Raw genomic sequence first — 50,429 nt, forward strand, 5'->3', positions numbered from 1 at the left:
GGGCGTTCTGCACGTCAGGCGCCTGACGCAACTTGACGACCAGGCTGGTGCCGTCGGTCACGTTGAGCAGCAGCCCCTGTGTTTGGCGGAGCAACTCGTGCGGATCGAACTTGTCGTCCTGCAGCCGCATGTTTGGCGCGAATTTTTCGATGGCCGCTTCGATTGCCTTGTTCAGTATCGCCCCGGTAATGGGAGCGCCACCCTGCGCGGTGAACGTGAATTGCCAGAACTTGCCTGTGCGGCTGGGGTTGACCTGATGATTGGCATTCATCAGGCGCGCCTCGGCAGTGAGCGAGACTTGCCCCGCGCTATTTCCGACCGAGATGGAACCCGTGAAAGGCCCAAGTTGCACTTTGCCGCTGGACCGGCCGAAGCGGTTGAGGATCGCGTTGAGCGCGCTGCTTTGCGCACCGCCGGACACCGTCGCCTTCAGTGCCGTATCCCAGCGCTGCCACAGCGATTTGTCTTTCAGCGGGCCGTTCTTCTGCACGTCGTAGTTCTTGAGCGGCAGGTACGTCTTGTCCAGCATTTCACGCGCGGTCTTGTACATCGAATCCGCCGTCAGGATGGCTTCGGCCGCGGCCGTGCCGTGCTCCTCGCGCAACGCCATCTGCTGCTTCACGACAGAGATATGCGCACCCACACAGCCGAGCGCCAAGCTGATCGCAGCATGGCTCTTGGCGACGAACGCCTCGGGGTTGGCCAGCGCATCTTTCTGCGGATAGCGGCCATGCCACACGGTCTGGTTGATCTGTGCGAAGGCCGCTTCGCGATGCTGATTCAACGTATCGCGTTCTTTGGCGGGCATGAAGCGATCGTTCTTCGCGAGCACTGCCCCGGCGTGATCCGCAAATTGCAGATAGGTGCCGATGAGATGCTCCAGCTGATCCGTCGCGTGATTGAGCTGCTCGGGGCTGGCGTGTGTGATGGCGTTGCGGAACTGCGCAGGGATGTTGGCTTCCTCGCCGTAGTGCAGCCGTTCGGTTTCGGTAAAGGGCTGTGCAGGGCCTGCGTGCAGTTCGTGCGTCAGTGCCTTGCGTGTCGCGTTGTACAGGTGAAGCTGCGCGGGGGGCGGCTCGGCACAAGCGGCATCGAGCTGCTGATGGAGCTTGAACGTTGACTGGTAATCCTTGTGATAGCCGGGGTCCAGCAGCGTGTGCGGCGCGGCAGCGCTTTCCGTGAAGAACTGCGCCACATTGCCGCGCACGTTCACATCAAAGCTCCCGCCGGCTTCCAGGTTGGTGCCGCCGTGGGTCTCGTTGCCGACGTTGGCATCCACGCTGCCGGTCACCTGCCGATAGGCCAGGAAGCGGTCGCCATAAGCCACGGAATCGGGCACGTCGCGTCGCGGTTGCGCCGGCATGGGCTGTCCGCTGCCGATGCGGTCCGTCAGCACGTCGGCGATTGGCGGGTACGCGGCTTTCATGAGCGTGCTGAAGCGCTCGCCGCCCACTTTCTGGTCGATCGCACCGGCCAGCAGCGTCATCTTCAACGTGTTGAAACCCTTGGCAATCTTGGCGTCGTTCAGAAAGTACGGCTTGCCCGCGGCTTCCGTGTAGTTGCGCCCGATGGCGTGAGACACGAGATTGGCCAACGATTCCAGCTGCTGCATCGCCTGGCGCGCATGTGGCCCGGCAGACTTGACCCAGGCATGGTTGGCATCGTGGTTGGCAACGAGCTTGACGAGTTGACGCAAGTCATCGTGTTCGAGGTAGACATTGCCGCCGGACAGGTCCAACCGGCCCGTCAGTTTGGCGGCCCACTCGCCCAGCTTGCCGCCCAGCGCGACCTTGGCGAAGGCTTGTGCCGAGGGCCAGTAGTCGACGTCGCCGTCGTCATCGGCAAAGTACAGGCGGCCCTTGCCGCCACCCGCTTCCACCGACACGTGGGCACCGGCATAGCGGTTGGTGGGGAAGGCCGAGATCGACACGCTGCCCGACGTGCCTGTGCTCACGTTGGAGCCAGGCTTTGCCGTGCTGATGCCGGGCGCTTTGGCTTCGAGGTTGGCGGTTTCCTTCTCGGCGTAGTGGCTCATGACCTCGTGCGCGCTGCCGCTCAGGTGCGTGCGCTTGAGCTCGGTGAGCAGCGCTGCGATCCCCTTGTAGGCGTCGGCCGGGTCATGATTGCCCAACGATTTGGCAAGCCGGCGGGCGGTCTTGGCCGCCGACGCAAAGGCATCACGCACGGCCATGCCGACCTCATGCGGAGCCTTGCGGGTGTTGTCCGCGGCAATCGTCTGGATGGTGCCCAGCTGATGCTGGAGCTTGGCGCGCAGCCCGTCACTGAGTGGGTGCGAGCGCGTGAGCGCTACCGGTACCGTGGGTAGTGCATCCTTGAGCGCAAGCGCCATCTGGCGCAACTGGGGCTTGTTCAGCGCGCCGGTATCGGGATCGAACACGGGCGCCCCGGGCGGCGTGTGGCGCCCTTGCGCGTGCGCGCTGGATGAGGGAGACAACGGCGAGGGCGACGGCGGCCGCAGCACGATGGCCAGGTCCTGCTGCGTGCCGTGTTCTGTGTGTTCTGTGTGTTCGGCGTGGGCAGTACCAGACGATTCGGCGTGGGGCTGCTCGGTTGGCGTGGGCGTCGGGTTCGGGTTCGCTTGCGCGTGTGGGGTGTGAGGCGGCGGTTCGCTGGCGCTGCCTGCGTGCCCCTGTGCCTGCGGCGCAGCGGTTTGCGGCTGTGCCGGCTGTTGAGGCGGCCACTGCAGCTTGCCGTTGCGAATACGCTTCTGGGCTTCCCGCTGCGCGGCGCGCGTTCCGCGTCCGCTCAGCGTGGTGCTCGACAGCGCAACCTTGAGCTGCTCGTTCGTCAGCGATGCGGCGCTTTTCTTCTGGCGGCTCGCCGTCACCATGTCAGCAAGGTCACGCAGGCCGCCAGGCAACTGCGAAGTCTTGCGCACGCTTGGCATGGATGGCTGCGCGGATTGCGAGGCCGGTGCACCGGACGACGTCTGCGCCGGAGGCGTCGCGCTGGAGTGTCGGGAGAATATCTTCATGGTGGGCGGGGGCTCCGAGGTTGGCATGCCGGGGCATGGCAATTCGCCCGAGCACAGTTGAACCTTGCAAGCCTAGCCAGCCACTGCCGGCGAACGTCACGGGCACCGAAGTGCTGCGTCGGCATCCGAAGCGACCGCATGCGGCGGCTCAATACCGTGTGGACGCGGCGCCGTTGTCCAGCTCCGCGGTGAGTGCAGCGATGGCATCGAGCAAATTGCTTGCTTCGGGGTCGTCGTCCAATGCATAGCGGAAGCGATAGATCATCTGGCCGGTTTGCGGGTGTTGCACGACGCTGCCGCGTGCGGCGCCGTCCACTTCCAGGCAGAGGCCGAGCAGCAGATTAAGTGTGAACGCGACGTCCAACGTGTCGCGCGGGCCGAGCTCGACGTACGCCGTCAGCATGTCGGGCTCGGCGTAGCTGTCATACGCCAGCCAGACATTGCGGGTGCCGATGCGCAGGGCATGCGCTGGCAATGCGTCGTCGTCGAACGGGGGGTGGGGTGATTCTTCGGGGGGCATGGGCGGGCGCCGAGGCGGTTGTTGCTGCAACAAATTGCAGCAACCGGGTTGCACCGCTCAACGATGCCAGCATGGGGCTTCCGGATGTGGTGGGTGTGCCGAAAAACTGCGATAAAAGCCGAAAAAATGCGCCCCTGAAATATCAGCGGTGGGTAAAATCTCGACATCTGGGTGTGGGCTTTCTCGCCAACAGATCGGGCCGTTTGCCGACGCACGGCCAGCACAGATTTTCGCGGAGGGTACCGTGACGCAAACCTGCCAGCCAGTTACCGAACTGGCTTCTGACTGGTTCCGACAACACTATGCTTGGCTCGCCCGCCGTATGGGCTGCAAGACGGGCTGCCGCTTTGGCGCCGAAGACATTGCGGCGGAAGCCTTTGCGCAATTGCTGCAGAGGCCAGGGTGGCAAGACACCCGCGAGCCGCGCGCGTTGCTGACAACGATTGCGCAGCGTCTGCTCTACGACATCTGGCGTCGTCGTGATCTGGAAGAGGCCTATATCGCGTGGGCTGCCACGCAACCGCAAGCGACGCTGCCATCGCCGGAAGAACGTGCGTTGATCCTCGAGACCCTCACCTCCATCGATCGTGTGCTCGATGGGCTTTCCGCCAAGGCGCGCAGCGCCTTTCTCTATAGCCAGCTCGATGGCCTCACGTACCCCGAGATCGCCGAACGCTTGCAGGTGTCCGTTCGCATGGTGCAGAAATACATGACGCAGGCCTTGCGCCTGTGCTATTTGGCCGAATCATCGTGAAGCACGTGTTGGACGATCGGATTGCCGAGCAGGCGATCCAGTGGCTTGTCGTACTGCGCTCGGGTACCGCGTCCGAGATGGAGCGCCAGCGCTTTGCCGCCTGGCAGGAGGCCGATCCCGCGCACGCCGCCGCCGTGCAACGTTTGCAAGGCGCGTTGGGCTCGATGGCACTGCCCTCCGTGGCAGAGCCGCATCGGCGCGCCGCGCGACGGCTTCTCGATGCGCCTTCGTCGACAGCACGGCATGTGCGCCGCGCGCTCATCTTCAGCGGGCTGGGTTTGGGCGTTGCCGCCCTCGTTGACAGAGAGATTCCGCTGACCGACCTCGCTGCCGACATGCGCACGGCGACCTCGGAGCGTCGCGACTTCACGCTGGCTGGCGGCTATCAATTACGCCTGAATGCGCGCAGCGCCGTGGATGCCTCAGCGGTTGCGCGCGGTTACGACGTGCGTCTGCGCAGTGGCAGCGTCCTGGCCGTCGCCGGGTCGCCGTCGGGGCAGTTGCGGTTGTGGTCCGCCGCGGGCGCGGTGGAATGCATGGGCGGCATGATCTGCGCAACGCTGGAGCCCGATGGCGCGATGACGGTTGCCGTGCTCGAAGGCACCGCGGCGTTGTCCACGCCGGCCGGTGCCGTTTCCACGGCGCGTACGGGCGAGGTACGGCGCCTTGGTGACGGCGGCATCGAGAAACTGACGCTGATGGCCCGCAACGTGGCGGCCTGGACGCGCGGCATGGTCGAGGTCGAACACCAGCCCTTGTCCGACGTGATTGACGCATTGCGCCCCTACCACCGGAGCCTGATCGAGCTGCTCCCTGAAGTGGCTGATATGCACGTGACGGGGCGGTTCCCGCTCGACGGACGTCGTGCCCTGCACATGCTGGCCGAAACGCTCCCCATCCGGGTGAAGGAGCTTGCCGGCGTGTGGGTGCGCATCGGCCCGCGCTGAGCGTTCGTCGGCCGCGAAAATTTTTTTTCGATCGGGGTTCCGGTTTTTCTCCCTCGTTGCACAGAGAGAGTAAGAGGCTGCCGCGATACCCATCCGCGAGCGCCACTGCATCCAGATGCATAGCTTTCACGAAAGCGAAGGACGACATGAACGCCCGGGTCCAGAACGACGTGCTGCTACACGCAGCCGACAGTACGGCAGAACGCCAGTATTTCTCCCCTTTCCCTGCAGCCGCCGCTTGGCGGGCGCAGGCGGTGGTGCCTCTCACGATCGCGGTTCGGCAGGTTTCGCACGCCCCAAACGGTGGGATCCTGGTCGACTTGACCGAGCTGGCCGCGGCCGCCGGCGAAGCGCCGCCCGCCCAGCCCGTTACGCTGGAGCAGGCGCACGCGATGCTTGGGCGGATGTTGGAGTCCAGGCGGAAGGCCCCCGCTCGTTCGTCCGGCAAGGGGGCTTTGCTCTCCGCTCTGACGCCACGCCAACGCGACATCCTGCGAGAGGCGGCATCGGGAAAGTCCAATGTGGAAATCGCGCAGGCGCTGCATATCGGCGTAGAAACCGTGAAATCGCACGTGCGCCAAATTCTGATGCGCTTACAAGCACGCAATCGGACCGAATTGGCGGCGCTATATCAGCAATGTGCGGGTGAAATCCGCTCGCACGAAAGTCACTAACGCGATAACCATTAACAAGGCAATATTTTTTAAACCGGCACTGAATTTATTAAGCCGATACTGAAATTATCTGCCTTGAGGCGTTTTATTAAGAATTGCTAAAAGAATTTGCCGTGGGCGCAGTGGGCCCTGCGGCGCGCAATCGTTTGCGCAAAAAGGCCGCTTAAGCGGCCAGAATGGTGCGCGCCTGGGGGCCTGCGGGCTCGTTGCTAGCGGCTTGCACGGCGAGTTGGTAGCCGCGTGCGTAGACGGTCTTGAGTTCCACGCCGGTCTCGGGGCCGAACTGCAGTTTCTTGCGCAGCTTGTAGATGTGCTGCTCGATCGAGCGCTCGACGATGCTGGCGTCTGCGCCCCACACGGCGGATGCGATCTGCTGGCGCGAGAGGAACGACCCCGGCGAAGAGAACAGCAGCCATGCCGTCGCAAACTCCCGAGCGGTCATGCGAATGGGGATGCTGTTGACCGTAGCCGTGCGGGTCAGGCGGCACAGGCGATACGGCCCCACCACGACGTGGATGCCGGCATTCTGGCGTACCGGCTCGGCACGGCGCAGTGCTCGTTGCACGCGGGCCTGCAGCTCTTCAGCGCTGAAGTGTCCGGTCAGCACGTCGTCCACGCCGGCATCGAAGGCCGACGCCATGTCTCCGCGGTCGACAAACTGCCCGAACACCAGGGTGGGCCAGCACATGTCGGCATTGCACTCGCGCCACGACAGCACGAGCTGCCCCGCTGTACGGAAATGCTGGGCATCGATCATCAACAGATCAAACGTTTCCGTGCGGCGCGCACGCAGCAACGATAGGGCGTCGTCAAAGCGGACGCACTCCGCCTCTTCACTGGATAGGCAGCTTGCCACGTAGGCAAAGCTGGATGGGTTTGAGGTCAATACGGCGAACTTCATGGCGCTCCCCTTCTTTCAAGCCACTGCGCTAAAGAATTGAATCGCTGCAGATGGCGCTTCAAACTGGGGCCAAGCATAACGTTCACGATTTGCTCACACATCCCTATAAAGAGTGAAATCGCGTTTAGATCTGATTGAGTTTTTTTTGTTGACTATGCAATTTTCATTTTGAGCATGCGAATGCCGCATTCTGCGTGAACGATTATGCGCATAAGCGCATAAAAAACCGGCGAAACGATTAATTCACCGGCTTATATGACAATTTGATGAAATGATCTTCAGCCGAACTTGATGGCAGCGAGTTCGCGCGTGCCTTCCGCTTCCTTGCTGGCGCGTAGCTGTAGCGCGCTCGTCAGGCCACGGCTGCGGCTGGTGGATACCTGTTCGACGATCGCGAGCTTCTCCGGCACACGGGACGTGGGCGCCTCCAGCAGCGCCTGCGCCAGCGCTTCGGAAGCTTGCGCGTCGGCAGAATTCGGATCGATGCTGCGATGCAGGTCCGCCAGGGCAAGGTGCCCCTCGATCTCGCGTGCGGCCGACGGCCGAAGCCGATGCCGATGCAGGTAGCGCTGGTTGGGGCGGGCGTGCGTCTCGACGGTCTCGCAATAGGCCTCGAACTCACGCGCGGCTTTTTCCGGCGTACCGCCGGGCTTGTGGGCGAGCATGTTGATCCACGCATCGCGGTCGCTGCGCACCACGGCCAGGTATTCGCGCACGCTGCGGTATTCGGTGTCGAAGTAGCTGACGCGATCGGCAATCTTGCCGTTCTGGTAAGCCATCTTCACCTTCGTCGTGTGGCCGCCTTCGGAGAGCTTCCAGTTGAACCCGAGCGGCATGCCGCCGGTAAACGATTGTGTGAATTTGCCGCTCTCGCCGGCCTTGGCCGATGCGTTGTCGTCGGGGGCTGCCGTGTAGAAGGTGCGGCCCACCGAGAACGCCAGGCCGGCGCGCGCCGTCACCTTGTGCCCCGTGGCGACGCTGAACTGCTCCATGCGCATCGTGCCGGTCTTCTCCTGCAGGGTGGCCGTGTTGCTGAGCGTCTTCTCGCCGCGCAGCCGTGCTGACGGGCCGATCCGCACCGGGGTGTGAGGGCTGCTCACGCGTACGTTCATGCCAACGCTGGCATCCATTGACGCGCGCCAGCGCTTCTTGGTCTGGTCGACCCAGCTGATGGAAATGCCGCCGCTGCCACCGCTTTCGCCGAAGTGCTGTGCCAGCGTATTCCACAGCGTGTCGGCATCGGGCCGGTGCTCGGGCGCGGCGCTCGCCTGCTCGAACAGCAGGTTGGTGGCCTTGACAATGGCATCGGCCGCAGCCTTGTCGTCGTACTTGATGGGTTCCCAGTCGTCGTGGCCTTCCACCGGGCGCTGCGTGGGCCGTGTGGCCCGGATGACCACGCCGCGCGGCTCACCTGTCTCCAGATCGAATGGCGTGACCTTGACGGCGAACAGATTGGCGCGCAGGCGCTTGCCCCACGTTTTGAGGTCGTAGCCAACGGAGGCGCCCACACCAACCGACGCGCGCATCGTGCGGTCAGTGCCGACGAACACGTCGCGCCCATGTGAACTGCGGCCGATTTCCACCACGGCCTGGCGGCCCCTGCCGTAATTGGCGTCCAGTTGTACGGACACGGGCACCGGCAACGCCTTGCCGACGTGCGACAAGCCTGTCGATACGCCGGCCGTGCTGCCGCCAATCCAGCCACCGTTGGACAGGCGCACCTTGTTGCCTGATTCCATGGACGTGAGCAGCGTCTCGATGGTCTTGCGCGCGTCTTCGATGGTGGGCGCCTGCATCTTGAGGTCTTCCGGGTGCTCGAGTTTGTCGGCGCGCTCAAGTGCGCTTCGGAATGCGGGCGCCTCGGCGGCCTCGCCCGCGTGGGCACTCCAGTAGCGCAACAGCGTGGCCGATGGCTGCAGCCCCACGAGGTATTCCGGCGGCTCGCCCACCAGGCCGGCGTGGTCGATGAGCTGCGCCACGTGGGCCTGCGCGGCATTGACTTGCGGCAGGGTCAGCGTGTTCAACCGGTTTTGCGCCCAGGCCCGGCTGTCTGCATCGTCGGTCAGTCCGGTCAGGGCCACGAGTTGCGCGAATTCCTGGTGGGCCGGCGAGCTGCCCGGCGTGCGGGCGACGGCGGTTGGCTCGGCGTTCTCGCGCTGCATGCGGCTGACAGCTGCGCCGACTTCCGGCTGCAGCGCACGCAGCTTCTCTGCCGTGAGTGCGTAGTCGCTCAACGGCGCGTTGGCGGCTGTCAGCTCGGCCCAATGCGCGAGGATCGTGCCGCGCCAAAGATCGCCCGGGTGCGCGATGGTGTGCAGTGGCGGTGCATTGCCAGCCTGCGCAAGCGTGTCGATCATCGATCGCAGCGCCGCCGTATAGGTGTCCATTTCCTTGACGAGTCCAGGCCGCTGTGCGCCGTGCATGCCGAGCGCAGCCGATGACAGCGGCGATTTCTTCTTGCCGATCATCTGCCAGAAATGGCTGCCCGTGGTTTGCTTTTCCACCCGCGGAATGGTGCGCCCGACAAACTTCGCCAGGCGTGCCTTGGTGTTGGCCAGATCCGAGCCCGGACCGTCTTCACGAAAGCCCTGGTGCCACGCAAAAAGGACACCGGCCTGTTGCGCGCTGACGGGCTCGCCGCGCAGCTTGAGCGCAGCGGCGTGCATGACGTTGACGGCGAGTGACTCGGCCTGGGTGCCGCTGCCAGCCGGGTGGGCGTGCAACAGGGCGGTGGGGTCGGCCGCCGTGGTGGCGGCCGTATGCACATGGTCGGCCGCTTGCAAGAAGGCGCGTGCGGTGTGCGCCTGCTCCGGTGTGGGCGGGGTCTGCATCAGGCCGGTCAGCGCTTCAAAACCGTGGTGACTGCGCGAGAGCAACTGCGCCGTGCGCCAGGCCGCGCTTGCCACGCCCGCATCGCTCATGCCCTGCGGCATTGGCGGGACCGTCAGGCTGCGTGAAGAACCAGCGGAGCCGTCTGAGCCGTACTGGGCCGACAGGCTGGATTGCCGGGACAGCGAACGCGGGCTTTGCTCGTCACTGGTTCGGCTGGCGCCGGCCTCGCTGCGCTGTGGCGACGTTTCGCCCTCGCCAAACAGATGCGACAAGCCCAGGTCCGACGTGCTGGAGCGCTGCGACGACGTTGCCGATGCCGTCTCATTGAACAGGCGGCCCATGCCCAACGAAGAGCTGCCCGTGGAACGTGTTGAGCCGTCATGGCTCGGCGTCGGTAGAGGTGCCGCAAAGGCGGCAGCATCAAAGTGCACCGCATGCGAAACGTGCTGCAGCACCCGCAGCGCATCGCCTGCATTGCCGCCGCTGGTGGCCGCCAGCGCGCGCGCCGCCAACATCGGGCGGATGTAGCTGCCTGCTGCGGACGAGCTGCCCTGCGCTGGAGCCGCCAAGACGCCGAGCCGATCGGCCAGCAGTTCACGTTCGCTTGCACTGCCCGCCGTGCGGAACAACTGCGCAATGCTCTGGCGGAACGCTTCGGCCGTAGCCGGAACCGTCAACGCTGCGGTCGATGATGCCGCCTGGGGCGTCGGTGGCTTTCCGCGTTGGCGCAGGCGCTGCGCACCCTGTTCGGCGCGCTGCATCATGGTCGACGTCTTGCGCTGGGAACGTGCCGCGCGGCGCGTCTCGTGATGTTCCTGCACCTGCGGTGTGGCAGGGTGCGGTGTGCCTTCGGCGGCCTGCGGTGTTGCCTCGGGCGTGGTCGTCAACGTGCCGCGCGTGGGCGCCTTGTAGTTGTCCACCGTATTGAACGACGTGCCGGAGCGCTTGCGATCGCTTAACAGCGTGGCCAGCTCTGTCTCGTCACTCTTGGGCAGCTTTTCGCGCACGCGCGATTTCAGGTTGCCGAGCCAGCCACCTTTTTTGCGAGGCTGCGGAGCAGCGCTGCCCTCAGGCGGGGGCGATGGTGTGCGCGCAGCGAAGTCGTGGAGTGTCTCGTACTCCGACGGCGATGTCGGCACGTTGACGGGCAACAGGCGTGAAGGTGGCATGGCTCGGAATGTTCAGGCACTGGCGTGGTCAATCGGCATACCACTTTGATGCGGCCGAATGACAAACGCGCGTGCAATGCGAATCCGCCGTGACGATGGCGAAGCTGCATGCCACCGGCCCACGCGCAATCCGTCAGTGCACTGACCACTTTGAGACCGATATGGCTGAGGCAGCAAGCCCGGACATTGCGTCAACGAGCAGGGCGCCCGTCGGGTCGTCGTGAAGCGTGTAAGGAAAGCGATAGACCAGCGTGCCGGTGCGCGCCTGCTGCGCCACCACGCCCCGCGACGAAGCTGGCAGACCGAGGCAGAGCCCGAGGATCACGTGCAGTGCTTCGTCAATGTTGATCTCGAGCGGCTTGCCGAGGTCGATACAAACGGTGACCGACCCGGGATCTGCATCTGCATCTGCATCACAGGTGAACCAGAGCTGGTATGCGCCGATGAGGATGGGGTGCGCAGCGAACGGGAAGAACTCACCGGCGCGTAGAAGCGGGATGTCTATGGTTGGCAGATACGGTGTGCGTGAGGCAGACATGAACTTGGATTGGCGATGCCGCCGAGCCGACGCGTCAGCTTCAACGAGCACCTTGGCATGTAATGCCGCGAGCGTACGGCGTTATATGACAGCGGACGTTCGCGTTCACGAAATCATCACGGGTGCTGCGAAGCCGCTCGGGTGGAAGCGTTGTCGTTCGTGCCTGGCATTGCGCGTTAAGCGCGAATCCAGACGTAGGTGCCGTTCGCGAGGTTCTCGAACATGTCGTCGGTGGTCTGCAGGATGTTGTCGCGCCAGTAGCGGCCGTGCTCGGCATAGTGGCCCAGCAGTTCGGCTAGCTGTTCACCGTCGATGTCGGGGTCGTACGCCACGCGCACGATCAGGATGATGCCGCCCGTATCGCCATCCAGCCCCAGCTGGGCATGGTCTTGCGCATAGATGGTGACGTTGGCTTCAAGCATGAGGCGGAACACGCGCAGCGTGCGGCCGCCTGTGACGATGCCGTAGTCGAAGTTCAGGTAGAACGCATCGAGGTCTTCCTCGACTGCATCGATGATGACTTCGAACCCTTCAACCGTGAGCCTGCCGGCGGCGATGATGGCATCGGCATCCGGAATCTGCAGATGCACGCACATGTCGCGGATGAGGCTGTCGCGCCGTTCGATGCTCATGCTTTACACCAGCAGATCTTTGGCCGCTTTCGGGCCGGCTTCCATCAGCTTGGCGAATGCCTGTGTGCGGTTCAGCTCATCTTCCAGATGGGCTGCGTTCAGCATGTCTTGCGTGCCGGCGGATACCACGGCTTGCAACGTGCCCGATGCGCGCGCACCTGTGTGGGCGTGTACAAGGCGCGAAGTGGATTCGTCCGGCGCAGGGGTTGCAGGAGCTGCGGAAACGTTGCGGTGGATCGGTGTCATGTCGGGATCGCGGTAGCAGGTCGGATTCAGTGAATCGGGCGGCGGCGCGATGGGCCGAGAACAGAGAACAGCAGAAGCGCGCGGTGCGGTGTGTTGAAAAACCGCTCGGGAACGGCGCGGCCCCGTTCCCGAACGTTGGCGGCACAAGGTGTGCCGTCCAGAACCGACCATTACGAGATCAGGTCCTTGGCGGCCTTCGGGCCCGCTTCCATCAGCTTGGCGAACATGTTGGTGCGGTTCAGTTCGTTTTGCAGCTTGGCCGCGTTCAGCATGTCAGCCTCGCCTTCCTTGGTGATGGCCGTGTTTTGGGCGTTGAACGACACGTCGCTAGCAAAATCGCGCACGCCTGCGGTAGCGGTTTGAATGGTCATGGAAAACTCCTTTTGCAGTGGATGAGTGGTCTCGGGTGAGAGCCGGGTTTTTCAACAACACCCCGGTATGGGATGCCGCTGATTCGGTGTAGCGAACGTGTTGCTGTTGTGTTCGCCGTGAAGTCATCTTCGTGGATTTCTCTGCGCTGGACTGGCGAGGAAGCGAAATGTGATGTCGTCTCGCGAAGCCCGTCTGCGCGGTGCGCGTGTTATGCCGGGATCAACCCCGAGCACACTTGTGCGGCGCTGGAAAAACCATGCGACAGCACGCGAAGCTGCTCGCGGTTGTTGACGTCCGTCGCGCGAATGGCGCGCTGTTCAATGTCCATGGCGGTGCGCTTGAGCGCTTCGACGGCCTTGTTCAGCGGGCCGAAATCCTTTGGGCCTTCCTGCTTGGCAAAAGCCTGAATGCCGTCAAACGTTTCGATGATGTCGAGCGAGAAGTGATCAAACATAGGGGTCTCCTGAAGAGGGAATGGCAAGAACGTACAGGCGCCTTAACGCTGCGCAGCGAGAAAATCTTTGGTGCCGTCGGAGCTTTCGATGTAGCTCAGTTCATCCACCGAAAGTGCGGATGTGGCATCGGCTTTGGGGTCACGCGTGCGTGCCTGCGTGATGTCCAGGGCGATGTCCTTGATGTTGCCGCCCAGGTCGCTGCGCACATGGTCTGCCGTTGCACGAACCCGTTCGGGGTGCATGGCTGGCCCCGTGATGGAGAACCGGTTGCTGCCCAGGTAGCTGATGCGCAGCCCCGGTTCCTGCAGCGATTCACGCAGGTTTTCAATGACCTCCTGCGCGATTGAAAGATCGGTGTGGACAGACGCTGACACCGCTCGCAGATCGCGCAGTGTGGCGAGCTCTTCGGCGGCTGAAGTCACGATGCCGTGCACGACGATCTCGTTGTCGTGCTGCTCGATCTGCAAGCCGTCGATGCGGTGCAGTGCCAGGCATGTGCGCACACGCTCGATCAGCGGTATTTGTGCCGTGGCTGCGGAATGCGCGGCGGAGGATGTTTCGCGTGTCGATGCCAGCAGCAGTGCGCACGGCGTGAGCAGCGCGACTGCCGTCACGCCCATCCAGCCTTTGCGTGCGCGAGGCCGGGCAGGCGTGGGTGTGTCGGAAGCAGGGGCTTGCACAGCGGCAACGCTCTGGGTGCTGGCCTCGGTCGCTGCGGGCGATAGCACGCGCTCCAGCAGTGCGAGGTCGGACGGCCATGCCTCGCCGGCCGGGCCGACACAGAGAATGACCTCGCCAAAGCGGCGGGGGGTCAGGTCGTCCCAGGTGCTGCCGCCATCGTCGGATTCAATCAGGACGCCGTGTTCCGTATCGACAAGCAGCGCGATCGGATCGCCCGCCCAATCAGAGATGCGGATGCTGGCTTGTACGTCGGGGCCTACCGTCCAGCGGCCCGGCGTCAGGTCGAGGCTGGCGCCGGCATGCGCGCCTGCCAACACGCGGATGTGCTTGTTCATGGTGATTGCGGGGAAGGATCAGGAAGCGGAGGCAGGGCCAGACCCAGCCCCGCCCGGTAAGACCAGAGTTCGGTTGTCCAGCGGCGTGCGACGGCGCTGCTGCGTGCAATGCTCTCGCCGCGCTCGCGGCCGATGCGCGGCCGCGAAGGACTCAGCAGCAAGAGCGGAAACAGCAGGTTGAACGTCTTTTCGCGGTCGGTCAGCGCGCTGGCGGCGTGTTGCGGCGTGGTGGTCGCCAGCAGCCGGTCTTTTACGGCGGCTAGCGTGCCTGGCGTGCCTTCAATAGACGCCTGTTTCAGATAGCTGCGCAGGATGTCGAACGCCATGCGCAGCGGCATCGGGTGGCCCGTATGCATGGCATGCCGCACGGCAAGCAACTCCTGTTCAAGGCGCTGGTAGCTGGACGACTCCACGTCTTGCAGCAGCGTGTCGGCTGGCAACGCACTGGTTTCAGCGGCTGCGGCTTTCTGCGGTGCGGCGGCATCAGTCTCGGCGGCTTGTTCCTGCAAGTACTGCAGCAGCAGGGCACGGCGGCCCTGGGCGCTGCGGTGGTCTCGCGACTGTTCGTCATCGTCGTCGCGCTGGCCCTGCCGGGACGACAGCCCAATCACCATGGGCTCGACCTTGCGCGCATGCTCTTCCAGCATGAGGAGCAACTCTTCGAACGTGCTGTCGGTGATGGGCTCTTCGGGTGAACCCGCTGCGCTGCGCTTGCCTGTGCGCGGCCGGCGAACGCGCTTCGCAACCTGCGCGACGTGCTTGTGGCGGTGCAGTTGATCTTCGACCAGCTGCTCGGCCCAATGGTGGTGTCCGTGCGCGCCATGCCGATGATGCTTGCGATGGTGCGGCGCAGCCGTGTTCTGCGGTGCCTGTACCGGATCGGGCAACGAGAGAACGTTGGGCGTCGAGGCGGAGATACGTGTCATGGCACCCCCTTACTGGAAGAGCGATTGCAGGATCGTGTTGCCGAACTGCAGGATCGATGCAGCCCCCCACGGCGCAGCCACCACAATCACCACCGATACGATGATGAGCTTCAGACCGTGCGAGATGCTGCTGTCCTGCAGCGACGTCACGGCTTGCACGAACGAGATCAGCAGCCCGGCAATGGCGGACACCGCCACAGCGGGCAAAGACACCAGCAGGCACAGCATGAGCGCCGTGCTGGTCAGGCGCGTGATGTTGTCGTAGTCCATGGCGCCCCCTTTAACGATAGGTGTTGACCAGGCCGTGAATCAGCACAGACCAGCCGTCCATCACCACGAAGAGCAGCAGCTTGAACGGAATGGCCACGTTGCTGGGCGTCACCTGCGACAGCCCCAGCGCCATCAGCAGGTTGGCGATCACGAGGTCGATCACGATGAAGACCAGATACAGCAGGAAGCCGATGCGGAATGCCGCCGTCAGCTCCGTCAGCGTGAAGGCGGGCGCGAGGATGATCAGGTCGTCTTCCTTGAGCTGTGCGGCTTTGGCTGGCGGCCAGAGTTGCTGCGCCGAGCGCATGAAGAACGCTTTCTCGCGTGCATTGGTGTGTTTGTCCAGAAACTGCCGGAACGGCTCGCGCGCGGCATCGAGCAGCGGCATGACCTGGCTGACGTTCGCGCTGGAATCATTGAGTTGCATGTGGGCGCGCTGCATGGCCTCCATGCCAACGGGGGCCATTACGAAGCACGACACGATCATCGCAATGCCGTTGAGCACCATGCTGGGCGGCACCTGTTGCACGCCCAGCGCGTTGCGCAGCAGCCCGAGCACGACCACGATCTTGGTGTACGACGTGACCACCATGGCGGCAAACGGCAACAGCGCAATGGCGACCGCCGCAATGATGAGCGAGGCGAATTCAATGTTCTGCATGGCGCGCGCTCATGGCGGAGATCTGCAAGCCGAGATGCTCACCCACTGCCACGAGCTGCCCGTGGCCGAGCGTCTGGCCGTGGCAGACCAGGCGTACCGTGGCATCACGCAGCAAGACGGGCAACTGCAAGACGTGGTTTGGTGCCAGCGCGGCCAGCTCGGCCAGCGGTAGGCTCATCACGGCAACCTCAAGGTGTACGGGCACTTCCAGTGCTTCTACTGCGATGCCGTCAGTGCTTTCGGATGTGGTGCAGTGCGCGGAGGTGGTGTCGTCGTCAGCGAGCGTAGGAACATCGAGGATCGTCACAGTGCCTTCCTTGTAGTGAGCATGGGCAGTGAAGTGGGCGCGTCGGCTGTCGCCGCATGTCAGGCGTACGGCGCCTGCATCGGTGTCGGGGCAATAGGCGTGCTGGCCCCAGCCGAGCAGAACGTCGCCGGCCGCAAGCGAAGAGAGGGTGTGCGTTGCGCACCGCCGGCTGGCGATACGAACGCCCACCGGCAGGCCCACCACGCCGAGTTGTGCAAGCACAGCGTTGCGATCGGCCACGGGCGGTGCAGGCGGCGCGGCATGCCAATCCAGCGTGGCGATGCGGCATGCCGTTTCACCGTATGGCCCATCGAGCCGCATCGGCAATTCCGGCGGATCGCTACGTTGCGCATCGTTGTGTTCGCGCGTGAATGTCGCCAAGGTGGCGTCTCCCAGGCCCGCCGCAGACAGCGTGTCGAGCATCGGTGTCAGCCAAAGCCCGGCAAGCGCCGTGCGGCGTTGCGCATCGGCTTCGTGTGCGATGGCGTGGAGCGCGGGGTGGTTTGCACCTTCAACAACAACGTCGACCGCACACAGCGATGAGCGAATGCCTAATCGCATGGGCGCCTGCATGGGCGCGGCGTGGTCTACGGCGTGCAGTTGCCAGTGGCGTCCGTCGTCATCTGGGAACGGCGTGCCGATCAGCCGGGTCAACGCGGCCTGGGCCGGCGTGAACGCACGCAGATGCGCATCGAGCGGGGATGGCGTAAGCCCGGTGTCCATAGCGAGTCAGCGGGAGGTGTCGGGTGGGGTGTGGCAACGGTCACCACACTTCGAGTTCGATATCGATGCGCTGCTCCAGCAAAACGTGAATGCGTTGGCGCAGTGCATCGCCGTGCTCGGAGAGTAAGTCGCGCGCCCGTGGGTGTGCCGCCAGGAAGCGAAGCCATAGCGTGTGGGGCGAAAGGCGCAGGGTGAGGCGGGTGTCGGGCAGCACGCGCGGGTCGAGGTCGAGCGTGACTTCCCAGCATTCGCTGTTGGCTTTTACAACGCGGGAGCCGCAGAACTTGGAGAGCAACTGCGCGAGATGTTCTGTCACGGTGCTCCCCACGCTGATCTCGGAGCACGTGCGCACCAGGCGGCTGGCCATGGCCGAGGTGTGCAGCGGCGGGGTCTCGGGCTGCGCTTCATCGGGCTGCGCGTCGGCGTGGTCTTGGGTGGGCGGTTCGTGCTCGGCGGTGTCTTCGCATGCAGCGTCGCCGTACGCATCGAGCGGTATCCAGCTGGTACTTTCAACCGCGCAGGGTTCGGCCTGTATGCCGGCCCGCCCGTCAGCGCTGCGTTGCGCTACGGGCCGCCGGACGGGCGTGGTCGGATGGACGATGGGCGGGGCTCGCCACAGGCGTACGGGCGTGGTCATGGCGGCTTACAGCGTGAGCTTGCCCACGGGCTGGAGATCAACGTACGCGCCCAGCTCCTGGAACGAATAAACGTTCAGCGCCTGCAATCGCGGCTCGATCATGCGGCGGACATAGCGTCGGATGTCCATGGACGTGACGATGGCAAGCGCACCCGCCGGCGTTGTTGCCGATTGCGGCGCGCTGCGGCTCATGTGCTCCAGCCGCGTCACGATGGTGTCGACCTGTTGCGGATCCAGCGTCAGGAAGTTGCCCGCCGGCGTGGGTTTGATCGCCTGGCGCACCGCCTGCTCCACCGTCGGGTCCAGCAGAATGGCGGGCATCTTGCGTGAGCCGCATGTGGCCTGGTGCGCGATCTGCCGCCCCAGATCGCCGCGCACGTACTCCACCAGCATCAGCGTGTCTTTTTCTTTCGGGCCCCAGATGACAAGGCTTTCCAGGATGGCGCGCATGTTGCGGATGGGCACTTGCTCTTCCAGCAGGCGGCGCAGCACGTCGGCCATGCGCTGCGCGGGCACAGCCTTCTGTGCCTCGGTGACCAGACCCGGGTACTCGGTGGTCACACGTTCCATGATCCACTGCGTTTCCTGCAGGCCGATGAACAGATGCGCGTGCTTGCGCAGCACGTGCACGACGTGGTCCGCAATCACCTGTTCAGCGTGGGGCGCGGTATCCGGGGTGGCGTCCAGTTGCGCACGCAATGGTTCGGGCAGATCGGATACCGATACCTTGCCGTCGGACACCGCCACCGGCTGACCCGGGATGTCGTGCACCAGCACCTCATAGGCGTCTTCGGGTTGCGCGGCGCTCTTCCACACGGCAATGCCAGGGAAGGGCAGGCCCAGCTCTTCAGCCAATGCATGCCGCCCGCTTTGAAATGCGGCATCGAGTTTCGGAATGTCGAGCCCCTCTGCCAGCCGCGTGCCAAGGCGAACCCCCAGGGGTGCCGTGAATGACGGGGCCTTGTCGGCAATCGTCGGCGCTTTGTCCTTCGACCCTTCGCGCAGCAGCGCGGGCAGGGTATCGGTGTCGGCCGTGCTGCCCGTGTTCAGGCGCTTGCGCAACGTGTAGCCAAAGGCGAAGACGGCACCTGCCAGCGCGACAAACAGAAACGACGGAAACCCCGGCACCAACGCAAAGCCGGCCAGCAGCGCGCTGGCGGTGAACATGGCCCGTGCACTGGTCGAGAGCTGCCGCACGATCTCCTTGCCAAGCGAGCTTGGCTTGGCGCCGTGGTCGTCGTCTGACACGCGCGTGATCATCACGCCGGCCGCGACCGAGATCAGCAGCGAAGGAATCTGCGACACCATGGCGTCGCCGATGGACAGCACGGCAAAGCGGTTGGCGGCTTCACCAGCCGTCATGCCGTGGTACGTGATCCCGATCACGATGCCGGCCAGGATGTTGACCAGCGTGATGACCAGGCCGGCAATCGCATCGCCCTTGACGAACTTCATGGCGCCGTCCATGCCGCCGTGCAACTGGCTTTCCATGGCAAGCAGCGCGCGGCGCTTGCGGGCCTCGTCTGCGCTCAGGTGGCCAGCGCGCAGGTCGGCGTCAATGCTCATCTGCTTGCCGGGCATGGCATCGAGCGTGAAGCGTGCGCCGACCTCGGCCACACGCTCGGAGCCCTTGGCGATCACGATGAACTGCACAGTGGTGATGATCAGGAACACCACCATACCCACCACCAGGTTGCCGCCCACCACGAGCTTGCCGAAGCTCTCGATGATGTGGCCGGCGTCTGCATGCAGCAGGATCGATTTGGTCGACGCGATGTTCAGCGAGAGCCGCAGCAGCGTGGTGAACAGCAGCAACGACGGAAATGCCGACAGCGATGTCGCCGCCGGAATGTACATCGTCACCATCAGCAGCACGACCGATAGCGTGATGTTCAGCCCCAGCAGTGAATCGATCAGGACGGTGGGCAGCGGCAGCACCATCAATGCGATGACGGCAACCACCAACGCGGCGATGCCGATTTCGCCGCTGAATTCAGAGAAGGCGGTCTTCTTGGCCATATCGGATGCCTCAGTTCAAGATGGAAGGGCTTGCGCCGGTGTGTCTAGCGCCGGTGTCTTTCGCGCCGATCTCGCCGACCCAGGCGAGCACTTCTGCCACGGTTTCAAACAGCGCTTCGGGCACGGGGTCGTTCAGCTTCACGAGGTACAGTGCGCGTGCCAGCGGCGGGTTGCCGATGATCGGAATGCCCAGCGCCTGCGCTTCTTCGCGCAACCTCAGGGCTTCGTCGTCGACGCCCTTGGCGGTGATGCACGGCAAGCCGCACTCTTCGGGCGCGTAGCGAATCGCCACGGCGTAGTGCGTGGGGTTGACGATCACGGCTTGCGCGCCGGCCACGCTCTGTTTGGGCTTGGCCTCGTCCACCATCTGGCGTGCCAGTTGCTTGCGCTGGCCCTTGATGTGCGGATCGCCTTCGCTGTTCTTGTGCTCGCGCTTGACTTCGTCCTTGCTCATGCGGTGGTCGCGGATGAAGAGCCAGCGCTGGATGCCAAAGTCCACCGCGCCGAGCAGCAGGAACAGCAGACCGCCTGCGCCCAGCAGCTTCACCAGCATCGACATGCCGATCTGCGCGATATCCATGACTGGCTGATATGGCGTGCCCACGATGGTCGGCAGCAGCATCAGTACCAGCTTCCACAGCGCGGCCCCAACGGCGAGCGCTTTCACCACCATCTTGAGCAGGTCAATCATCGAGCGCATGGAGAAGATGCGCTTTAGACCCGATGCAGGGTTGATGGCGCTCATCTTCAGTTCGAGCGGCTTGGTCGAGAGCACGATGCCCGTCTGCCCCCACGTGGCAATCCATGCGACCAGCGCAAACACCAGGCTCAGCGGCAGCGTCATCAGCGCCAGCTGAAGCGCGACGTGGCCGAGCGTCTGCTTGAGCGTCATCGCCGGGTGCCGACTGTTGTTCACATCGAGCGCAAGGTCGACCAGCGCGCGCCAGCGGTCGCCCAGCAGCGATGCCGTCATGGCAAGCAGCAGGCAGCCCGCCAGCAGCACGACGGCGGCGATCAGGTCGGCGCTCTTGGCGGTCTCGCCGTCTCTGTGCGCATCTCTGAGTTTCTTGTCTGTGGGCTCTTCGGTTTTTTCGTCCGACATGGCGGTGCCCTGGGTGTCGACGGGGGAGGCCGCGGCGTACGGTGCCGTAGCGATGCGACGCATTGTGCAGACGCGGGCGCTACGCGCTTGGCGCCTGAGCGAAGGTGGATGCGCCGTTCCGAAACCCGGGAAAGAAAGAGCAGGGCGCGGGGAGGGCGCGGCGAAAGCGGGCGGGCTTGCGTTGTGCGCACTGACGCACAGGGCCTGGCCAACTTCGGGGTCGGGCGCTCTTTTTCGGGGCGGTTGGCCGGCGCGCGGCATGCGGGCGTCTATGGTTCCACCCGAGGTCGGCCGGTCTATCAATGCCGGTATCGACATGACCCGACACGGAGAACCCTGCGATATGGAACCGATTCAATGTAGCAACCGCCTGCTGGGCGGGCTGCTCGAAGTCTTGATGTACGCAACGCGCAGCGGCCAGTTCGACAACGCGCAATCGCTGCTGACTGCATTGCGCACGTTGCGCCCGAATTTTCGCGAACTCGACCTGGTGGAAGGCTGGCTTTTGGTGGGCCGGCATCAATACGCCGATGCCGCGCGCATCCTGCGTGAGCTGCACAACGGCGAGCGCGCCGAGAGCGTGGTGCCGTTTGCCTCGGCCATGATGGCCCTGTGCCTGAACGCCCTGGGCGATCAGGAATGGCACGTGTATGCCAACGAGGTGCTGGCCCGCGACGAAGACCCCGATTCCGTCGCGCTGGTGCGCACGCTGATCGGTGTGCAGGAAGAAATGGATGCCGGCACGTTCGGCACCGCCACCGCGGCGCCCGCCGCAGAAAGCGTGGATTTGAGCGCGTACCACAGCGCGCATTACTTCACCCGCGCCTAACCATCCTCCCGGAGTCCATCATGATCCAAGGTCCGACCGCCATTCCGCCGGTGACTGCCGGCACGCCGGGCACCGGCATTGCCCCGGCTGAAGCCGCCACGCCAGCGCCCGAGCTTGTCGCTCGTTTCGAATCCATGCTGCAGAACGCCAAGCACGGTCAGCACCACAGCAAGGCGCCTTCGGCCGTTGGCGAACTGGTCAAGAAGGAAGATGCCGCCGTGCAGGCGTCGATGGCGCGTGTGGAGGCCATGACCGAAGCCGAGCGCGGTATGTCGGTGCAGGAAGTGGTGGCCGAAGGCGTGCGTGTGCAAATGGAGTGCGCGGCCACCATGACGAAGATCCATCTGGGCAGCACCATTGCGCATTCCGGCAAGAACGCCGTGCAGACCTTGATGCGGAACCAATGATGCGGACCGCGCTTCCATCCGGCCGCATGCGGCGCGGCGCGCTGGCACTGCTGTTTGTGCTGACTGCGTTGCTGGCGGGCTGCAACAAGCAGCTTTTTGCGCAGCTGAGCGAGGCTGACGCCAACGACATGCTGACCGTGCTGCTGCAGGCCGGCATCGACGCGCAGAAGAATTCGCCAGACGACGGCAAGACTTGGACGGTGATGGTCGACCAGGATGCCTTTGCCCGCGCGATGGAAGTCCTGCACAGCCACGGCTTGCCGCATGAGAAGTACGCGAGCCTGGGCGACATCTTCAAGAAGGACGGGCTCATCTCTACGCCCACGGAAGAGCGGGTGCGCTTCATTTACGGCGTATCGCAGCAGCTTTCACAAACGCTTTCGCGCATTGATGGCGTGTCCGTAGCCAACGTGCAGATCGTGCTGCCCAACAACGATCCGCTGGCCACCGTGGTCAAGCCATCCAGCGCATCGGTGTTCATTAAATACCGCCCGAGCGCCAACGTGTCTTCGCTGGTCCCCAGCATCAAGAACCTGGTCGTGCACAGCGTGGAGGGGCTCACCTATGAGAACGTCAGCGTCACGCTGGTGCCCGGCACCGTAGATGCGCCCACCGCCGATGTCGCCAGCCGCGCGCCCGCCGGTGTGTCGTGGGCCACGCTCGGCGCCGTGGTGGGTGCGCTGGGCGTGATCGTCCTGCTGTGGCGTGCCGCAACCCGGCTGTCTGCTGTACGGACGCGGCTTGACGCAGCGCGCGCGCGCCTGGAAGACAAGTTGCCGGCACGCTGGAAGAAGCGCGCGACAGCATGAACCACACGAGCGCCGCACCCGATCCGGCCGCCGCCATGATCCTGCGCATGTTGCACGCGTATCAAGAGCGGCTGCATGGGCTTGCGCACGTGCGCGATGCGTCGGCGCTGGCCCCACGGGCAATCGATGTGCCGGCGGGCGCAGCCCAAGACTGGCGGCAGGTGTGTATCGCGCTTGGTGTGGGCCAGGTGGGCTTGCCGACATTGCTTTCGCACGCGCATCGCCTGGCGGTGCTCGATAAAGACGACCTCCAGCGCGTGCTGGCCGCCCGCATGCTGATAGGCAGGCGCGCCGCGCTGGCGCGGTGCATTGACGGTGCTTACCTCGCCGGTCTTGCCGGTCTGTTGGGGGAGGCAGCGCTCACCGCTTTGACGCAACGCGAGCACTGGGCGCCAGACGCCGGTGGGCCGCTGCCGGTGCTCGACTTGGCGCAGCTTGCAGAAGCGGGCCTGCATGCCCTGATTGCCGACGGTACGGTGTCGGATCTGTCGCTCGCGCAATTGATGCGCCTGACGATCGGCATGCAAGCGCCGGTACCGCCGTGCGCCGGCACGCCAACCGCTGAAACGCAAGCCGAAGGCTTCATGGCTGTGTTGCCTGTTCTCTTTCCGGAGTTGTCATGGTTATTTGGTTGAGGCGCGATGCTCCGCTGGGCATTGGCTCAGACGTGATTCGTGCTGAAGACTACGGGCACGTGGTCGAGCTGGATGCCGCATGGCAGGCCGTGGAAGAAGCACGCGAGACCGCATTGGCGCAGGCTCACGCCCAGGCTGAAGCCATCGTGGCGCAAGCCCAGGCCAATGCCGACGAGTTGCTCAGGCAAGCCGAGCAGCGCGCGCAGCGCAGCGCCAAGCTTGGCTATGCCGCCGGTCAGCGACGTGCGTTGGAGGATTTTCACGCGTCCATGGCCGCGCGTGCGTACGACGATGACGAGGCCACGCGCCGCGAGGAAGACCGCCTGATCGCCACGGTCATGCAGGCGGTCGAGCACGTGGTGCTGGAATCCGATCGCCAGGCGCTGTTCGCGCGCGTGGCCGCCACGCTCGGTCGCGTGCTGCAAAGCCAGGCGCGCCTGACGGTGCGCGTGTGCGCAGACGAGATCGAACCGGCTCGCGCCGCCTTCGCCAAGGCCGTGCAGACGGGCTCGCTCAATGCTGCCTTCGAGGTGCTGGCCGACGATCGTGCGGAGCCTGGGCATTGCCAATGCGAATGGGACCACGGCGTGGCCGACGCGAGCCTGCGTGTGCAATTGGCGGCCCTGCGACAGGCGCTTTCAGCGCGCAGGCGCAAGCCTCTTGAACATGCCGATCCGCAAGAAGATTTCGCAGATGGCGACGGCGGCTTTGACGAGGATGCGGCATGACCAAGGCTGCGCTGATCGACGCCATGGACGAGGCGATTCGTAGCGTGGCGCCCGTCCAGCGGCTAGGCAAGGTCGTGGAGGTGACGGGCACGCTGCTGCGTGTGGGCGGCGTGGACGTCAAGCTTGGCGAACTGTGCACGTTGACCACACCGGATGGCACGGCGCTTCAGCAAGGCGAGGTGGTCGGCTTTAGCGAGCACTTTGCATTGCTCGCGCCATTTGGCGGCGTGGTGGGTTTATCGCGCTCGACCCGCGTGGTGCCCAGCGGGCGCACGCTTTCGGTCGGGAGCGGGCCCGGCTTGCTCGGCCGCGTGCTGGATGGCCTGGGCCGACCCGCCGACGGCGGACCGCCGCTGGATGTGTATGACTATGTGCCGGTGTTTGCGCAGGCGCCTGACCCGATGTCGCGCCGCCTGGTGGAACAGCCGCTGGCCACTGGTGTGCGCGTGATCGACGGATTGGCCACCTTGGCGGAAGGGCAGCGCATGGGCATCTTTGCGCCGGCCGGCGTGGGTAAGAGCACGCTGCTCGGCATGTTGGCGCGCGGCACCGAGTGCGATGTCAACGTGATCGTGCTGATTGGCGAGCGCGGCCGCGAGGTGCGCGAATTCATCGAGCAGATCCTGGGCGAGGAAGGCATGCGCCGCTCCGTGCTGGTGTGTGCCACGTCGGATCGATCGTCCGTGGAACGCGCCAAGGCTGCGCACGTGGGCACCGCCATCGCCGAGTATTTCCGCGACCAGGGCCTGCGTGTGCTGCTGATGATGGACTCGCTCACGCGCTTTGCCCGCGCGCAGCGCGAGATCGGCCTTGCTGCCGGCGAGCCGCCCACGCGGCGCGGCTTTCCGCCGTCGGTGTTCGCCGAGCTGCCGCGCTTGCTTGAGCGTGCCGGCATGAGCGCCACGGGCTCCATCACCGCGCTGTACACCGTGCTGGCCGAAGACGAATCCGGCAACGACCCCGTGGCCGAAGAAGTGCGGGGCATTCTGGATGGCCACTTGATCCTGTCGCGCGATATTGCCGCGCGCAATCGCTATCCGGCCATCGACATCCTGAACAGCCTGAGCCGTGTGATGACGCAAGTCGCGCCGGCTGACCACTGCGCCGCCGCCGGCCGCATGCGGCAATTGCTCGCCAAGTACAACGAAGTCGAGACGCTGCTGCAGATGGGCGAATACAAGGAAGGCAGCGATGCCGTGGCCGACACCGCCGTGCAATGGAACGGATGGATGGAAGACTTCCTGCGCCAACGCACCGACGAGTGGTGCAGCCCAGATGAGACATATCGACTGCTGAGCGAGGTAGGCCAGACATGAAGCGCAAGCGCTCCGCGGTATGGCACACGCTGATCGAAGCCAAAACGCGCCAGCGCCGTCGTGTCGAAGCGGAGATCGCTATCGCACAGCAAGGCGTGGCGGATGCACAGGCCGCCGCGCAAGACAGTGAAGACGCGTGCGAGCGCGCGCATGAGCGGCTGCGCGGGCATATCGACCGCATGGATCAGCTGATTGCCGCCCCCGTGCTGCTGGCCGATGCATACCTGCGCTACGACGCGTTTCGCGGCGAACTGGACGATGCGGTCGTGCAGGCCGAGCACGACGTGGCGGCTGCGCACGCCGCCGTGGCTGAACGCGAGGCCGAACTCAAGGCGCGCCGCCAGGCCTTGGCGCGGCTCGATGCCATGCTCGACCAATGCCGCAAGACTGCAGAGCGGATCGACCAGCAGGAAGCCACCGAGCGCGAGCTTGCCACCGAGGAAGAGGCCGTGGAGGCCATCCTGGCGCGTCCGCGCCCACGCGCAGCGGCTTGATGACGAAACATTCTTACGATATTCACGCCCGCATATGGAAGCCATCGATACCGTTCTGCACGCCTGGTTTGATCTTGATGAAAGCGCGGAGGTCATCCTTGCGCTGCTCGCGCTGTCGTGCGTGCGCATCATGACCATCTTCGCGATCCTGCCGGCCACGAGCGATCAGTCCATGCCCGGCACGGCGCGCAATGGTGTGGTCTACACGCTCGCCATCATCGTGGCGGCGGCGCAGCCACCCGCCGTGGCGGAACACCTGAGCGCGGCCCGGTGGTTCCTGCTGGCGGGCAAGGAGATCTTTCTGGGTGCGTGTCTTGGCTACGCGGCGTCCACGGTGTTCTGGGTTGCGCAGACGGCGGGCACGATCGTCGACAACATGGCGGGCTTCAACAACGTGCAGATGAGCAACCCGTTGCAGGGTGACCAGAACACACCCATCGGCAACACGCTGCTGAACCTGGCCGTGACGCTGTTCTATGCAGCGGGTGGCATGCTGTTCCTGCTGGGCGTGGTGTTCGAGTCGTTCCACTGGTGGCCGCTGGGCGCCACGCTGCCTGACATGAGCGCCGTGGCCGAAAGTTTTCTGCTGCAGCAAACCGATTCCATTTTCTCCACGGCCGTCAAGCTGGCCGCGCCGGTGATGATGACGCTGTTCCTCATCGACGCCGGCATCGGGCTGCTTTCGCGTGCGGCAGACAAGCTCGAACCCGCTTCGCTCGGCCAGCCCATCAAGGGTGCGGTGGCCATCCTCATGGTCACGGCGCTGGTGGTGGCCATGTCCAGCCAGGTGCGGGACACGCTTACATATAGCCAGTTGCTGCAGCGGGTCAAGAACGGGCTGGTGGGCGATGGCACGTCGTCAAAACCGAAAAATATGCGGTGAGGATTGTTCAGCGCCTGACGAAGCTTTGTTGAGATTGTCGGTGCGGCGATTTCTTAGGATGTCCTTAGGAAATCCAACACCAAGCGGCCAGCCCTTTGCCAGCCGCAATCTCTGACACGGGAGCGTCGACATGCTGGGAAACATCTACTTTGCCTTGGCCTCCGGACTAGCAGCGCGTGAGCGTCTGCCTGACTATGCGCAGGCCGTCTTCGCGGAGGATTTCGACCGCGCGTATCAACTGGTCGATGATCATGCCGGCCTGCACGGCAAGGAGGCGGGCGACTACGCCGGCGTGCTCGCCATGGCCGATGCATCGATGCTGCTGGAGTGCGATGAAGACGCCGAAGAAGCGTTCCGCACCGCGCAGCGTCTGATACGCCATTCGGATGATCAACTGCGCGTGGTCTCGTGCCGCAACATGGGCTGGCAATCGCTGCTGCGCGATCGCTATTCGGCCGCGGCGGGCTGCTTCTCTCGCATGGCCGAAGACGATGGCGCGACATGGCTGCAGCGCATCGAAGGGATGATGGGCTTGGCCCTCGTGCACCACCAGCTCGGTCAGCAGGACGCAGCAGACGAGGCCCTGCAATCGGCTCGCGCCATTGCAACGGAGCGCAATGATGCCGGCTGGATCGCCACGCTCGATCTCGTCGTGTACGAGTTTGCGGTGCAGGCTGGCATCCGATGCTCCAACCGCTTGCTGGAACACGCGTTCTGGCAGTCGGCCGAAGTGGGTGCTGCGATGCTGCACCACCATGGCGGCCGCGACGGATGGGCCCTCAACGGCAAGCACGACGCGAATGTGCCCGCGATGATCCATCGCCGCGCTGAATATCTGAGCCTGCTGCGCCGCATGGCAGATGGCGATCGCGCGGCAATCGACCCGCTCATGGCGATCATCGGGCAATCGCGCCGCATGGGTAGCCGCCTGTTGATGCAGACGAAGGTGGAGGTTGTGCTGGCAGCGCTCAGCGGTGAGCAGCACGACGTGGCCGGCAAGGTATATGACCAGATCTGCAACCGCGATACGTCTTTCGGCGCACGCCGCTGGAATTTCGACTACCTCTACTGCCGCGCCAAGATGGCCGCGCAGCGTGGCGACGCAGCCGGTGCGCTCAAGTACTACACCGCCTATATGCAGGACGCCCTGCGCTGCCTGCGCACCGAATCGCCCGGCGTGCGCCGCGTCAGCCAGACCACGCCCGCCGCGTCACGTGCGTCCGATGACGTGAGCGCGCGGCTGTCTGCCAAGTACCGCCGGGCGTATCACTACATCCTCGACAACATTGAGCGCAGCGACCTGACCACGCGTGAGGTGGCCGCGCACATCAACGTGACTGAACGCGCGCTGCAACTTGCGTTCAAGAGCGCGGTAGGCATGTCGCCCAGCTCGGTTATCCGGCGCCTGCGTCTGGAGGGCATCCGCTCCGATTTGCTAGACGAGGGGCGCGGGCCATCGAACATCATCGATACGGCATCGCGCTGGGGCATTCGCAGTCGCTCGGCGTTGGTCAAGGGGTATCGCAAGCAGTTCAACGAAGCGCCGTCGGAAACCATCTGGCGTTAAGCCGCAGGCGCTGTATCGCGTGGCCGCGCGCTGGTGCGGTCTGTCTTCTTCATTCTCACGAGTGCAACCATGCATCTGACTCGAATTGCGGGCCGGAAAGGTCGCGTGCTGGCCGCGTGCCGGTGCCTGATGGCTGTGGCCATCGCGGTGCTGTCGCTGGTCGGAAGTGCCGCTGCGGCGGTGATCCCCTGGCAGTCGCAAAAATTTGAATACGTGGCCGACCGCAAAGACGTGAAAGATGTCTTGCGAGACCTCGGTGCCAGCCAGCACGTCATGACGTGGATATCGCCGCAGGTCGAGGGCAGCGTGACGGGCAACTTCAATGAAACACCGCAGCGGTTTCTCGATCGCATGGCCGCCACGTTCGGCTTTGCGTGGTACTACGACGGCGCCGTGTTGCGTGTGACGGGCGCCAACGAGGCGCAGAGCGCCACCATCGCGCTGCAGCGCGCGTCCACCGCGCAGGTCAAGCGTGCGTTGACGCGCCTGGGCGTGACCGACCCGCGCTTTCCTGTGCTGTATGACGACGAAACCGGCAGCGTGGTCGTATCCGGGCCGCCGCGCCTGGTCGAACTCGTGCAGGACATCGCACGCCTGATCGATCGCGGCCGCGAGGACGCCAACCGCACCGTCGTGCGTACTTTCCCGCTGCGCTATGCCTGGGCCACGGATCACACCATGGTGGTGGACGGCCAGTCCATCACCATTCGCGGTGTCGCGTCCATCCTGAACAGCATGTACGGCAACAACGCACCGAGCACGGAGAACACGCCGCAGCGCGGCAGTGACCGCCGTGTCGACAGCGTCGCCCCCGGCGAGGCGAACGCAGGCCGCGCTGGCACGCGTGCGCTTTCAGGCCTGGGCGGCAATGATCGCAGTGGCGGCAAAGCGCCGCTGCCGCCTGGCGGCATCGGCCAATATGCCGGCGGCGGTTCTGTAGCACCGCTGCCCAGCGGCGAAGGCCGCAGCCGCACCGATGCATTCCAGGAAGACGGCGGCAGCGCCCCGATCATCCATGCAGACCCGCGCAGCAACTCGGTGCTCGTACGAGACCGCGCAGACCGCATGGCGGCCCACCAATCGTTGATTGAATCGCTGGACACGCGCCCGGCTGTGCTGGAGATCAGCGCCAATATCATCGAGATCAGCGAGAGCGCATTGGAAGACCTCGGCGTTGACTGGCGTCTGCACAACAGCCACGTCGACATGCAAACCGGCTACGGCACCAACACGCAATTGTCCAATCCCGGCTCGCTCGATGCAGTATCCACAACGGCCAATGCCGCTGCCGCCATTGCCGCTACGCCAACGGGGGGCGTGTTGACCGCCGTGATCGGTGGGGCATCGCGTTACCTGATGGCGCGTATCAGCGCGCTGCAGCAGACCAACCAGGCTCACATCACCGCGAGCCCCAAGGTGGCCACACTCGACAACACCGAGGCCATCATGGACAGCAAGCAGAATTTCTACGTGCCGGTGGCGGGGTATCAGTCGGCGGATCTGTACAGCATTTCGGCGGGCGTGTCGTTGCGCGTGTTGCCGATGGTGGTCACCGACGGCGGCGTCTCGCGCATTCGCATGAACATCCATATTGAGGATGGCCAGATCACCAGTCAGATGGTCGGCAACCTGCCGGTGGTGAACAAGAGCGAGATCAACACCCAGGCACTCATCAACGAAGGCGAAAGCCTGCTGATTGCCGGCTACTCGGTAGACCAGCAGACCAAGGGCGTAGATGCTGTGCCCGGGCTTTCGAAGATCCCGTTGCTGGGAGCACTGTTCCGGCATGACCAGACGACCGGGCAGCGGTTTCAGCGGCTGTTCCTGCTGACACCGCGTGTGGTAGCGCTGTAGTGCTTTTGCCAATGTAGTCACGACAAAGCCTCCGTTCGGGAGGCTTTGTCATTCGTGCCCGCCAGCCGCGCGGTCAGGGGCGGTTTGACGGCCCGGCGGTGCCTTGCTGAACAAGCGTATTCCAGTGGCGCTGGGCGATGGGAAGCAATGCCAGCGCAAGGCCTTCGCGGCGTTCGTCTGCGGTGCCGTGCTGATCCTGCCGTGCCAACCGGTGGAGGGCCTGCGCATTCGGGTCGTGCGCAATCCGCGTCGCCAATTGCGGTAGAAGACGCCTGAGTGTACTCGTTCCCTTGGCGCCCTCGGCCACTTTGCTGAGGTCCAACACGAACTGGCGGCCAGCTTCTGATGCCAGCAGCGGTTTCAGTTCAGTCTGCAACGGCTGTGCAAGCGCTGCGAGTGTGGCCTGGGCCTGCGTGGCTGTCCATAACTGCTGAACAATCGGTACCAGCTGTGCAGCCACCTGGTGCGAAGGGTTGGTTGACGGATGGCGCCGTGCCTGCTCGCGCAGGCTCTGGATCTGCGCGTGGCCGGCAATCTTCTGAGCGAACGCCGGAAGCATGTGTTGCAGCCGGCTGGAGCCGCGCACGCCAAACGCGCCTTCGCCAATGGCGATCACCAACTGGCGCCCCGCGCTGGAGGCCACCAGATCGGCAAGTTCATGCTGCAGGGCGCGCGGCAGCGCACGCGCGGCGGTAGCCAAACGTGCGGACACCTCGCGATCGGGCTCCATGTTGAACGCGTTGGCCAATGCATGCTGCATGGCGGTAGACGCATCGGCCTGCACGGCCGTCGGATTGCGCAGGACCTGATTCCTCACTTCGGGTAGCCGGTCATGGGCATTCTTCAGTCGAAACGCGACCGAGACCAACTGGCCGTCATTCATGCCGCTTGCCGAACCGAAGACGGCATTTTCCATCTCTTCGTTCTTGCGCTCGATGTCGGCGTGCAGCAATTGAAGGCGAGGCGCGTTTTTCATCGCCCATTCTTCACGCACCTTGCCGATTTCGGTGTGCAGATGTTCCGGAAAGTGCACCTTGCGGCCGGGCATCGGGGTGATGAGCGATTTTGGCAGGCCCTGCATCGTGAGCCCCGTGCAGCCACGCAGATCGATGGTCTTGATCTGGCGCAGGCTTCCGACCGATGCCGGCACGGCGCGTAGCTGCGGACAGTGCGAGAGGTCGAGCGTTTTCAGATGACGCAACTGCCCAATGGAATCGGGTACCGAAGTCAGGCCCACGTTGTGGTGCAGGTTCAGTTCGGTGAGCTTCGACAGGTTGCCGATGCTGGCTGGCACCTCGCGCAGGTAGGTGTGCGCCAGAGACAGCGTCTTCAGCTTGCGTGCGTTTCCAATGTCGCGTGGCAACCCGGTGAGCGGTGAATGCTGGATGGCAAGGTGCTCCAGGTTCGCCAGACCGTGCATGGCCGGTAACTCGCGCACACCACTTCCCACGATTTCAAGATGTTTCAAGCTCGACAACTGCCCCAGCGTGTCGGGCACCGCGTGCAAGCGTTGGTTGTCGTGCAGCTTGAGCGTCTCCAGCAGGCCAAGGTTGCCCAGATCATGCGGCAACTCGCGCAAGTCGCAATCCGACAGGTGGAGCGCCTTGAGGTGCGCGATTTCGGAGACGAGATCCGGCAGATGGAGCACGGGCGTCGCCTTCAGTTCGATCTTGTCTGCGGGCTCTCGACGCCCTCGCGCCACGTCTTCGATATGCGTCAGTGCAATGTCGAGCTGTCGTGCCGCATTGAAGTGAGCAGGCGGGTTTGCCGGACGGTAGTCTGCAATCCGGGCATGCATCTGCGCGTGCCATTCTTCCAGGGCCTGGCGGACGCCGGAGCCGGCGATGCGCGCATTTACGGCAGCGGCGCCATGCAGCGGGATTTCGGGCGCCGGGGCGCGTGCATGGAGTGGGCTGTTTGGTGCCGTGCGCGACGTCCCGGGTGATGTGCCGGCGGTGATGTTGGGGCGTGCAGCGGAAGGCCCGCCAGCATTGGCAGACGAGCGGCGCAGCCCAAACAATCCGGCAATACCGCCGCGCCGGGGCTGCCGTGCCGGCTCCTGCCGCGGGGGCGTGGCGTAGGCGGGAACGTTGCTGCGCGCTGGAGTGGATTCTGCGGCCGGAGCCTGCGAAGTGCGGCGGAATGGATTGATCGAAGGCATTGAGATTCGAGTCGGGGGGTGTACGACGGTGGCGTCGCACCGGTGGTGGAAAACAACGACCCCACGCCAACATCGCGTGGGGCCGAGGTGAAACAAACGCACGCGGTGGCTTATGCGGCCTTCTTATGCGTCGACGTGCTGGCGTTGGCGCTAGCGCTCACCTGGCTCGAGCCGGAGGACTGCGGCGCCGATACGGGGGCCTTGGAGGTGACGTCGTCGCCGTCGTCATCGTCGTCGTCATTGCCGTTCGACTTGATGGCGTTCAGCATGCGTTGATGCGCGGACTGCTGTTGCAGGAGTTGCAGCTGCAGGAGCGCATCCTGCCCGGTGGGGTCGGCGCCGTTGGGTTGGGCCTTGTTGCTGCCGTTGCCATTGCTGGAGTCGACTTCGGCCTCGTGCTTCTTCTTGCCCTTGCGGCTCGCGTCTTCGTGGCCGTCTGCGACGGCCTGATGTTGCGTGCCGACGTAGTGCGCTTCAGGTTGCGTGGCGTGCCGGGTCTTGCGCGAGGCATGGAAATCTCCTGCCACGCCAGCGCCCGCAGCAGCAGCGCCGAGCAGCATGCCGCCGGTGCCATTGCCGCTGCCGCTCACCTTGTCGAACAGGTTCTGTGCCTGTACGCCGGCCTCGGCCTTGGTGCCTTCCTTGGCGGCAAGCTTGACCGCATCCTTCAGGCCGCTGCGGCCGCCGGTCAGCGCGCCTTCCACCACCGAGTCGACCACCGTACCGCCCAGGTGCGTCTTCTGCAGTGTTGCCACGGCCGCGCTGGCGGCGAGGCCCTCGGGTGTCAGGTCCGAGGCCAACTGTGCGGCGTTGCCAGCGGCTGAGCCGATATCGCCCAGCGCTTCACCAAAGTGACCATGCGCAGCCGCTTTGGCGGCAGCAATGCTGCTGTCCGCGAAACCGTTGACGCTGTCGCCGATGCCCTTGACCGTGCGGTCAGCGATGTCGTTCACGAAGCCCCGGGCCTTGTCGACCTTGCTCAGGGCCTTGTCCAGGCCCTTGCTCAGGTGGGCGTTTTCCAGCGATTTTTCGGCCACGTCAAAGGCGGCGGTATTCAGATCCCGCATGCCCTTGAAGGTGGCTTCGCCAACGCCCACGGCGTCGTGCAGCGCTTTTTGAATGCGCAGATGCACCAGATCGTTGGTCAAGGCTGCTGTTTGTTTGGCGACGGCTTCCACGTCGTGGGCGAGGTTCTTGCCTACGCTCTCGGCGGCGTGGGCGATGCCCTTGCCGACCTTGGCGATGTCATTGCCCAAGTGCTGAAAGGCGTGCTTGATTTTGCTGAAGATACTCATGGTGAGTCTCCGTGCTTGAGATAGCAAAAATGACGGCCGTTACCCGGCCGTCAGGTTAAGTGGCCTGGCGTTACGCGCCCTGCACCTGGGGCTGCTGCTGTTGCGCGCCGCCGGCCTTTTGGGCTTGCAGTTGCTCCAGCACCTTGATCATGTCTTTGAGCAGCGTCTCGAGCTGGGCCATGGGGCTGTTGGTGCCATTGCCGGTGCCGTCTGCGCCATTTGCGCCATCCGCCGTGGAGGCGTTCGGCGTGCCGGATGCACCGGACGCGCCGTTTGCCCCACCGGCTGCCGTGCCGCCCGCTGCGCCGCCTGCACCGTTTGCCCCGCCGGCCGCACCAGCGTTGCCAGCGCCACCCGCGCCAGCGCCGCCGCCTTGCGTCTGGTCGCCGCCAAGCGCCTGTTGCTGTTGTTGAGCCAGCATCTTCAGCAGATCGTCCAACACCTTCAGCAGTTGTTCGATCATGGAGTCGTTGCTGTTCTGGCCGCTGGCCTGGGCACCGTTGGCGTTGTTCGTGCCGGATGTGCCATCGGCTGCGCCCGTGTTGTCGGCACCGTTTGCACCGCTGGCATCGCCCGTGTTGTCGGCACCGTTTGCACCGCTGGCATCGCCCGTGTTGTCAGCGCCGTTTGCGCCACCGGCATCGCCTGTGCTGTTGGAGCCATCAGCACCACCTGCCGCGCCAGCGTCGGCGCCACCATCAGCACCGCCTGCCGCGCCTGCGCCGGCGCCACCGTCAGCGCCACCCGCCGCGCCTGCACCGGCACCGCCATCAGCACCGCCGCCGGACGCGTTCGACATCATCTGCTGCTGCATCAGTTGCAGCGCGTCGTCGAGCATCTGGAGCATGTCGTCCATATTGAGGCCCTTGCCGCCGTTGGCGCCACCCGCGCCATCGACGCCCTTGGCGCCGTCGCCCGTGTCGAGCTTGTGCTGCATCTGCTCGCTGAGCGTCATGAACTTCAGCAGGTCTTCCAGCAGCTTCATGAGCGCTTGCATCGGGTCCTGGCTGCTGGAGTCGCCGCCGTTGTCATCGCCAACTTGCTGGCCCTTGCTGGCTCCCTGCGCACCTTGTGAACCCTGGGCGCCTTGCGCACCTTGGCTTGCAGACGGGCCATGCGCAGCACCCGCGCCCGGGGCGCCACCGCCGGCTGCGCCACCCGAGCCACCGCCGGCACCTGCATTGGCGCCGCCTTGTGCGGTGGCGTTGCGCAGCATGGCTTCAAGCACCTTCAGGATGTCTTGCACGAGATGCTGCAGCGGGCTTTCGGCCTGATTCTGTTTGCCGGGCTGATCCAGTTGGAGCTGGGTCGAAATGTTCAGTGAAGCGTTGTCTTGGACCTTCATATTCATGTGTCACCTCAGTGGGCAGGCGTGATGCATGGCACCGCCCAGGCCGCTGACTGGACGCATGCCGATACAAAGAGGAGAGAAACGCCGCACGACCGACGTCTGCAGAGAAACGGCGGCACGGCAATCGCTTCCGATTCCGGTTCGGGTCGCGGGGCCGGCATGGCCCTGCGCGTTCTGCCCGTGCCGGGCCGCGCAGCCCTGGGCAGCCGCGTGCCGGCACGCCGATCGCAAAGCGAAATGGCATGTCGGGCGACTTTGGTGGAACGTTAGGGAATGTCGGCCGTCAGGCGATGCTGCGAGGCCGAAGCGCTGATCACCGAGACGAAATCGCAGGCCAGAGGGATGCGAGAGGAGGCAAACTCACGCGCGCGCCGCCGTGTCAGGGCATGCGGTGGACCAATCGACAGTGGATTTCAGAAGTTGTGCGTGACGCGCAGCGCCAGCGTGCGGCCGGGCAGGATCGGGATGTAGCTGCTGCTGAGGGTGTTGCCGTACATGCGCACGTTGAAGAGGTTGCGGGCAAAGACGTCGATGCGCCAGCCCTTTTGGTGCCAGAAGAGGCTGCTGTCGACGCGCACGGCGCCGGGCACCCGGAACGAGACATCACCATGGGCATCGGCTCGGCCTTGCGCGCTGATGCCAAGCCCCACGCCGGCGCCTGCGAGTACGCCGCTTTGTATGGTGTACGTCGTCCAGAGCGCGGCGTTTCGGGCTGGCACGCCGGGTACGTAGCCGCCCGGTAGCCTTGCCGACATACGAGAGGTGGACAACCACAACGAGGCCTCCCAGCCGCGCGCCACCGTGCCCTGCATCGACAGTTCCACGCCCTGGTTGGTTTGTTCGGCCAGTTGTGTGTAGTAGCCCGGGTGCGACACGTCGGCCAGGCTCACGTTCTTGGCATCGATGCGATAGAGCGCTGCCTGTGCCGTCAGCGTGTGGTGGGCGTTTTCCCACCGCAGGCCGGTTTCGACCTGACGGCTGCGCTCGGGTTGCGTGCCGGTGCCGTCATAGAAGTAGCCGGTGTTGATCTGGAATCCACGCATGTAGTCGGCAAACCACGCCGTGCTGGGAGTGAGCTTGTAGAGCACGCCGACGGCAGGCGTCCAGGCCACGCCTCGCAACTGCGTATGGGGCAGCAGGGCGACGTAGTTGTTCGCGCGAATGGAACCGGACATCTCCCATCTGTCGCCAATGGAGACGTGGTCGCGCAGGCGGAAGATCGATTGCCGCAACGTTTGCGACAACCAGTTGCCCGGAACGAACGTTGCCTCCGGCAGCGGTACGGGCGCAAATGGGTCTTGCGTGACCTGGGCGATGGACCCCGGTTTGATCAGGTTCTGCCGCTCCTGGATCTCTTCCCAGCCGAGCGTGAATGCATGGCGCACGGCGTTGTGCGACAAGGTGCCCGTCAGCTCGTTCGACATGGCCCAAAGGCGGCTCTCTGTATGGCGCAGCCCGCAGATCGTGTTGTTGGGCATGGCGTTATACGACGAAGCCGAGCCGAGGTCCCACTGGGCCGATTCCTCTCTTACGGATTCATAGCTCGCCCGCGAGTGGATGGCCCAGTCATCGGTCAGGTTGCGCGAGGCCGTGTAGTAGACGCGCGTGCCGCTGCCTTCCACGCGGTCGTCTACGTTGCCGAAGGGAAGCTGCACGGGCACGCGAGCAGGTGCGCCCCCCAGCGCGAAGGTGGCGGGCGGCACGGGCTGCCGGCTGGTGAGCGATTCGATGCCGGCGGTAACGCTCGTTGCGCTGTCGTTCCAGCCCAGCGCGGCGTGGCCGTAGCTGACGCGGTGGCCCGCGTATCCGGCGTCGCTGTCGGTCGTTGTGTCATTGAGCCCAACGAAGCGGTAAGACAACCCGTTGCCCCCGAAGCCGCCGGCCAGGTCAGCTACCACCTTACGCCCGGTGTGCGAGCTGATCTCCATGGCGATGCTGCGCTGCGCGACGGCGGTTGGCGCCTTCAGGCTGGCATTGATGGCACCGCCAGCCATGGTGACGCTCGCCACGTCGGCGTTCGGCCCTTTGATGACGTCGATCTCTTCAAGTGCGTCCACGGGCCGCAAGGAGCCGAGCTTGTCGGGCAAGCCATCCACCGAAATTGTGTTGGTCAGGTAGCCGCGGATGGCGTAGAGCGGCGGTGCTGTGGGGTCAGCCAATACCGATGCCACGCCGGCCTGCGCCAGTGCCGCATTCAATGAGGTCGGCTGTTGGCTGGCCAGGAGACCGCGCGTGATCGTATTGACGGCGTGCGGCATGCTCGTCATCGGCATTTCAACGCGGGTGATGGCGCTGCTGGAGACCACCGCGAATCCTATGTCGCCTGCGCCATGGACTTCCGACGGCGGTAGCGAGCCGATGTCACGCGGTGAGTCGGGTGCGCCGGCGTTGTCGGCCGCCACGACGGTGAGCGTGCCGTCAGGCAGTACGGAGAGCGCCAGCCCGCTGTTTTGCAGTGCCAACCGGGCCGCATCTGCGGCCGTCATCTTGCCGTCGATGGGGCCTGCCCAGCGCTCCTTCACAAGGCTGGATGCGAACGACACCGGTTGACCGCTCAACCGCGTGATTTCCATCAGGACATGCTCGAGCGTCGAGCGCTCGATATGCAGTTGCAGCGGCTCGTCAGCCGCTATGGCATGCGCCTGCTGTGCCATCGACAGTCCGATCAGCACGGCAGCCAGGCCAGGGAGGCGGAACCAGGTAAGAGGCAAGGGCGTCATGAGGGACAGCGCTGTCACCGTACGGCGAAGGTCTGCAAAAGACAGGGAACAAAACACGTCAGCGCAACCTGCGCGTGAAATTCCCATGGCGTTCTGCGGCATCGCAGAGGCAGGCGGACTTGGCGGCTAGGCGCCCTCCCGAAAGCAGACGTTTGCGCGCAACGCGATGTGCTTGGGGCTCAAAGCGGAACGAGGGATGCACATGCCGTCGAGCAGGCTGCCGCAGACGCGGTCAAGGCTGTACTGCGATGTGTCCGGAAAGAAGCCTGGGTTGAGCGCGGATGCGCTCTCCGTTTTGCGCGCGGTTTCAGTACAACACCCATGTCGAACCGGCGTTCGCATTTCGCCGGCACGATCGACGGGATTCGCTTCTCGTTCATACCCCACCCGTATTTTTATTGTGGTGAAACGGGCGCGAATAACGCAGGAACCGTGCCACGTTCCCCCTCCGAAGTGGGGGGCGGATTTCCGCCGAGCCGCTTGACGCGGCCCATCGGCGCAGCGCAACGCAGTGACAGATCGGGCGAGCTGTTTCCTTTGCGAACATGATTCGATCGGCGGGCTGCGTTTCGCCCCGCAACGGTTCGTTTCGCGCCGTGGGGCCGCCATGTGGCCGCTGCCCGCTATGGTTATTGGCGTTTCTGACTCGTCCTTCTGCCGTGGTGCTTATGCTGTCATCAACGTCTTGCTTTGCCGATGCGCTGGCCGATCGTATTCGCTCGTCGCTCCAACAGACAGCTCAGACGAGCGGACTTGCCGCGCGGCACGAGCGCTTTTACGAAGTCGCCCAGGCGCTGCGATCCGAAATTCTGGAATTGGCGTCCGAAGAACCGGACGACCTCGCCGTGCTGAAGTGCGCTCAGGCCTTTCGAGAAGAGACGCAGGCATTCAAGCAGCGGCACGCCATTGCGCGACTCGCGTATTCGCCCGAGGTCGACTGCCGCTATCCGTTTCGCGATGAAATGGAGCAGCCCATTCTTATCACCACGCTTGAGCCGACGGGACGATCCAGAGACCGCTTCGAGCGTTACCCGGCAGACGCCGTATGGCCGTATCTGCAGGCCGATGTGACGCCCAGCCAGCGCGGCGCGCTGTACCACCGCACGCTTGTGTGCCGGCGGATGCAGCGCGCTGACCTAAACGACGCGCGCGAGGAGGCGCTCATTGGCGAGCGCGGTGTATTTGCCGCCCGGGACATTGCCGTGGGCGAATGCCTTGGCGTGTACGGCGGCCGGCTCCTGACGCCCGCCACTTATTACACCTGCCTCGATGATTCCTTCGTGCTGAGCACCAGCGCTGGCGGCATCGATTCCTGGGTCGACGGTGAAAACATCCTGGCGATGGCCAACACCATCTTTGCTTACGAACGCGGCAAGGCGGATCGGCAGGCGGAGTCGGGCTACAACATGGAGGCTGCGGTGTTTGAGGCCACTTCACGTTGCGGACGACGCTTTGCCATCCGCGCCTTCTTTGCCACAGAGCGCGTGGCCGCCGGTGCCGAGTTGCGCTGGAACTATCGCTACGCGCCGGACCTGATTCGCCAGCAGTTTGGCGCGCACGCTGCGGTCTAAGGGTAGGACGCAGATGTCATTGCAGCGTCAGCGGCGTCGGTTTCCCCAAAACGCTTGCCGACTTCCTGTCCAGGAGCTGCGTGCCAAATCAACCCGGCGACCGGCAAGACCGCTTATCGAAATGGACATGAAAAAGGGCGCTCTACCAAATCAGGGCGCCCCAGCGTGCATCGATCAGCGGCGAGCCGTTACGGCTCGTGGCGCAGATACCCTTCCTTGCTCGGGTCTGGCATGAAGTACGTCACAACGAACGACACCGCGCACAGCGCCGTCACATACCAGTAGAACGTCGATTCGGTGCCGGCCTGCTTGAACCACAGCGCAACGTATTCCGCCGAACCACCGAACACCGCGTTGGCAATCGCATACGACAGGCCCACACCCATTGCGCGCACTTCCGGCGGGAACATCTCAGCCTTGATCAGCCCGCTGATCGACGTATAGAAGCTGACGATGGCCAGCGCCAGCGTGATGAGGCCGAAGGCCGCGAGCGGGGTCGACACAGTGGCCAATGCCTTCATGAGCGGCACCGTCCCCAGCACAGAAAGGGCCCCGAACAGCAGCATCGAATTGCGTCGACCAATGCGATCGGACAGCGCGCCAAACACTGGCTGCAGCACCATGTAGACGAACAGCGCGCCCGTCATCACGGTGGAGGCAGTCTTGGTGTCCATGTGCGCCGTGTTGACGAGGTACTTCTGCATGTACGTCGTGAACGTGTAGAAGATCAGCGAGCCGCCGGCGGTAAAGCCGAGCACGCGCATGAACGCACCCTTGTGCTGCCACGCCCCGCGGATCGTGCCTGCGTGCTCGGCCTTGCGCGCCGAGGCGGTCTGCGTTTCGTGCAGCGATTTACGCAGGTACAGGGCGATCAGCGCCGTCAGCGCGCCCACCACAAACGGAATGCGCCAGCCCCAGGCTTTCAGCTCGGCGGTCGTCAGCAGTTGCTGCAGGATCACCAGCACGAGCACCGCGCACAACTGGCCGCCGATCAGCGTCACATACTGGAACGAGGCAAAGAAGCCGCGGCGCCCCTTCAGCGCCACCTCGCTCATGTAGGTGGCACTCGTGCCGTATTCCCCGCCCACCGAGAGGCCCTGGAAGAGTCGCGCTACGAGCAGCAGGAACGGGGCCAGCGCACCGATCTGCGCGTACGTTGGCAGTACCGCGATCAGCAGCGAGCCGCCGCACATCATCAGCACCGAGATCATCATCGCCGTGCGCCGGCCGTGCTTGTCGGCAATGCGGCCGAACAGCCAGCCGCCAATCGGACGCATCAGGAAGCCAGCCGCAAATACTCCCGCCGTGTTCAGCAGTTGCGTCGTGCGGTCGCCGCTGGGGAAGAACGCCGGCGCAAAGTACAGCGAGCTGAACGCGTAGACGTAAAAGTCGAACCATTCGACGAGGTTGCCCGACGACGCGCCGACGATGGCAAAGATACGGCGGCGTGTGTCGTGCGGGTCAACCGCATGCGGGGTTGCAGTGCTATCCATGAGGGCGTCTCGGTGTGGTTGTTCTGTGGGCAGCCTAAGCTGACCCTCAGAATTGTAGCGACATGTCGCAGATTGTCGCGCCCCGGAATTGCCCCGATAGGTGAGATGGTGTGTTGCGGGAGGTGTAGAACAGGCGTGCTGAGGTTACGCAGAAACGGGTACGCTCAACGCGCGTACCCGGCCGATTTGGCTCACCGCGCCCCCTGCCGCACGTTGAACACCGCACGCAGCCCGAGCGCCACCAGGGCCGCCGCCGTGCAGAACGTCATCAGTCCCGTCCAGCGCGCGCTTGTCCACGCCAGGCTCGCGCCATACGCACCCACCGACATGCCGATGAACAGCGCCGTCATGAACACCGCGTTGATGCGGCTGCGCGCTTCGGGTGCCAATGCGTAAATGATGGTCTGGTGCGACACCAGCGCTGCCTGCACGCCCACGTCAAAGATGAGCGTGCCGATCACGATGGCGATGAGCGATTGCGGGAACAGCGCCATCGCGGCAAACGTCACCGCCATGAGCAACGCGCCGCCTGCCGCGATGTGGCCTGGCGCAACGCGGCCTGACAATCGGCCGGCAATGCTCGCGCCCAGCGCGCCCGCTGCGCCGGCCAGGCCTAGCAGACCCGCTTGCCCCGTCGACAGGCCGAGCGAACCCGTCAGATGCAGTGTCACGGTCGACCAGAAGCCCGAGAACGCAATGCCGATGAACGCCTGCGTGATGGCCGACGCGCGCAGCCGCGGGTGCTGGGCGAACAGCGTGCCGAGCGAGCGCAACAACGTGAGGTACGGCTTCCGCATGGTCGCTGGCGGCGTCACGCCAAAATGGGCCGCGCGCACGGCAATCGCCAGCCCGACAATCGCCACTGCCGACACGCCGAACGCCGCGCGCCAGCCGAAGTGGTCTGCAATGATGCCGCTGAATACGCGCGAGCTGACGATGCCGATCAGCAACCCCGTCATTACCGTGCCGATGTTGCGGTTGCGGTTGTGGTCGGTGCTGATGGCGGCGGCGCTGGGCACGAAGTCCTGCGCGATGGTGGCCGACAGCCCCACCACAAAGCCCGCCGCAGCCAGCACTGGCAGGTTGGGCGCAAGGCAACTGGCGATGAGCGCCAGCGTGAGCAGCACCGCCTTCCACAGGATGACGATGCGACGGTCGTACCGGTCGCCCAGCGGGCCGAAGAAGAAGATGCCGCTGGCATAGCCCGCCGCCGTGAGCGTCGGCAACACGCCCAACGCGTGCGGCGCGATGGCGAGGTCGCGGCCAATGAGGCCGAGCAGCGGGTGGTTCAGGTAAATGCATGCCACGCTGATGCCCGCACCGGCCGTGAGCAGGCGGATCAACCCTTGGGTGTCAGGCGCGGCAGATGCGGTAGCGGTATTCGTGTTGGCAGGCGTGGGGGACGCAGGCGAGGTCGACATGGAAACCTCATGGAGGAAATTGCTGCATCGCAGCGAAGCGGCGATCCTAACAACTTTCCTCTGGGCCTGCTGGCGGCCAATAACCTTGCTGGGGGTGGTGTCAGGCGCGCTGTCCGGCGGGGTTGGGCGCTGAGGCAGGGGCCTCTTCCACGTCTTCGCTGTGGCCGCCCTGCACGTCGTGGCCGGCGTTATCGATCCACAGGCGAGCGCGGTCTTCGCCCACGCGCGAGAGCTCCATGCGGTATTCGTAGCGGTCGGGTCGGTAAAGGCCCTGCAGCAGTTGCACGGGCCGTCCGCTCATCTCGCGCACGATGCGCTGGACGGACAGCAGCGGCGCGCCCACCGCCACATCCAGGTACTGCGCCGTCGCCACATCGGCCAAACGGGCAGACACCACTTGCGACGCACGATCGATCCGCACGCCAGAACCCTCGATCAGCCGCAGCAGCGACTGGTTTGCCAGGCGGTCCAGCGTGAGCTTGCTCGTCACGTCCAGCGGCAGCCATGTGGTGATGAGCGCCATGGGCGTGTCTTCCAGGTGGCGCACGCGCACGAGTTTCTTGATCGGCGTGCCAGGTGCGATTTCCAGGCATTTGGCCTCGTCGGGCGGGGCCAGCACGTCTTCAAATTCGACGACGACGGCCGAGGTGCGCTCGCCCACGTCGATGATGTTCTGCAGCAGCGTCTGGGCCCCGCCGCCCATCGTCACCGGGTCATCGGGCTTGACGACAAAGGTGCCCATGCCGCGATGGCGGCGCACCAGACCTTCCTTGACGAGGTAGTCGAACACGCGCCGCATCGTGACGCGCGAGGCGCCGAACTGGCGGGCCAGCTCGATTTCGCCCGGCATCGGGCCGTCACTGAACCGGCCCTCAAGAATCTGTTGGCGCAGGACGACGTAGATCTGGTGGTAGAGCGGTACCACGGCATCAGGCATGGCAGTCGTGGTTCCGGGCGTGAGCAGCGAGGTCGAGGGCGAAATCAGGAGGGGCGGCCATCAAGCGATGGGGCAAGGCGCAGGATGCGTTGGAAAGCCGGGCCAAACGCGGCCATTTGCCCATTCATCCGCGACGATAGGGCGTTTTTCCGGGCCTGTAAAGTTGTGTGTTACCCGTTGGCTGGCGGCGTATCGTCGGCCGTGGCGGCAGCACTTTCCCTCTGCCCATAACGGGGATTGCGCTCGCGTATCGAGTTCTTGGGCGCAACAGGCTCGCCCAGCGCATTGACCAGCGCCACATGGATCGGCGTGCCGCTTTCGCGGTCGCGCAACAGGATCGGGCCTTCGCCGTCGGGCGTGAGGTAGCGGTCGCCCCATTGCATCAGCGCGACGATGGCGGGCAGCAGGTCGACGCCCGCCCGCGTGAGCCGGTAGGCATCGCGCACGCGGTCGCCCGGCTCCTGATATGGCACGCGGCGCAGGATGCCGTACGTCACCAGCGCCTTGAGCCGCGACGACAGGATCGCAGACGAGCACCCCGTGCGGCGCAAAAACTCATCAAACCGCGTCACGCCCGAGAACGCCTCGCGCAGCACGAGCAGCGTCCATTTCTCGCCGACGATCGACACGGCGGCCGCGATCGAGCAGGGCTCTTCCATCGACGTCACAAGCTCCGACGCCGCTGGGACGGGGAAGGGTTCCGGGATTCTCATGGCAAAAGCATAGTCAATTCTGACTTTACTTGCAAAAGTCAGGGTTTCTGCTAATCTAGCTTCAAATTAGAAAGTCAGGCGGTGATCCCGTGCTGGCGGTCAATAACAACGATCCATCGCGTGAGGAGATCCCCATGCTTTACACCATCCACCGTTACCCCGCCGAATGGATCGACCGCTGGACCATGCACGACGGCTCCATCGCCACCGTGCGCCCGATTCTGCCGCAAGACGCCCCGCTTGAGGCTGCCCTGGTAGAGGGGCTGTCGTCCGAGTCGCGCTATGCGCGGTTCCTGGTGGGCGGGGGCCGGCTGACCGACGAGATGCTCGCCGCCTACACGCAAATCGATTACGTGAACCACATGGCGCTGGTCGTGAGTGTGGCGCGCCCCGACGGCACCGGCGAAGACCTGATCGCCGATGGCCGCTTCGTCGTGGAAGACGGTGTGGCCGAATTTGCAATGCTGGTGGCCGATGCGTGGCAGGGCAAGGGCGTCGGGCGGCGCCTGTTTGCCACGCTGGTCCGTGCGGCCCGGGTGTCCGGCGCGCGTGAAGTCTTCGGCGAGGTGCTGTCCATCAACCGCCGCATGATCAGCCTGGCGCGCGATGCGGGTTTCCACGTTGCCAATGTCCCGGGAGATGCCACCGTCTGCACCGTGCGCCTGCCGTTGGCCGATGTTGAAGCGGTCATGACGCCGTTCGTTTTCGCCTGAAATTCCGAGCTTTGCGGGCCTGCACCTCATGCAGGCGCGCTTACCGCGTGTCTCTTTCGCCGCCGTTGGGCGGCTTCTTTTTTGGCTGATTCATCGATATTGATGGTGCTCAGAGAAAAAAATCATCGCTTTTGTGGATGAATGGATGCGCATAGACTCATCGGCGTGGCCTGGTGTGTGGGTGCCCCCCACCTGCGTGCCGGTGCCGCCTTGTTCAATCCCTGCCGCCTTTGCCCCACACCATGAGCGACGTCACACCCGTGCTTGCACCGTTTCACCTGGCTTTTCCTGTCCACGATATTGCCGCGGCGCGCGCCTTCTATGGCGACATCCTCGGTTGCCCGGAGGGGCGCAGTTCGCCGGACTGGGTGGATTTCAATTTCTACGGCCACCAGATCGTCGCCCACCTCGCGCCGGACGAAATCGGCCACCGCAAGACCAGCGCCGTCGACGGCGACAACGTGCCCGTGCGCCACTTCGGCGTAGTGCTGTCGATGCCCGAATGGGAAGCGGCAGCCGACAAGCTGCGCGCCGCCGGCATCGAGTTCATCATCGAGCCGCACATCCGCTTCAAGGGTGAAGTGGGCGAGCAGGCCACGATGTTCTTCCTCGATCCGTCGGGCAACGCGATGGAGATGAAGGCGTTTGCCAACATGGCGTCGCTGTTTGCCAAGTGAGCTGGCGCGGCGCGCGTATCCTTGCGCTTCTCCATTGACGCGCGCGCTCCATGCTTCGAGAACTCAAGACCTTCATCGCCGTTGCCCGGCATGGCACGTTTGCGGGCGCGGGCGATCGCATCGGCCTGACGCAGTCGGCGGTGAGCGCGCAGATCCAGCGTCTGGAAGCGTCGCTCGGCTTCCCGCTCTTTGACCGCACGGGCCGCTCGGCCACGCTCAACGCCGCCGGGCGCGATGCGCTGGCGCTGGCAGAACACATCGTCACGCTATATGACCGTCTGGGCGACCAGGCGGGCGGCAATGAGCAACGCGGCCTGGTGCGCGTCGGCGCGATTGCTTCGGTGCAGACGTCGTTTCTGGTGGATGCGCTGGTGCAATTTCGCAGTGAATTCCCGCATTGCCGTGCGCGCATCGTGCCGGGCGTCTCGCTTGATTTGCTCGGCCTGGTGGATGCCGGCGAGATCGACCTGGCCGTGCTGATCCGCCCGCCGTTTGCGGTGCCGGCCGATCTGGAATGGCGCACGCTGGTGGCCGAGCCCTTCGTGCTGCTGGTGCCCGCCAGCGTGCCCGGCGATGACTGGCGCGCGTTGCTCACGCGTCAACCGTTCATCCGCTACGACCGCCGCTCGTTCGGCGGCCGCCGCGTCGATCAGTTCCTGCGCGACCAGCGCATCACCACGCACGACGTGATCGAACTTGACGAGCTGCAAGGCATGACGCAACTCGTGGCGCGCGGGCAGGGCGTCGCACTTGCCCCGCAGACCGGCGCGCAAGCCACCTGGCCGCCAGGCACACGTGCCATCAGCCTGGGCGACGACACCTTCTACCGCGAGATCGGCCTGATCGAACGCCCCCGCCACAGCCGCCAGCCTATTGCAGGGCGGCTTGCAGATTGCATTGACGAAGCCGCCCGTCCAAATCAGTGATGCGGTGTGCCGCAGGCACGCGACCGATCAAAAACTCAGGGCCTGTTCGATTTCCTGAACCTTGCGCCGCGCCAGCGCCAAGTTCGATTTGTTCTTGTCGAGCACGACGTAGAGGAACAGTCCGGGCTTGCTCCCGACGGGGCGAATGATGTGGTACTGCTTGCTGAGCGTGATCAGGATGTCGTCAATGACATCGTCCAGCTTGAGTGCCTGCATGGTCTTGAGCTTGGCGCGAACCACCTCGGTATTGCCCGCCGCGGCGAGTTCGAGGTCGATCCCATCGCCTGCCGATGCGAGGATCATGCCGCTGGCGCTGTCGACCAGCATGGCGCACATTGCTCCGTCGAAGGTTGCGAGATGGGTAATGGAACTGTTGAGATTGCTCATGATTTGACTCCCCCGATGGTGTGAGTAGGTTGTGGCGATGAAATCGGTGTGACCGCGGCCAGTGCGGCTAGACGGGTCGGTGCAGCAAAGACATGGCAGGCAGCGCAGCGAGTTCTTCTGCGATGCGCTTGGCTTCCCACAGGGCGCGCCCGAGCACGGCATCGTGCCGGTTCGCCATGCACACCTGCACGATCGCGGACTGGCGGACGGGCTGAAACACCATGGTGCCCATGTCGGTTTCGAGCACCATCCGGTGGCAGGTGCTGAAGCGCATTTCGCGCCCAAGCGCACGGACCACCGACATGACCGTGCTCGTCATGGCCGAGAGGCGCGCCGCGCTATAGCGCGTTGGGTCCAGCGCAGAGGCAATCGTGAAGCCGTCGAGCGTACAGAGCGTCGCGGCGGACAGGTCGGGTAGCGCATCGGCGTACCTGGCCAGCACCGCTGTGGCGGCGTGCGTGAGTTCGGCTGGAACGGGGGATACTGCTGCGTTCATGTTTGCAGGGTGTAGAGCATGATTTCGACGATATCGAGCATCTGTGCCCGCTCGCGGACATCGGCCATGACCACCGGAATGGCCCGCCCGAGCACCTGGCTGAGCTGGGCGGAGAACGCATCGACCCGAGCGGGCGTGGCCGGCCGCGCCACAAGCACCAGCGTGGATGGCTGCGTGGGTTCCGAGGCGATGCGACGCAGCAGGGGAATGCAACGCTCGCCCGCGTCGGGCGCATTGACGTCAACCATGACGATCGCGCCGGCGATGACGGAGATGAGCCAATCCCGCAGGAAATCGAAACGGTCCTGCCCGGGGCTGCCGTAGATCTGCAGCAGTTCGCCATTGCCCAGGTCCACCTCGCCGAAGTCGACGCCAACGGTTGTGGTGGCCTTGGCGGACGCATGGCGATCAAGATTGGGCACATCGCAATCGATGGTCACGTCACCGCAGAGCGTGCGAATGGCTGTTGTCTTACCGATGCCCATCGGGCCGAAAATACCAATGCGATGCATTCAGGGCCGGCCTTGTAGCTGATGGCGAGACGTTCGCAGCCAGCGCCCGACGACGTCGAAGAAGCGGCTGTGGGAAACGCTTGCGTTGGCGGGCGCGGTCGCCAAGGGGGCATCGCGGTGCACGTCGATCTGCAGGGCGCCAAGCCGGTTCAGCGTACGCAGCAGCAGGCGGGCCTCTTCCTGTTCGAGTCCGCCGTCCGTCGTCAGCCAACGCAGGCTGACCGCGCGATTGGTCATGGTCGCCATCGCTCGCCGGAAACGCAGCGCCTGCAGATGCATCTCGAGCGTGACCCAGCGCAGCAGGCGATAGGTCGGCTCCGGGCTCGCCTCAGTGATTTGCGTGGGAAGAGATCCGACGGCTGAGGGGCTCGGACGCGCGGGTTTGTCCATCAGACGCAGCGCGACGCGATCCAGCGTCACCCAGAGGTCAGGCAGGCTGAACCCAAGTGGCAAGTGGAACGCGTCGTCGCCGAGGCTGGATTGTGGTGTCTCGTCGAGCCAGATCTTGATAGGGGCCGCAGCGACCGCATCGGCCGACCCGGGGGCGAGTACCACCACATCGGCCTGGTCGGGCAGGACTTCATCCCATTGATAGAGCGAGCGGCCGACAAGCGCGCTGATTCCTGCGCGCAGCCGGCGCTGCAGATCTTCATCAAGATGCTGCAATGAGATGCGGCCACGTCGGTGATCCACGCGCGCGTGGCCCGGTGCGAGCGGCTCCATGCCTGTTCCCCCCAATTCAGATATCCCGAACCACGAGAACGGCCGGCGCTGTGCGCGGTACTTCTGCGTGGAGATGCGGCATGCATGCCGGGGCTTGATCAGCCACTGGTGCGCTGCCGGCTGTTGTTTGTGTCTCGATTTCGGCCCCGTCCTGGCGCCCGTGTATCGGTAAGCGAGAGGCTAGCATCGTCATTGCCGCCTTTGCGCAAGCCTGAGGAATCTTGAGTTTTGCTTATGAATTGCCGAGCAGTCCGGAACGGGAACGAGGTGACGAGAAACGGGCTCGGCATCGGTGATACCGGACATGCGCCACGGCGCATTGACCGAGCGTTATATCGACTCGTATATTACGACCGGTCATCCATTCACTTTCCCGGGTCTGTCATGCAACGTTTCTCGCTGCGCGCGCACGTGCGCACCTTTGGTCTGGTCGCCGCGTTGTCGCTGGGCTTGGCAGCGCCCGCGCATGCGGCGGACCTGGTTGTTTCGGCGGCCGCCAGCCTGACCAACGCCTTCAAGACGATCGCGCAGCAGTACGAAGTGCTGCACCCGGATACCAAGGTGGTGCTCAACTTCGGCGCGTCCGACGTGCTGATGCAGCAGATCGTGAAGGGCGCCCCCGCTGACGTATTTGCCTCCGCCGATCAGGAGGCGATGAACAAGGCCGTGGCCGAGAAAGTCATCAAGGCCGAGACGCGCCACGACTTTGTCGCCAACCAGCTCGTGCTGATCGTGCCCGCCACGGGCACGGTGCCCGTGCATGCGCTGGCCGATCTCATGAGGCCCGAAGTGAAACGTGTGGCGATCGGCAATCCGGCGTCGGTGCCGGTGGGCCGCTATGCCAAGCGTGCGCTGGAAGCGGCCAAACTGTGGGAGCCGGTGGAGGCCAAGGCGGTGCTGGCGCAGAACGTGCGGCAGGCGCTGGACTATGTGTCGCGCGGCGAGGTTGAGGCCGGCCTGGTGTTCTCCACCGATGCCGCCATCGCCGCCGACAAGGTGAAGGTGGCGAGCCCCGTGCCGCTGAATGTGCCGCTCACGTACCCGATCGCTGTGACGTCGGGCACGAAGCAGCCGCAACCGGCGGCCGACTTCGTGGCGTATGTGCTGTCGCCCGCCGGCCAGGCGGTGCTGGCCAGGTACGGTTTTCTGAAACCTTGATTACGCGGTAGCCGGTCGACCCGCGCGCTCGGCATCTTGCTTGGGCGTGCGGTGAATGCGCAGCACCAGGAAGGCGCCGGCCACGCACAGCCCGCCCGAAATCATGGAAGCGAGCGTGTAGTTGCCCAGCGAAGCGCGCATCATGCCCGCACCCAGCGTGGCGAATGCCGCGCCCAACTGATGCCCCGCGACGATCCAGCCGAACACGATGGGCGCTGCGGCCTTGCCAAACACGTCGTTGGTCAGGCGCACGGTGGGCGGCACGGTGGCAATCCAATCCAGGCCGTAGAAGATCGCGAACACCGGCAGGCCGAAGAACTCGAAGCCGAACGCATACGGCAGGTAGATCAGCGAAAGTCCGCGCAGGCCGTAGTACCAGAACAGCAGCACGCGGCTGTTGTAGCGGTCGGACAGCCAGCCCGACAGCGTGGTGCCCACCAGGTCAAAAATCCCCATTGCGGCGAGCAGGCTCGCGCCCTTCACTTCAGAGAAACCGTGGTCTGCGCACATGGCGATGAAGTGCGTGCCGATGTAGCCGTTGGTGCTCGCGCCGCAGATGAAGAAGCTGGCAAACAGCAGCCAGAAATCGCGCTTGCGTGCCGCCTGCACGAGCGTCTGCATGGCCAGGGTGATCGGGTTGGCGCGCGGGCCTGGATCGACTTCCGGCGTATCGGCAGGTTCGCCATAGGTGCGCAGGCCGACGCTCTTGGGCGATTCCGGCAGCAGCAGCCACACGACCGGCAACAGCAGCGTCAGCGCGCCGGCCACGATCAGCACCACCGGGCGCCAGCCGTAGCTCTCGACCACGGCGGCCATCATCGGCAGGAACACAAGCTGCCCCGTGGCCGAGCTGGCCGTCAGGATGCCCATGGCCAGCCCGCGATGCGAAGTGAACCAGCGGTTGACCACCGTTGCGCCTAGCGTGATGGCCGCCACCCCCGTGCCCCCGCCCACCAT

The 50,429-nt window shown here is 64.6% G+C and carries 48 protein-coding genes (1 of these 48 only partly in view); 18 read left to right on the forward strand and 30 right to left on the reverse strand.

Annotated elements, in window-relative coordinates:
• Both ACCD03_RS01780 and ACCD03_RS01785 read right to left on the reverse strand, forming a co-directional pair.
• Positions 1 to 2,995: the 5' portion of a type III effector protein gene (locus ACCD03_RS01780; RefSeq protein WP_413410645.1), read on the reverse strand. Its footprint begins 986 nt before the window's first position; only the first 2,995 of its 3,981 coding nucleotides appear in the window; the start codon lies at positions 2,993 to 2,995; its stop codon lies off the left edge, out of view.
• 148 nt (positions 2,996 to 3,143) lie between these two features.
• The gene (locus ACCD03_RS01785) at positions 3,144 to 3,515 is read right to left on the reverse strand and encodes a hypothetical protein (RefSeq protein ID WP_045205550.1); all 372 of its coding nucleotides are present in this window, start codon (positions 3,513 to 3,515) and stop codon (positions 3,144 to 3,146) included.
• Between the two features lie 244 nt (positions 3,516 to 3,759).
• Between ACCD03_RS01785 and ACCD03_RS01790 the strand changes: the two genes are divergently transcribed.
• From ACCD03_RS01790 to ACCD03_RS01800, 3 genes are all read left to right on the forward strand, one after another.
• Positions 3,760 to 4,269, forward strand: coding sequence for a sigma-70 family RNA polymerase sigma factor (locus ACCD03_RS01790; RefSeq protein WP_316675351.1), 510 nt, complete (start codon positions 3,760 to 3,762; stop codon positions 4,267 to 4,269).
• A complete protein-coding gene (locus ACCD03_RS01795; protein ID WP_413410646.1) occupies positions 4,266 to 5,216 on the forward strand; it encodes a DUF4880 domain-containing protein in 951 nt (316 codons plus the stop codon). Before ACCD03_RS01790 ends, ACCD03_RS01795 begins: the two co-directional genes overlap by 4 nt.
• A gap of 146 nt (positions 5,217 to 5,362) precedes the next feature.
• Positions 5,363 to 5,890 (forward strand): helix-turn-helix transcriptional regulator, encoded by a 528-nt coding sequence (locus tag ACCD03_RS01800; protein ID WP_316675348.1) that lies wholly within the window; start codon positions 5,363 to 5,365, stop codon positions 5,888 to 5,890.
• A gap of 163 nt (positions 5,891 to 6,053) precedes the next feature.
• Here ACCD03_RS01800 and ACCD03_RS01805 read toward each other — a convergent pair whose 3' ends face one another.
• The 15 genes from ACCD03_RS01805 to sctU all read right to left on the reverse strand — a co-directional run bounded on the left by ACCD03_RS01805 (position 6,054) and on the right by sctU (position 20,759).
• Entirely contained in the window at positions 6,054 to 6,791 is a 738-nt protein-coding gene (locus ACCD03_RS01805; protein WP_045205546.1) for a response regulator transcription factor, read from the reverse strand.
• Between the two features lie 278 nt (positions 6,792 to 7,069).
• Positions 7,070 to 10,792, reverse strand: a complete 3,723-nt coding sequence (locus tag ACCD03_RS01810) for a hypothetical protein (protein ID WP_413410647.1) — start codon at positions 10,790 to 10,792, stop codon at positions 7,070 to 7,072.
• A 133-nt stretch (positions 10,793 to 10,925) separates the two neighbouring features.
• Entirely contained in the window at positions 10,926 to 11,330 is a 405-nt protein-coding gene (locus tag ACCD03_RS01815) for a hypothetical protein (RefSeq protein ID WP_413410648.1), read from the reverse strand.
• 176 nt (positions 11,331 to 11,506) lie between these two features.
• A complete protein-coding gene (locus ACCD03_RS01820; RefSeq protein WP_413410649.1) occupies positions 11,507 to 11,962 on the reverse strand; it encodes a molecular chaperone Tir in 456 nt (151 codons plus the stop codon).
• Between the two features lie 3 nt (positions 11,963 to 11,965).
• Positions 11,966 to 12,208 carry a hypothetical protein gene (locus ACCD03_RS01825; RefSeq protein WP_045205542.1) on the reverse strand — a complete coding sequence of 81 codons (243 nt, stop codon included), beginning with the start codon at positions 12,206 to 12,208 and terminating at the stop codon, positions 11,966 to 11,968.
• A 170-nt stretch (positions 12,209 to 12,378) separates the two neighbouring features.
• Positions 12,379 to 12,579 (reverse strand): hypothetical protein, encoded by a 201-nt coding sequence (locus ACCD03_RS01830; RefSeq protein WP_045205541.1) that lies wholly within the window; start codon positions 12,577 to 12,579, stop codon positions 12,379 to 12,381.
• A 209-nt stretch (positions 12,580 to 12,788) separates the two neighbouring features.
• Entirely contained in the window at positions 12,789 to 13,034 is a 246-nt protein-coding gene (locus tag ACCD03_RS01835) for a type III secretion protein HrpX (protein WP_413410650.1), read from the reverse strand.
• Positions 13,035 to 13,076: 42 nt separating this feature from the next.
• On the reverse strand, positions 13,077 to 14,051 hold the full coding sequence (gene hrpD5 / locus ACCD03_RS01840; RefSeq protein WP_413410651.1) for an HrpD5 family protein: 975 nt from the start codon (positions 14,049 to 14,051) through the stop codon (positions 13,077 to 13,079).
• Positions 14,048 to 14,977 carry a type III secretion protein HrpV gene (locus tag ACCD03_RS01845; protein WP_413410652.1) on the reverse strand — a complete coding sequence of 310 codons (930 nt, stop codon included), beginning with the start codon at positions 14,975 to 14,977 and terminating at the stop codon, positions 14,048 to 14,050. Before ACCD03_RS01845 ends, hrpD5 begins: the two co-directional genes overlap by 4 nt.
• Positions 14,978 to 14,986: 9 nt before the next feature.
• Positions 14,987 to 15,247, reverse strand: a complete 261-nt coding sequence (sctS, locus tag ACCD03_RS01850) for a type III secretion system export apparatus subunit SctS (protein WP_024978147.1) — start codon at positions 15,245 to 15,247, stop codon at positions 14,987 to 14,989.
• A 10-nt stretch (positions 15,248 to 15,257) separates the two neighbouring features.
• On the reverse strand, positions 15,258 to 15,908 hold the full coding sequence (gene sctR, locus ACCD03_RS01855) for a type III secretion system export apparatus subunit SctR (RefSeq protein WP_045205537.1): 651 nt from the start codon (positions 15,906 to 15,908) through the stop codon (positions 15,258 to 15,260).
• Positions 15,895 to 16,938 (reverse strand): type III secretion system cytoplasmic ring protein SctQ, encoded by a 1,044-nt coding sequence (sctQ, locus tag ACCD03_RS01860; protein ID WP_413410653.1) that lies wholly within the window; start codon positions 16,936 to 16,938, stop codon positions 15,895 to 15,897. Before sctQ ends, sctR begins: the two co-directional genes overlap by 14 nt.
• A gap of 40 nt (positions 16,939 to 16,978) precedes the next feature.
• Complete coding sequence (gene sctP / locus ACCD03_RS01865; RefSeq protein WP_413410654.1) at positions 16,979 to 17,575, reverse strand: type III secretion system protein SctP; 597 nt, start codon at positions 17,573 to 17,575, stop codon at positions 16,979 to 16,981.
• A gap of 6 nt (positions 17,576 to 17,581) precedes the next feature.
• Positions 17,582 to 19,594, reverse strand: coding sequence for an FHIPEP family type III secretion protein (locus tag ACCD03_RS01870; RefSeq protein WP_413410655.1), 2,013 nt, complete (start codon positions 19,592 to 19,594; stop codon positions 17,582 to 17,584).
• A gap of 10 nt (positions 19,595 to 19,604) precedes the next feature.
• On the reverse strand, positions 19,605 to 20,759 hold the full coding sequence (gene sctU / locus ACCD03_RS01875) for a type III secretion system export apparatus subunit SctU (RefSeq protein WP_413410656.1): 1,155 nt from the start codon (positions 20,757 to 20,759) through the stop codon (positions 19,605 to 19,607).
• 280 nt (positions 20,760 to 21,039) lie between these two features.
• Between sctU and ACCD03_RS01880 the strand changes: the two genes are divergently transcribed.
• From ACCD03_RS01880 to sctC, 10 genes are all read left to right on the forward strand, one after another.
• Positions 21,040 to 21,525, forward strand: a complete 486-nt coding sequence (locus ACCD03_RS01880) for an HrpB1 family type III secretion system apparatus protein (RefSeq protein WP_045205532.1) — start codon at positions 21,040 to 21,042, stop codon at positions 21,523 to 21,525.
• A 20-nt stretch (positions 21,526 to 21,545) separates the two neighbouring features.
• On the forward strand, positions 21,546 to 21,932 hold the full coding sequence (locus ACCD03_RS01885) for a type III secretion protein HrpB2 (RefSeq protein WP_024978154.1): 387 nt from the start codon (positions 21,546 to 21,548) through the stop codon (positions 21,930 to 21,932).
• Positions 21,932 to 22,741, forward strand: coding sequence for a type III secretion system inner membrane ring lipoprotein SctJ (gene sctJ, locus ACCD03_RS01890; protein ID WP_413410686.1), 810 nt, complete (start codon positions 21,932 to 21,934; stop codon positions 22,739 to 22,741). The genes ACCD03_RS01885 and sctJ overlap by 1 nt, the downstream gene beginning before the upstream one ends.
• The gene (locus ACCD03_RS01895; RefSeq protein WP_413410657.1) at positions 22,738 to 23,376 is read left to right on the forward strand and encodes a type III secretion protein HrpB4; all 639 of its coding nucleotides are present in this window, start codon (positions 22,738 to 22,740) and stop codon (positions 23,374 to 23,376) included. The genes sctJ and ACCD03_RS01895 overlap by 4 nt, the downstream gene beginning before the upstream one ends.
• Positions 23,361 to 24,104, forward strand: coding sequence for a type III secretion system stator protein SctL (gene sctL / locus ACCD03_RS01900; protein ID WP_413410658.1), 744 nt, complete (start codon positions 23,361 to 23,363; stop codon positions 24,102 to 24,104). The genes ACCD03_RS01895 and sctL overlap by 16 nt, the downstream gene beginning before the upstream one ends.
• The gene (gene sctN, locus ACCD03_RS01905; RefSeq protein ID WP_413410659.1) at positions 24,101 to 25,420 is read left to right on the forward strand and encodes a type III secretion system ATPase SctN; all 1,320 of its coding nucleotides are present in this window, start codon (positions 24,101 to 24,103) and stop codon (positions 25,418 to 25,420) included. The genes sctL and sctN overlap by 4 nt, the downstream gene beginning before the upstream one ends.
• Positions 25,417 to 25,914, forward strand: a complete 498-nt coding sequence (locus ACCD03_RS01910; RefSeq protein ID WP_252694731.1) for a flagellar FliJ family protein — start codon at positions 25,417 to 25,419, stop codon at positions 25,912 to 25,914. Before sctN ends, ACCD03_RS01910 begins: the two co-directional genes overlap by 4 nt.
• A 34-nt stretch (positions 25,915 to 25,948) precedes the next feature.
• Complete coding sequence (gene sctT / locus ACCD03_RS01915; protein ID WP_413410660.1) at positions 25,949 to 26,797, forward strand: type III secretion system export apparatus subunit SctT; 849 nt, start codon at positions 25,949 to 25,951, stop codon at positions 26,795 to 26,797.
• A gap of 130 nt (positions 26,798 to 26,927) precedes the next feature.
• On the forward strand, positions 26,928 to 28,364 hold the full coding sequence (locus ACCD03_RS01920) for a helix-turn-helix transcriptional regulator (protein ID WP_045205526.1): 1,437 nt from the start codon (positions 26,928 to 26,930) through the stop codon (positions 28,362 to 28,364).
• A 69-nt stretch (positions 28,365 to 28,433) separates the two neighbouring features.
• Entirely contained in the window at positions 28,434 to 30,218 is a 1,785-nt protein-coding gene (gene sctC / locus ACCD03_RS01925) for a type III secretion system outer membrane ring subunit SctC (RefSeq protein WP_413410661.1), read from the forward strand.
• Between the two features lie 73 nt (positions 30,219 to 30,291).
• Here sctC and ACCD03_RS01930 read toward each other — a convergent pair whose 3' ends face one another.
• The 4 genes from ACCD03_RS01930 to ACCD03_RS01945 all read right to left on the reverse strand — a co-directional run bounded on the left by ACCD03_RS01930 (position 30,292) and on the right by ACCD03_RS01945 (position 37,745).
• A complete protein-coding gene (locus tag ACCD03_RS01930; RefSeq protein ID WP_413410662.1) occupies positions 30,292 to 32,379 on the reverse strand; it encodes a hypothetical protein in 2,088 nt (695 codons plus the stop codon).
• Positions 32,380 to 32,489: 110 nt separating this feature from the next.
• On the reverse strand, positions 32,490 to 33,674 hold the full coding sequence (locus ACCD03_RS01935) for a hypothetical protein (RefSeq protein ID WP_413410663.1): 1,185 nt from the start codon (positions 33,672 to 33,674) through the stop codon (positions 32,490 to 32,492).
• Positions 33,675 to 33,744: 70 nt separating this feature from the next.
• On the reverse strand, positions 33,745 to 35,025 hold the full coding sequence (locus tag ACCD03_RS01940; protein ID WP_413410664.1) for a hypothetical protein: 1,281 nt from the start codon (positions 35,023 to 35,025) through the stop codon (positions 33,745 to 33,747).
• A 413-nt stretch (positions 35,026 to 35,438) separates the two neighbouring features.
• Entirely contained in the window at positions 35,439 to 37,745 is a 2,307-nt protein-coding gene (locus ACCD03_RS01945; RefSeq protein ID WP_413410665.1) for a TonB-dependent siderophore receptor, read from the reverse strand.
• A gap of 668 nt (positions 37,746 to 38,413) precedes the next feature.
• Here ACCD03_RS01945 and ACCD03_RS01950 point away from each other — a divergent pair.
• The gene (locus ACCD03_RS01950; protein ID WP_413410666.1) at positions 38,414 to 39,316 is read left to right on the forward strand and encodes a type III effector protein; all 903 of its coding nucleotides are present in this window, start codon (positions 38,414 to 38,416) and stop codon (positions 39,314 to 39,316) included.
• A gap of 188 nt (positions 39,317 to 39,504) precedes the next feature.
• Here ACCD03_RS01950 and ACCD03_RS01955 read toward each other — a convergent pair whose 3' ends face one another.
• From ACCD03_RS01955 to ACCD03_RS01970, 4 genes are all read right to left on the reverse strand, one after another.
• The gene (locus ACCD03_RS01955) at positions 39,505 to 40,809 is read right to left on the reverse strand and encodes an MFS family transporter (RefSeq protein WP_045205521.1); all 1,305 of its coding nucleotides are present in this window, start codon (positions 40,807 to 40,809) and stop codon (positions 39,505 to 39,507) included.
• A 191-nt stretch (positions 40,810 to 41,000) separates the two neighbouring features.
• Positions 41,001 to 42,230: an MFS transporter gene (locus tag ACCD03_RS01960; RefSeq protein WP_413410667.1), complete on the reverse strand. Its 1,230-nt coding sequence runs from the start codon at positions 42,228 to 42,230 to the stop codon at positions 41,001 to 41,003.
• 100 nt (positions 42,231 to 42,330) lie between these two features.
• Positions 42,331 to 43,167, reverse strand: a complete 837-nt coding sequence (locus tag ACCD03_RS01965; protein WP_413410668.1) for a GntR family transcriptional regulator — start codon at positions 43,165 to 43,167, stop codon at positions 42,331 to 42,333.
• A 170-nt stretch (positions 43,168 to 43,337) separates the two neighbouring features.
• Complete coding sequence (locus tag ACCD03_RS01970; protein ID WP_413410669.1) at positions 43,338 to 43,880, reverse strand: winged helix-turn-helix transcriptional regulator; 543 nt, start codon at positions 43,878 to 43,880, stop codon at positions 43,338 to 43,340.
• Positions 43,881 to 44,014: 134 nt separating this feature from the next.
• Between ACCD03_RS01970 and ACCD03_RS01975 the strand changes: the two genes are divergently transcribed.
• From ACCD03_RS01975 to ACCD03_RS01985, 3 genes are all read left to right on the forward strand, one after another.
• Positions 44,015 to 44,593 (forward strand): GNAT family N-acetyltransferase, encoded by a 579-nt coding sequence (locus tag ACCD03_RS01975; RefSeq protein ID WP_260780996.1) that lies wholly within the window; start codon positions 44,015 to 44,017, stop codon positions 44,591 to 44,593.
• Positions 44,594 to 44,835: 242 nt separating this feature from the next.
• On the forward strand, positions 44,836 to 45,270 hold the full coding sequence (locus ACCD03_RS01980) for a VOC family protein (RefSeq protein WP_252694713.1): 435 nt from the start codon (positions 44,836 to 44,838) through the stop codon (positions 45,268 to 45,270).
• 50 nt (positions 45,271 to 45,320) lie between these two features.
• Positions 45,321 to 46,196: a LysR family transcriptional regulator gene (locus ACCD03_RS01985; protein WP_413410670.1), complete on the forward strand. Its 876-nt coding sequence runs from the start codon at positions 45,321 to 45,323 to the stop codon at positions 46,194 to 46,196.
• A 27-nt stretch (positions 46,197 to 46,223) separates the two neighbouring features.
• Here ACCD03_RS01985 and ACCD03_RS01990 read toward each other — a convergent pair whose 3' ends face one another.
• From ACCD03_RS01990 to ACCD03_RS02005, 4 genes are all read right to left on the reverse strand, one after another.
• Positions 46,224 to 46,583 (reverse strand): hypothetical protein, encoded by a 360-nt coding sequence (locus ACCD03_RS01990; RefSeq protein ID WP_413410671.1) that lies wholly within the window; start codon positions 46,581 to 46,583, stop codon positions 46,224 to 46,226.
• A 67-nt stretch (positions 46,584 to 46,650) separates the two neighbouring features.
• Complete coding sequence (locus ACCD03_RS01995) at positions 46,651 to 47,079, reverse strand: roadblock/LC7 domain-containing protein (RefSeq protein WP_413410672.1); 429 nt, start codon at positions 47,077 to 47,079, stop codon at positions 46,651 to 46,653.
• On the reverse strand, positions 47,076 to 47,591 hold the full coding sequence (locus tag ACCD03_RS02000; RefSeq protein WP_413410673.1) for a GTP-binding protein: 516 nt from the start codon (positions 47,589 to 47,591) through the stop codon (positions 47,076 to 47,078). The genes ACCD03_RS01995 and ACCD03_RS02000 overlap by 4 nt, the downstream gene beginning before the upstream one ends.
• On the reverse strand, positions 47,592 to 48,314 hold the full coding sequence (locus ACCD03_RS02005; RefSeq protein WP_413410674.1) for a hypothetical protein: 723 nt from the start codon (positions 48,312 to 48,314) through the stop codon (positions 47,592 to 47,594). It abuts the gene before it with no gap.
• Positions 48,315 to 48,698: 384 nt separating this feature from the next.
• On the opposite strand from ACCD03_RS02005, the gene modA reads away from it, so the two are divergent.
• Entirely contained in the window at positions 48,699 to 49,472 is a 774-nt protein-coding gene (modA, locus tag ACCD03_RS02010) for a molybdate ABC transporter substrate-binding protein (protein WP_316675276.1), read from the forward strand.
• Here the strand turns inward: modA and ACCD03_RS02015 are convergent.
• On the reverse strand, positions 49,473 to 50,429 hold a 957-nt coding region (locus ACCD03_RS02015; RefSeq protein ID WP_413410675.1), incomplete at its 5' end, for an MFS transporter. It lies immediately after the preceding gene.

It is taken from the genome of Ralstonia sp. Ralssp135, assembly GCF_047304345.1.
In the GTDB taxonomy this organism is placed as follows: domain Bacteria; phylum Pseudomonadota; class Gammaproteobacteria; order Burkholderiales; family Burkholderiaceae; genus Ralstonia; species Ralstonia chuxiongensis.

Coding starts and splice junctions, on each gene's coding strand:
- ACCD03_RS01785 (WP_045205550.1), bottom strand. CDS start 3,515: ATGCCCCCCGAAGAATCACCCCACCCCCCGTTCGACGACGACGCATTG.
- ACCD03_RS01800 (WP_316675348.1), top strand. CDS start 5,363: ATGAACGCCCGGGTCCAGAACGACGTGCTGCTACACGCAGCCGACAGT.
- ACCD03_RS01805 (WP_045205546.1), bottom strand. CDS start 6,791: ATGAAGTTCGCCGTATTGACCTCAAACCCATCCAGCTTTGCCTACGTG.
- ACCD03_RS01810 (WP_413410647.1), bottom strand. CDS start 10,792: ATGCCACCTTCACGCCTGTTGCCCGTCAACGTGCCGACATCGCCGTCG.
- ACCD03_RS01815 (WP_413410648.1), bottom strand. CDS start 11,330: ATGTCTGCCTCACGCACACCGTATCTGCCAACCATAGACATCCCGCTT.
- ACCD03_RS01820 (WP_413410649.1), bottom strand. CDS start 11,962: ATGAGCATCGAACGGCGCGACAGCCTCATCCGCGACATGTGCGTGCAT.
- ACCD03_RS01825 (WP_045205542.1), bottom strand. CDS start 12,208: ATGACACCGATCCACCGCAACGTTTCCGCAGCTCCTGCAACCCCTGCG.
- ACCD03_RS01830 (WP_045205541.1), bottom strand. CDS start 12,579: ATGACCATTCAAACCGCTACCGCAGGCGTGCGCGATTTTGCTAGCGAC.
- ACCD03_RS01835 (WP_413410650.1), bottom strand. CDS start 13,034: ATGTTTGATCACTTCTCGCTCGACATCATCGAAACGTTTGACGGCATT.
- hrpD5 (WP_413410651.1), bottom strand. CDS start 14,051: ATGAACAAGCACATCCGCGTGTTGGCAGGCGCGCATGCCGGCGCCAGC.
- ACCD03_RS01845 (WP_413410652.1), bottom strand. CDS start 14,977: ATGACACGTATCTCCGCCTCGACGCCCAACGTTCTCTCGTTGCCCGAT.
- sctS (WP_024978147.1), bottom strand. CDS start 15,247: ATGGACTACGACAACATCACGCGCCTGACCAGCACGGCGCTCATGCTG.
- sctR (WP_045205537.1), bottom strand. CDS start 15,908: ATGCAGAACATTGAATTCGCCTCGCTCATCATTGCGGCGGTCGCCATT.
- sctQ (WP_413410653.1), bottom strand. CDS start 16,938: ATGGACACCGGGCTTACGCCATCCCCGCTCGATGCGCATCTGCGTGCG.
- sctP (WP_413410654.1), bottom strand. CDS start 17,575: ATGACCACGCCCGTACGCCTGTGGCGAGCCCCGCCCATCGTCCATCCG.
- ACCD03_RS01870 (WP_413410655.1), bottom strand. CDS start 19,594: ATGGCCAAGAAGACCGCCTTCTCTGAATTCAGCGGCGAAATCGGCATC.
- sctU (WP_413410656.1), bottom strand. CDS start 20,759: ATGCGTCGCATCGCTACGGCACCGTACGCCGCGGCCTCCCCCGTCGAC.
- ACCD03_RS01880 (WP_045205532.1), top strand. CDS start 21,040: ATGGAACCGATTCAATGTAGCAACCGCCTGCTGGGCGGGCTGCTCGAA.
- ACCD03_RS01885 (WP_024978154.1), top strand. CDS start 21,546: ATGATCCAAGGTCCGACCGCCATTCCGCCGGTGACTGCCGGCACGCCG.
- sctJ (WP_413410686.1), top strand. CDS start 21,932: ATGCGGACCGCGCTTCCATCCGGCCGCATGCGGCGCGGCGCGCTGGCA.
- ACCD03_RS01895 (WP_413410657.1), top strand. CDS start 22,738: ATGAACCACACGAGCGCCGCACCCGATCCGGCCGCCGCCATGATCCTG.
- sctL (WP_413410658.1), top strand. CDS start 23,361: ATGGTTATTTGGTTGAGGCGCGATGCTCCGCTGGGCATTGGCTCAGAC.
- sctN (WP_413410659.1), top strand. CDS start 24,101: ATGACCAAGGCTGCGCTGATCGACGCCATGGACGAGGCGATTCGTAGC.
- ACCD03_RS01910 (WP_252694731.1), top strand. CDS start 25,417: ATGAAGCGCAAGCGCTCCGCGGTATGGCACACGCTGATCGAAGCCAAA.
- sctT (WP_413410660.1), top strand. CDS start 25,949: ATGGAAGCCATCGATACCGTTCTGCACGCCTGGTTTGATCTTGATGAA.
- ACCD03_RS01920 (WP_045205526.1), top strand. CDS start 26,928: ATGCTGGGAAACATCTACTTTGCCTTGGCCTCCGGACTAGCAGCGCGT.
- sctC (WP_413410661.1), top strand. CDS start 28,434: ATGCATCTGACTCGAATTGCGGGCCGGAAAGGTCGCGTGCTGGCCGCG.
- ACCD03_RS01930 (WP_413410662.1), bottom strand. CDS start 32,379: ATGCCTTCGATCAATCCATTCCGCCGCACTTCGCAGGCTCCGGCCGCA.
- ACCD03_RS01935 (WP_413410663.1), bottom strand. CDS start 33,674: ATGAGTATCTTCAGCAAAATCAAGCACGCCTTTCAGCACTTGGGCAAT.
- ACCD03_RS01940 (WP_413410664.1), bottom strand. CDS start 35,025: ATGAATATGAAGGTCCAAGACAACGCTTCACTGAACATTTCGACCCAG.
- ACCD03_RS01945 (WP_413410665.1), bottom strand. CDS start 37,745: ATGACGCCCTTGCCTCTTACCTGGTTCCGCCTCCCTGGCCTGGCTGCC.
- ACCD03_RS01950 (WP_413410666.1), top strand. CDS start 38,414: ATGCTGTCATCAACGTCTTGCTTTGCCGATGCGCTGGCCGATCGTATT.
- ACCD03_RS01955 (WP_045205521.1), bottom strand. CDS start 40,809: ATGGATAGCACTGCAACCCCGCATGCGGTTGACCCGCACGACACACGC.
- ACCD03_RS01960 (WP_413410667.1), bottom strand. CDS start 42,230: ATGTCGACCTCGCCTGCGTCCCCCACGCCTGCCAACACGAATACCGCT.
- ACCD03_RS01965 (WP_413410668.1), bottom strand. CDS start 43,167: ATGCCTGATGCCGTGGTACCGCTCTACCACCAGATCTACGTCGTCCTG.
- ACCD03_RS01970 (WP_413410669.1), bottom strand. CDS start 43,880: ATGAGAATCCCGGAACCCTTCCCCGTCCCAGCGGCGTCGGAGCTTGTG.
- ACCD03_RS01975 (WP_260780996.1), top strand. CDS start 44,015: ATGCTTTACACCATCCACCGTTACCCCGCCGAATGGATCGACCGCTGG.
- ACCD03_RS01980 (WP_252694713.1), top strand. CDS start 44,836: ATGAGCGACGTCACACCCGTGCTTGCACCGTTTCACCTGGCTTTTCCT.
- ACCD03_RS01985 (WP_413410670.1), top strand. CDS start 45,321: ATGCTTCGAGAACTCAAGACCTTCATCGCCGTTGCCCGGCATGGCACG.
- ACCD03_RS01990 (WP_413410671.1), bottom strand. CDS start 46,583: ATGAGCAATCTCAACAGTTCCATTACCCATCTCGCAACCTTCGACGGA.
- ACCD03_RS01995 (WP_413410672.1), bottom strand. CDS start 47,079: ATGAACGCAGCAGTATCCCCCGTTCCAGCCGAACTCACGCACGCCGCC.
- ACCD03_RS02000 (WP_413410673.1), bottom strand. CDS start 47,591: ATGCATCGCATTGGTATTTTCGGCCCGATGGGCATCGGTAAGACAACA.
- ACCD03_RS02005 (WP_413410674.1), bottom strand. CDS start 48,314: ATGGAGCCGCTCGCACCGGGCCACGCGCGCGTGGATCACCGACGTGGC.
- modA (WP_316675276.1), top strand. CDS start 48,699: ATGCAACGTTTCTCGCTGCGCGCGCACGTGCGCACCTTTGGTCTGGTC.